This is a genomic window from Nonomuraea sp. NPDC049421 (assembly GCF_040677005.1).
Lineage (GTDB): Bacteria > Actinomycetota > Actinomycetes > Streptosporangiales > Streptosporangiaceae > Nonomuraea > Nonomuraea salmonea.
Map to the genome: position 1 here is coordinate 170,308 of NZ_JBFAQA010000018.1, position 46,196 is coordinate 216,503.

The following is a 46,196-nucleotide window of genomic DNA, read 5'->3' on the forward strand; positions in this document are numbered from 1 at the left end:
AGGAGCTGGACTTCTACACGGAGGAGAGCACGTCCGAGGTCCAGGCGCGGCTGGTCAGCGACATCGACGGGGTGGACCGGTTCGTCACCAACATCGTCCAGCAGTCCCTCGCCGCGGCGACCGCCCTGGCCGCCTCCGGCATCGCGATGCTGCTACTGAGCTGGCCGCTGGCCCTGCTCTCCTTCGTCCTGGCGTACCTGCTGGCGCTGCTCAATCACCGCTTCGCCCAGAGGCGCCAGGACCTGGCTCGGCAGCGGCAGCGGCTCGTGACCTCGGTGCTCCGCTTCGCCGCGGATGACCTCACGCTGGGCGGGATCATCCTGGGCAGGACGCTGCACCGTACGCGATGGCAGCGCGAACGGTTCGTCGAGGTGTGCCGGCGGTTGAGCGAGGTCACCGTCCGGCAGCGGGTGACGGGCGCGGCCGCCTATGTGATCATCGGAGTGTCGTTCGCCTGTGTCCCCCCTCTGGTCTACTGGCTGGCCGGCACCACGGTCACGGGGCTGAGCGTCGGGACCGTGATCGTCCTGGTGATGCTCCAACTCCAGCTGTCCGAGCCCATCCAGACACTTCTCCAGCTCTCCGGCGGGTTCCACGTCTCGCTGGCCAAGTTCGAGCGCGTCATCGAGTATCTGGACATGCCGGTGCCGTCGGCGCCCGACGACGCGGGCACCGTCTCGTCGTCGCCGCGGGCGGGGGTCGGCGTCACCCTCCGCGGCGTGGGTCATTCCTACGGGGCGCGGACCGTCCTCAGCGGGATCGACCTGGAACTGCCCGCCGGCTCGGTGACGGTCGTGCGCGGCCGCACCGGATCGGGCAAGAGCACCCTGGGCCTGATCACAGCCGGTCTCCTGCGGCCGGCCACCGGGACCGTGCACGTCCACGGGGCAGGGGACGCGGAGCTACGGGACGTGGCCACGATCGTCCCGCAGCACACCACGCTGTTCGACACGTCCATCCGGGAGAATCTGACGTTCGCCCGCGAGGACGTGACCGAGCAGGACATCGACCGGGCACTCGCCGCCGTCCGCTTGGACGGCCTGGTGGCGAAGCTGCCGGACGGCCTGGACACCACCGTCGGCCAGGAGGGACATCAGCTGTCGGGCGGCGAGCGGCAACGCCTGGCCGTGGCCAGGGCACTCCTTGCTCCCTGGCAGGTGCTCATCGTCGATGAGGTCACCAGCGCCCTCGACGGCGTCACTTCCGACGAGGTGTACGACGCCCTCCGCGCCTACTGCAGGGGACGCACCTTGGTGATCATCGCGCACCGGCTCCCGCGTCTCCGGGACACGGACCGCGTGCTGACGGTCCATCAGGGACGAATGGTGAGGGAGGCGCCCGACGGCCTGCTCACTCCGCTCTGATCCGCTGTGGCAGCCGATCACTCCGCGCCTCGCGGGCGTCGAGGAGCGCGTCCATGTGCGTCTCGGCCCAGGCGCGGGCCGCGCAACAGGCGGGCCAGGACCAGGGTGCTGAGGGCGAACATCAGGACGCCTAAGGGGACGTGGAGCGGGGTCAGGCCCGCGATGCCCGACGCCACCTGCACCGAGGCCAGGACGAGGAAACCGGCGGCGTACAGGATGGGGCGGGGGCCGCCGCCGCCGGGACGCCAGGCCAGGACGGCGGCGAGCAGGTACAGCACGGTCGTGCCGTACGCCACGTACGAGCCGATGTGGTGCAGCTCCGACTCGTGGGACGAGGCCAGCAGCACGCCGGCGGTGGTCGCCTGGAAGAAAATGGCCACGGTCTGTACGGCGACCGCGATCCTCATGAAGGTGCGGCCGCCGGTCGTCGCGGTCGTCGTCTGCGCGGTCATGGGTGTTCCTTCCCTGGCGGGGGGCTGTCGGAGGGTGAGCGTCGTCTCGGAGGCGACGTGGGTCAGCTCCTGCCTGCTCGGCGCCCCTTCGTCCACAAGACGCCCGCTCCGGCGGCCGCGTGACATCCGCAGCCGGTGGCGTTCGTCACAATTGTGATCGGAGGTGAGGAACCCGGCGGACGATCACCATGGCGGAAAGTGAGGCCGCGCGCATCCTCACCCCGCCCGCCCGGAGCCCGCCGGCTCCTGGGTGAACCTGGCCAGGAGGACCGCCAGCCTGTGCTCCTGGACCTCGCGGGGGATGCGGCCGCCGCGCATCAGCGTGACCTGGCCGTGCAGGGCGGCCCAGAGGATCTCGGCCAGCATCTCGGGGGCGGTGTCATGGGCGTAGGGGCGTACGGCCGCGACGAACTCGCCGAACGCCTCCTTCAGCGCCGGCGGGGCCTCCGGGGTGGCGAAGGGCAGGTCGACGCGGCGGCTGAACATGGCCTCGTAGAGGGCGGGCCGCTGCTCGGCGAAGGCCACGTACGCGGTGCTGAGCCCGGCGAGTGCGGCGGCGGGGTCGTGGGCGGCGGTGCGGGCGGCACGTAGCTCGGCGGCCAGGTCGGTGATGCCCTCTAGGGCGACGGCGGTGACGATGGCGTCCTTGCCCTTGAAGTGGCTGTAGAGCACCGGCTGGCTGTATTCGACCTCCTCGGCCAGCCGTCGCGTGGTCACCGCCTCCCAGCCCTCGGTCTCGGCCAGCTCGCGCGCGGCGGCGATGATCAGCTTCTCCCGCTGGGCGCGTTCGCGTTCCTTACGGCTCTGGATCGACATGACGTCGAATCTAGCATCGCTAGAAGTATTGCCGTCGCTCTGCTAGCTTCGTATTTGTTCCTAGCGCTGCTAGTTTTTTTTGGGAGTCACGTCATGCTCACCGTTGTCGCCTACGGCCTCGCCATCCTCATCAACGCGCTCTGCCTGCTCATCGGGGTCCGTTTCCTGTTCCAGCCGTACGCGGCCGCCACCGGCTACGGGGTGCCCGCCACGACCGACCGCGCGTACCTGACGATCAAGGGCGTGCGCGACGGCACGTACGGGCTGATCGGCCTGGCTCTGCTGGCTTTCGTCGGCGCGCAGGCCGAAGCCTGGTTCATGCTGCTCGCCGCCTTGGCGCCGCTGGCCGACACCGTCATCGTGCTGCGCAACGGCGGCACCAAGGCCACCGCCTTCGGCGTTCATTTCGCCACCGCGGTCCTCGTCCTGCTCGACGCCGCCCTGCTGTTCGCCGTCTGACCCACGTCCACCGATCCGCCGCGAGGCCGGGGCGGCGGGTCTAGGATGACTGCCTCATGAGCAGATCGAGGCGCGTCGAAAGAGCCGCATTCGCCATATTGCCGAAGTTCCTGCACGGCCTGGTGTGGAGATACCGCGAGATGCTGAAGTTCGCGGTGGTGGGCGGGGCGGCGTTCCTGGTGGACAACGCGGTCTTCTACGGCCTGAAACTGACCGTCCTGGAGCCCAAGCCGGTCACCGCCAAGGTCATCGCCGTGCTGGTGGCCACCATCGTGTCGTACGTCCTCAACCGCGAATGGTCGTTCCGCACGCGGGGCGGCCGCGAGCGCCATCACGAGGCGGCGCTGTTCTTCCTGGTCAGCGGCGTCGGTCTGGTGCTCAGCTCAGTGCCGCTGTGGATCTCCAGGTACGTCCTCCTCCTGGAGACCCCGCACGTCACCCTGCTCACCCAGGAGATCGCCGACTTCACCAGCGCCCAGCTCATCGGCACCCTGGTCGCGATGATCTTCCGCTTCTGGGCGTTCCGCAAGTGGGTCTTCCCCGACGAAGAAACGAACCCCCGCCACCTCCACCTCGCCCCGGCCCCCAAGGACGAGGCGGCATGACGAGGACCTGTGCTCTCACCGCAGCAGCAGTCATCCTGGTCGCCTTCACGGGCTGACCGGACCGGCCGTTGCCCGGGGTCGATGGCGGAGGTGTCACAGGGGGAGGTCGGCTCTCGTCTTATAGGTGACTGCTGACCACACCAAGGAGCACATCATGGAAGCCCGTCTCGACGTCATGAGCCAGCCGACCACCGGCAAGCTCGTGAAGCACCTCATGTCCGCCGGCAAGATCCTGCAGGAGAGCGGCCTGCCGCAGAGCACCCAGGAGCTCGTGGCGCTGCGCATCAGCCAGATCAACGGCTGCGCCGTCTGCGTCGACATCCACACCAGGAACGCCGTCCAAGCGGGCGAGAAGCCCGAACGCCTTCACATGGTCGCCGTCTGGCGGGAGGCGACGAGCTTCACGGAGGCCGAGCGTGCCGCCCTGCGGCTGGCCGAAGAGGGCACCCGCATCGCCGACGGCGCCCCGGGCGTCACCGACGAGACCTGGGCCCAGGCCGCCGAGCACTACGACGAGGACCAGCTCGCCGCCCTGGTCTCCCTCGTCTCCCTCATGAACACCGTCAACCGCCTGAACGCCATCACCCGCCGCCCCGCCGGCGGTCACCGTCCTGAGCCCGTGCCGTCCTCGGTCTGAGAACTGGCCCGGCGCACGGGACGTACGCGATCATGGGGGTGACCCGAACCCCCTGGAGAGCGCATGAAGTGGTTCACCGGCCGGCGCATCGTGTTACTCGGCTGGAGCGGTTTCGTCTTCGGGCCTGCGCTGCTCAACGTCGCCGTCGACGTCATGGAGGACCCGGGGCAGATCACGGCCGAGTACGTGACGATGCGCCTCGCGGTCTACGTGGTCTTCTGGTTCGCGGGGGTCGCCCTCATCAGGCGGTTCATGCGTCACCAGGGGTAGACGCCGCCCCACCCGCCTAGGAAGCCAGCCGGGTGACACGGCGTTCACCCTGATCGGCGTGTCGCGCAGCTCCTCGGCGTACATCAGGGTGACGGCGTTGAGCGCGGCCTTGGAGGAGTTGTAACCGAGCAGCGTCGCGTACGCGCGGTCGACGAGGGCGGTGGCCGCCTCGACGGTGGCGGGGGCGGTGACGTCCAGATGGAGGGACCGGGCGTCCAGCCCCTCCGCCACGAGCTGCGACGCCGCCTTCGTGCCGCGCTCGGGGTCGCGGGCGCAGAGGAGTACGACATTCCTCCGCAGTCGCCGCGAACTGGTGCGGCCCCAGGACGTGGGCCTGGAGGCCGGCCGTCGCCGCCGTACCCCCGGGCTGCGTCGCGAGGAGGTCGCCCACGTGACCGTACGCCACTCCCTGCGCAAACGGCTCAACCACCCGGTGATGGGGCGGCTGGAGCTCGACTGCGGATCCCTGCACGTGCCCGGGTCGGACCAGTGGGTCGTGTTCTACACGGTCGCGCGGGCCTCACCCTCGTACGAGGCGTTGCGACTGCTCAAGGAACCTCGCCGAGGATACTCCGGCTGAGGTCCTGCGAGCGATCGTGACATGAGCGACGATGGCGCTATGCCGGGACGCCTTGTGAAGTGGATGGGCATCGCCCTGTTCATCGCCGTGGCAGGCGGAATGGCCCTCTATCTCTCCCGAAGGGAACCGGCGGAGGCCGACCAGTCGGCCAGCGTGATCAGCGCGTTCATCAGTCTGGTCGCCTTGGCGCTCACGATCTACGGTCAGTACGCGGAGCGCCGCGCCCGACCGGCTCCGGCGAACGCGGAAGAGGGTCTCGCGGCCGCCAAGAAGCTGCTGGCCACTCGGGTGTTCGAACAATGGAGCACCGAGGCGACCATCCGCTTCCTCGACAATCCAGGGCCCATCCCCATCTTCTGGCATTTGGTCGGCGACTCGGGTCTGATGGACCATCCGCATCTGGTCGGCGATCATCTGCTGACCTTCAGCGGCTCCAGCAGCAAGGCCTCCGAGCTGGCGCGCGCTTTCCGCCGCCTGCACCGCCGCCGCCTGGTCATCACCGGCGGCCCCGGCACCGGCAAGACCACCCTGGCCATGCAGCTCCTTCTGGAGCTGGTCGCCGCCGACCGGGATCCGGCCGATCCCGTGCCGATGCTGATGCCGGTCTACGGTTGGGACACCAGCAAGCACCCACGGCTGCAGGACTGGGTCGCCACCCGTCTTGCCACCGACTACCCCGAGCTGAACGCTCCGGCGTACGGAAACGACGCCGCCAGGGCGCTGGCGATGCACGGTCACGTCCTACCTGTCCTGGACGGTCTGGACGAAATGCCGAAACCGGCGCGAGTGGCGGTGATCTCCACGCTGAACCGGTGGCTGGCCAGCGGCGACCAGTACATCCTCACCAGCCGCACCACCGAGTTCGCCGCGGCCGTGGACCAGGCGGGGGAGGTGCTGCGGGCCGCCGCGGTCATCGCCCCCGCCACAATCACCGCCGAAGTCGCCGAGAACCATCTGCGCGATTGCCTGCCGCGAGTGCCTCGCCACGACTGGACCCCCATCTGGTCCGCGCTACGCGACGGCTCCAGCCCGAGCCTGAGCCGGGTGACGGAGACCGCGCTGGGCTTATGGCTCATCCACGCCGTGTACATCCCCCCAGAAACCGATCCCGCCGACCTCGTCGACACCGACCGCTTCCCGACCAGCGGCACACTGCGAGCCCACCTGTTCGACGCCCTCATCCCCAACCTGCTCAAAGCCCGGGAGACCGTCGAACCACACCGTCCCCTTCAGGACCCCGACAAAGTACGGCAGTGGCTGAGCTACCTGGCTCACCACCTCACCCACCACTCCGGAGACGGGGACGACGGCCGCCGCGACTTCGCTTGGTGGCGCCTCGCCGCCACGACCGGCACCATGACGCTCACCACCCGGCTCGCCCTCGCTGCCGCCGCAACCCTTGCGGCCGGGCTCATGTTGGGGCTGGCGTTCGGGTTGGTGGACTGGGCGGAGGATGCGTACCTGACCGAGAAGGAGCAATACCTGAGCGAGTTTCCGCTCGCCCTGCTGGGGCTCGCGGTTGGGGCGATGGTCGGCGGCTATCTCGGCCGGAACGCAGGGTTCTGGGCTGAGGACGGGCCCGGCTACGCCGATCTGCGCATCCGCCGCCGCCTTGCGACCTTGGTCGGCCGATTCCTGCGCTACTTCGCGTTCGGGCTTATGGGAGGGCTCTCGCTCTGGCTCATCGGGTCACTCATGGACGGGATGCCGATTGACGTTGCGGGGATCTTCGCCTGGTTCGGGATCGCCACCGCGCTCATGATCTGGCTTGCGGTCGAAATCCCACAGTGGGCGGACACGCCGCCCCCGTCCAGCCCCATCGTCACCCCCATCGACAGCTGGCGGGCCAACCGCGTGCTCAACCTGCTCCGCGTTTCCATCAGCGTGTTCGCGGGCGGGCTGTGGCCTTTGCTCATCAGCTTGGGTCCGGCCTCGGGTGGAGAGCGGCTCGACCCCTGGATGGCCGCTCTGGTGTGGTTCACGCAATCCCTCGCGTACGCGCTCGCGAGCGCGCTGACGTTCGGGATCGCCGGCCGGCACCGGGCCTGGTGGGCGTACCTGGTCGCGAGCGGCAAATTGGCCTGGGCCGGTCACCTGCCGCGCCGGCTGATGCCGTTCCTGGACGACTGCCACCGCCTCGGCCTCCTGCGCGCGGTCGGCCCCATCTACCAGTTCCGCCACGCCGAACTCCAGGATCACCTCGCCGCCGGCCATCGACCGCCGAGTTGACGCCTCCGTTCACTGGGCCGGTCGGGAGAGCGGGATGACGGTGCGCACCTTGCCGCCCGGGCTGTGCCGGACGCGGTGGAGGACCCGCACGTGATCACCCCGGTCGGTCAGATCTTCGACCACATCGCCCCCGACGGCACCCTGGCACCCGACCCTCCCCGCTGAGCGCCCTGATGTGGCCGAAAGCAGGGTCATCGACCCTGCTTTCGGCCGGTGCCCGGCACCGGGCGGCCCGGCAGCATGAGGATCCATGTCACGCGAAGACCTGCCCAGTGCCTCGCCTCCTCAAGGTTCCCCGCACCACGCGCCCGCCTCAGGACGGCCCCGTATCGTCGCGCTCGACGTGCTCCGCGGGTTCGCGTTGTGCGAGATCCTGCTCGCCAACGTCCAGCTCATGGCCACCGGTGGCTCCGCTGTCGCGGTGCAGCCCATGGGCGACTGGGACCCGTGGCTCGGGCTGCCGATCTTCTCCCTGCTGTTCGGCATCGGGTTCGCGCTGCTCCTGGACTCCGCCGCGGGCCGCGTCGCCCGTCCCCGGGTGGTGCTGCTGCGCCGGCTCGCGGCGCTGCTCGTGATCGGCCTCCTGCACATGCTGCTGTGGCCGGGCGAGATCCTGGCCGACTACGCCGTCGTCGGCATGCTGGTGCTGCTGCCCTCGACCTGGCTGCCCCGCCGGGCCACGGCGGGCCTCGCCGCCGTGCTGATCGCGGGGGCGCTCGTCCTCAGCGGGGGCGGGCCGCTGCTGATCGCCGGGCTGTTCCTGCTGGGCTCGGCACTGGTCCGGTACAAGGTGATCGAGAGGATCGAGCGGTCCACCCGAGGGCCGATCCTGGTGGGCCTGGCCTTCGCCATGGGCCTGGCCGCCGCTCTGTGGGTGCGGGACGGCATGCGGGCCGTCGGTGCCACGACGTACCTGACCTCGATGTCCAGCCTCGCCGACCTGCTGCTCGTCGGCGTGTACGTGTGCGGCCTGCTGGCCCTGCTCAGAACGCCGCTGCGTCCGGTGCTGCGGTTCGTGCTCGCGCCGCTGGGCCGGACGGCGCTGACCCACTACCTGGGCGCCACCCTCCTCGTCCTGGCGGCCGCCCGCGTCCTCGGCCTGCCGATCGGCGAGTCCTTGGCGGCGGCGTACTGGACGGCGGGCGTCATCCTGGCGGCCCAGTGGCTGTTCTCCGCCCTCTGGCTGCGCCGCCACCGTCAGGGCCCCCTCGAATGGCTCTGGCGCTGGGCGACCTGGGGCCACCGGCCGTCCGTCTCGTAGCATGGCGATTCCGCGACGGAGGGAGCAGACGGGTGCGTAGCAGCGAACTGGCCGCGCTCGCCGGCGTCACCATCCGCACCCTGCGCCACTACCTCGCGATCGGGCTGCTCGACGAGCCGGAGCGCTCGGTCAACGGTTACCGCGACTACGACGTACGCCATCTGGTCCGGCTGCTGCGGATCACCCGGCTGACCGAGCTGGGCCTGCCGCTGGCCGCGCTGCCCGCCGTGCTGGACGACCCCGAGGCCGCCGAGACCATGCTCGCCGAGCTGGACCGGCGGACCGCCGCCGAGATCGAGCGGCTCACCCGCAGGCGCGAGTCCATCGCCCGGCTGCGCAGCGAGGGCGCCATGCCCGACCTGCCGCCCGAGATGGCCGCGTTCGGGCCCGCCATCAGCGCCGTCGCCGGCGTCGCCCCCGATCTGGCGCGGAACGAGCGCGAGCAGGTCGTCCTGCTCTCCCATCTGCTCGGCGAGCACGGGACGTCCGCGTTCGCCGACGCCCTGGCCCGCAACGCCATCTTCACTCCGGCCACCGCCGAGCTGCTCCAGCGCTTCGCCGAAGTCGGTCCCGGCACCCCGCAGGAGGACTTGGAGCGGCTGGCCGACGACATGGCGGCGCACTACCGGCCGCTGCTGGAGAACTGGCCGGACATCGCGTTCGGCGCCGACGTCTCCGAGGCGCTGTCGTCGTACGGCGAACACACGCTCAACGAGCAGCAGCAGCGGGTGAACGAGCTGTTCGGCCGGAGGGTGGCGAGCTGGCCGGCTTGACCAGGACGCGACGTCGTAGTTTTGGCTGTTCTCCACGCGATCACCCATCACGTGGAGAGAACACATGCCGTTCCGTACAAGATCGTCCGCCGTCGTGGGAGCGCTGACGCTGCTGCTCAGCGCCTGCGCAGGACAGACCGCCACGGCGGACATCGACCGCTTCTACGAGCAGAAGCCGTCGTTCACGCCCTGCGACCCGGAGCTGCCGCCGGGCGTGCCGGCCGTCAAGGCCGAGTGTGCGCGCCTCAAGGTGCCGCTCGACTACCGGAAGCCTCAGGGCGAGCAGGCGGAGATCGCGCTGCTCCGGGTGCCCGCACACGGCAGGAACCCGATCGGTTCGCTCGTGCTCAACCCGGGCGGTCCCGGCTTCCCCGGCACCGGCCACGCGGCCCTGACCGCCGCCGTCTGGGGCACGTCACCGATCACCGAACGCTTCGACCTGGTCGGCTTCGACCCCCGCGGCGTCGGCGCCTCCACGCCGGCCCTCGACTGCTACACCGACGCGGAACGTGACCGCGACGCCAAGCTCTCCTCGATCCCCGCCGGCCTGGACGACTGGACACGTCAGGAGACCCGCCGCCTCGCCCAGCGGTGCGCGAGCCGCTCGGGTGGCAAGGAGGTGCTCGCGCACGTCGGCACCCGCGACGTCGCCCGCGACATGGACATCCTGCGCCAGGCCCTGGGCGACGCCAAGCTGTCGTACGCCGGCACCAGCTACGGCACCCGCCTCGGCGCGGTGTACGCGGAGATGTTCCCGGGGAAGGTGCGCGCGCTGGTGCTCGACGGGGCGATGGACCCTTACGCCGGTACGCACGAGCGCCGCGTCCAGCAGGCGGCCGGGATGCAGGCCGCGTTCGAACGCCTGGCCGCCTCCTGCGCGAAGAAGCGGGCCTGCCCGCTCGGCACCGATCCCGGGCGGGCGACACGGGCGTTCCAGAAGCTGGCCAGGCCGCTGATCGACAAGCCGGCCCGGACGTCGGACGGGCGCGAGCTGACGTTCGGGCAGGCGGTGGAGGGAGTGACCGCCGCGCTCTACACCGAGGCCGGCTGGCCCGCCGCCATCAAGGGCATCGCCGAGCTGAGGTCCGGCAAGGGCGACACCCTGATGCAGCTGCGCGACGGCTACCACGGGCGCACCGCCGGCGGCCACTACCCGGACGCGCTCGAAGCCGCCCTCGCGATCAACTGCCTGGACGAGGAGCGCCACACCCCGCGGCAGGAGACCGCGCTGAACCGGGCGTGGTTCGAGGCGGCGCCGTTCACCGACCCGGCCCGTCCGTACAAGGAGGTGCGGGACGGCTGCGAGCAGTGGCCGGTCAAGCCGACGCTCGGCTACCCGTACGCCACGGACGTCAAGGGCCTGCCCCGCACGCTGACGGTCTCCGTCACCGGTGACCCCATCACGCCGCACGCGGGCGGCGTCAAGCTGGCCGAGGCGCTCGGCGGCAGCCTGCTCACCGTCGAGGGGGAGCAGCACGGCGCGATCCTGACCACGAACGCCTGCGTCGGCCGGGCCGTGGCCGACTACCTGATCGACCTCAAGGCGCCGGCCGAAGGGGCCCGCTGCACGCTCTGACGGGTCAGCACATCACCCACTTGATCGACTTCGACGGCTGGCCTTTACGTGGTTTTTCGGGGGGCGTTGGTTACGTGGTGATCCGGACCTCGTTGATCCACTTCTGGGAGCGTCGTGAAGCTGAAGACCGTTCTGACCGCGGCGACCGTGGTCACCTGCCTGTCCGTGCTCACCCCGCCGGCGGTCGCGAGCCCCGCCCCGCCCGATCCCGCCCCGCCCGATCCAGCCCCCGGCGGGCCGCAGCGTCCGTACGAGCCCGACGTCGAGGGTACGAAGAACATCGACTCGTTGTCGGTGACCGCGACCCGCGGCGCCGGCCGCAGCGTGACGATCGCCTTCGACCGGAGCAGCCGGGCCGAGACGGGGGAGGTTCCTGCCGGGGCGCGGCGGTTCGTGTTCCTGTTCGACCGGTCGGTGAGCTTCAACCCTGAAGCCTTTCCCACGTGTACGCGTACCGTGATCGAGGAGCAGGGCGCGCAGGCGTGCCCGGCGGGGTCGCGGATCGGCGGCGGGCTCGGGACGTCCGCGGACGGGCAGTCGCAGGAGGTGCTGGCCTTCAACACGCGGGTGGGGCGGTCGCCAGGGGTGCTGGTGGTGCTGACCGGCTCCGGGGCGGTCCTGGAGCAGACCTTGGAGCGGGTCGCGGACCCGTACCGCGAGGACTACCGGTGGGCCCTGGACGAGATCCTGCCACCCACGTCCGTGCCCCCGAAGGACCGCGCGGGCACGATCCGCTTCCAGCTCTCCTTCGGCGCGACGCGCCGGCACCGAGGCCGCACGGTCGGCTTCGCCGAAACCACCGCCAAGCCGGGCGACCGGCTGACCTTCGGCCTGTGGAGCGAGTTCGTCACCGGCCAGGTCGTCCTGCCTGCCGCCCGCACCCCGCTCAAGAACGACGGCCGTTGGCCAGGTCCTTGACCTCTCCTGTGGTGCTGGTGGCGACCAGGGCGGTGGCGAAGAGGATGAGCTGGTTGAGCACCTTGAGGAAGAGCAGCATCGCGACCGCTCCCGTGACGACCTGGTACGCGGGATTGGCGGCCGTGAGGTTGAGCACGGCCTGGCCGAGCGTCTTGAGGATCTCCAGGCCGATCGTGATGACCAGCGCAGGCCCGACCACCCGCCGCGGCGACAGGTGCAGCCGTGGCGGCGCGGTCAGCAGCGCGACGGCCAGCACGGTGTTGACCCCGACGCCCAGCACGAACGCCGCCACCGGCAGCATCCACTGGACAGGGGCGGCCTGCACGCCCACGGTGTGGCCCGCGACCCAGGTCAGCAGCCATTCGGCGGAGAAGGCGACGGCGAGCGACAGCGCGAGCAGGAGCCCGAGCCCCGCCACGATGCCCAGGTCGATGAGCTGACGCAGGAAGAAGCGGCCCGGATACTCCTCCAGCCGCCAGATCGCCCTGGTCGCCGAGCGGAGCGTGTCCATCCAGAACAGGCCCGTCAGGGGGAGGGCCACGCAGGCCACGAGCCCGGCCGTGTCACCGGCGTCGCGCAGCGCCTGGACGTCCAGGCGCGGGAAGGTGTCGCTCAGGTAGAGCTGCACCTCGGCCAGCGCCGCCGGCGAGTGCAGGACCCGGCCGAGGATGGCGAACCCCAGCAGACCCAGGGCGAAGGTGGCGAAGAAGGCGTAGTAGGTGAGAGCGGCCGACAGCCGGCCGGCGTCGACCTGGTCGTAGCGGATCAGGGCGCGCGCCGTGTGATCCAGCCAGCCGTGCCGGCTCCTCGCGCTCTTCCAGCCCTCCGCCATCCGGCCGAGCCAGTGGCGGGCGCTCATGGCGAGGTCCGGTACGTCGGCGAAACGCGGCCATGAACGCGCGCCGCACCACGACGATCGCGGTAGCCGGAGACGCGGCCCCCTGGACCGGCACGGCGGACGTCTGCGCGGATCGCGGAGAGCCGGTCAGTACGGTGCACGGATGAATGGTGTCATAAGGCTGACACCCGGCTCCGCCATGATCGGAGCATGACAGGACCAGTGAAGAGACTCAGCCGGCTCCTCATCCTCGGACTCATCATCGTCGCCCTGCTGGTCGTCTACGCCGACGTGCTCATGCTGATCTCATTGCTCATCCGGTGGGACCTCGAACACGCCTTCTGGTTCGGCCTGACGGGCATCTTCTCCTTGGGCGTGAGCTTCTTCTTCTTTCTTCGCTCCAGAACCGGCGATGATCGTTAACCGGCGCCGTGGAGCCAGGCGGTCTCGCCCTTGTGGAATGCGTCGAGTTCGGCCGGGCGGTCGTCGCCGAGCAGGTCCTGGCTGACTGTCACGCCGCGGGTCGACTGGATCCAGGCGAGGAACCGGTAGGACGGCCGGAGCCCAGAAAGTGCGGCAGCGTCGACCGGGAGCGGCTCGCCCGCGTGGACGGGCCGCAGTTCGTCGCGTTCCAGCAGGACCTCGAAGCTCAGCAGCTTCCACCGCCCGTCCACCCGGACGGCACGGGAGAAGAACCGGCAGTAGGCGTGGAAGTCCACCTCCACCCCCTCCACCGTGGTCCGGTTGAAGATCTTGGCGGGGCTCTCGACGGTCGCCCGGTCGCCCTCGACCCGCGCGTAGGCGGGGAAGACCCAGTGCTTGCTGTTGCCGGTCCGCGCCATCCACGTCTTCGTCGCCTCGACGTAGGCGTCGCCGCCGCGTCCGTCGTACCAGGTGGTCCTGACGTAGGCGTCGTCGTGGAAGCAGTCGCGCATCACGTCGAAGAGCCGCTGGTCGCGGGCGAAGCGTTCCCGCCGCACCAGGTCGAAGAGTTCCTCGCGGTCCAGGAGGGCGGCCAAACGGTCAGGACTCACGATGACGTCCTCTCGTAACCGAGTACGGCCTTCACCTCGAGGTACTCCTCGAAGCCGAACCGCCCGAACTCGCGTCCGTTCCCGGACTGCTTGTAGCCGCCGAACGGCAGGCTGCGGTCGAACGGGGCGCCGTTGAGGTAGACGCGGCCGGCGCGGATGCGGTCGGCGACCCTGCGGGCGCGGTCGGGGTCCTTCGACTGGACGAAGCCCGCCAGCCCGTACGGCGTGTCGTTCGCGATCTCGACGGCCTCGTCCTCGGTGTCGTACAGCAGGATCGACAGCACGGGCCCGAAGATCTCCTCGCGCGCGATCCGCATCTGCGGCGTGACGTCGCCGAACACGGTCGGGCGGACGTAGAACCCCTTGTCGAGCCCATCGGGACGCCCAGGGCCGCCGGCCACGAGCGTCGCGCCCTCGTCGATCCCCGACTGCACGAGCCCGGTGACCTTGTCCAGCTGAGCCCGGCTCACCACGGGCCCCATCGTGGTGGCGGGGTCGGACGGGTCCCCGAGACGGACCTCCTCGACCGCCCGCCGCGCGGCGGCGTACGCCTGGTCGCGCTGCGAGCGGTGCACGAGCATCCGCGTGGGCGACTGGCAGTTCTGGCCGCCGTTGGTGTAGCACGCGTGCACCCCGGCGACGACCGCGGATTCCAGGTCGGCGTCGGGCAGGATGATGTTGGCCGACTTGCCGCCGAGTTCGAGCGCGACGCGCTTCACCGTGTCGGCCGCGAGCTTGGAGACCCTGATGCCGGCGCCGGTCGAGCCGGTGAGCGAGACCATGTCGACGCCGGGGTGCGCCGCGATGGCCTCACCGACCGTGGGACCGTCCCCGTTGACGAGGTTGAACACGCCGGGCGGCAGCCCTGCGTCGTGGATGACCTCGGCGAGCACCATGGCGCTGAGCGGCGCGATCTCGCTCGGCTTGAGCACCACGGTGCAGCCGGTGGCGAGGGCGGGGGCCACCTTCGACGCGACCTGGTTGAGCGGCCAGTTCCACGGCGTGATGAGACCGCAGACGCCGATCGGCTCACGCCGTACGATCCCGGCGCCCATCTCCTCCTCGAAGCGGTAGTCCGCGAGCACGCGGGCCGCCTCCTCGAAGTGGAACAGCGCCACCGTGGCCTGGCGCTGCGTCGAGAACGTGATCGGCGCCCCCATCTCGCGCGTCATCGTCCGGGCGATCTCGGGCAGCCGGGCACGGAAGCCGGAGACGATCCGCTGGAGGTACTCCAGTCGCTGCTCCACGCCGACCTGCGCGTACGTGGCGAAGGCCGCGCGTGCCGCCGCCACGGCGCGGTCGACGTCCTCGGCCGTCCCGAGGCTGATCTCGGCGAACGTCTCCTCGGTGGCGGGGTCGAGGACGCCCAGGGTCCGCGGCTCAGCGGGATCGACCCACGCGCCCCCGATGTAGAACTGGTGCCTAGTGGACACTCTCCAACCTCCTCATGGTGTCGCCGCGGTGAGCGGGACGTCGAGGCGCGAGCGGAGCTCGTGGAACGAGATCCCCCACGTCTCCCGGACGAGGACCTCGTCCCCGGTGATCTCGAACGTGGCGACGTCGGTGTAGATCCGGTCCACGCACCGCAGCGCGGTGAGCGGATACGTGCACTCCTTGACGAGCTTCGGCTCGCCGGCCCTGGTGAACAGCGTCATCAGCACGTAGACCTGCTTGGCGCCCACGGCGAGGTCCATCGCCCCGCCGACCGCCGGGATCGCGCCGGGATCGCCGGTGTGCCAGTTGGCGAGGTCGCCTGCCGCCGAGACCTGGTACGCGCCGAGGACGCACAGGTCGAGGTGGCCGCCGCGCATCATGGCGAACGAGTCGGCGTGGTGGAAGTACGAGGCGCCGGGCAGCTCGGTCACCGGGAACTTGCCGGCGTTGATCAGGTCGGGGTCGATCGCGTCGCCGGTCGCCGCCGGGCCCATGCCGAGCATGCCGTTCTCGGTGTGCAGGATGACCCCCGACTCCGGGGGGAGGTGGTCGCCGACGGTCGTGGGCTGGCCGATGCCGAGGTTGACGTAGGCCCCGCAGGGGATGTCGCGGGCGAGCACCCGGGCCATCTCGTCCCGCCCGAGGGGGCCGCGGTCGATGTGCTGAGCGGTCATGACGCCACCCGTACGATCCGGTCGACGTAGATGCCCGGGGTGACCACGACCTCGGGGTCCAGCGCGCCCGGCTCGACGACGTGCTTCACCTGCACGATGGTGGTCGTCGCGGCAGTGGCCATGACGGGCGCGAAGTTGCGCGCCGTCTTGCGGTAGACGAGGTTCCCGAGGGTGTCCGCGGTGTGGGCGCTGATGAGCGCGACGTCGGCGGCGATGGGCAGCTCCAGGACGTACGTACGGCCGTCGATCTCGCGGGTCTCCTTGCCCTCCGCGAGGAGGGTCCCGACCCCGGTGCGGGTGTAGAACCCGCCGATCCCGGCTCCGGCGGCGCGCATGCGCTCGGCCAGGTTTCCCTGCGGCACGACCTCCAGCTCGATCTTCCCGCCGCGGTACAGCTCGTCGAAGACCCAGGAGTCCGTCTGCCGGGGGAACGAGCACAGGATCTTGCGCACCCGCCCGGCCGCGAGCAGCGCCGCGAGCCCGGTGTCGCCGTTGCCCGCGTTGTTCGACACGACGGTGAGGTCCCGCGCTCCCTGCCGGATCAGCGCGTCGATCAGCTCGAACGGCAGGCCGGCCGTGCCGAAGCCGCCGACCAGTACCGTCGAGCCGTCGGCGATGCCGCCGACCGCCTCGTCGGCGGAGGCGCAGAGCAGCGTCATGCGACGTTCTCCAGCACGACCGCGAGGCCCTGGCCCACGCCGATGCAGATGGCCGCCACGCCCCATCGTTCGCCGGACTCCACGAGCCGCGCCGCGAGCGTCCCGAGGATGCGCCCGCCCGAGGCGCCCAGCGGGTGCCCGATGGCGATCGCCCCGCCCTTGGCGTTGACGAGCTCGGCGTCCCGCAGCCCGAGCTTGAGCCAGGCGTCGACGCAGGCGATCGACTGGACGGCGAACGCCTCGTTCAGCTCGACGGCGCCGACGTCCTCCCAGGCGATGCCCGCCCGCTTGAGCGCGTCGCCGGCGGCCTCGACCGGGGCGTAGCCGAACTGCTGTGGCTCCAGCGCCGACCAGCCGCGACCGGCGATCCGCGCGACCGGGTCACGGCCGATGGCCGCGGCGGCGCTCGCCGAGCCCAGCAGGACCGCGCTCGCGCCGTCGTTCAGCGGTGAGGCGTTGCCGGCGGTGATCGTCCCGTCGGACCGGAACGCCGGCTTCAGCTTGGCCAGCGCCTCCAGCGAGGTGCCGGGACGGATGCTCTCGTCCTGGGTCAGGTCGGCGCCGGGGACGGGCACCACGAGGTCGTCGTAGAAGCCCTTCGCCCAAGCCTGCGCCGCCAGGCGGTGCGAGCGGGCGCCGAACTCGTCCTGCCGCTCGCGCGAGATCGAGAACTTCTCCCGCAGCTGCTCGTTGCACTCGCCCAGCGAGACCGTCCACTCGGCGGGCATCCGCTCGTTCACCAGCCGCCAGCCCAGCGTCGTGGAGACGGCGGTGACGTCGCCCGCCGGGAACCGGCGCGACGGCTTCGGCAGGACCCACGGCGCCCGCGTCATCGACTCCACGCCGCCGGCGATCGCGATCTCCGCGTCGCCGGCCTCGATCATGCGGGAGGCCATCATGGCGGCGTCCAGCGACGAGCCGCAGAGCCGGTTCACCGTGGTGGCGGTCACCGAGACGGGCATGCCGGCCAGCAGCACGGCCATCCGGCCGACGTTGCGGTTGTCCTCGCCCGCGCCGTTGGCGTTACCCCAGAACACGTCGCCGACCAGGCCGGGATCCAGGCCCGGCGAGCGGTCGAGCAGTCCCTTCAGCGCGGTCGCGGCCAGATCGTCGGTTCTCGTGTCGGCCAGGGCTCCGTTGAACCGGCCGAACGGGGTCCTGACCGACGCGTACACGAATGAGCTGCTCATCGGAGCGTCTCCACTTCCTGCCCCCTCTCAGGAGGCGTCCTTCGCCTGCTTGCGGATGTCGTCGTAGGAGAAGTCGTTGATGGCGGCGAGCAGGTCGGTCGTGTAGATCTCCGTGGCAGGGAACGCCTTGTCCACGAGCCCGGCGGACGCCATGAACTCCACCATCCCGGTCGCCGCCTTCGCGTCGATCCGGCCCCACTCGCCGTCCTCGACCCCCTGGTCGGCCAGCCGGACCTGGAGGATCTTGACCTGGGACGCCATCGCGTCCTTCTCCGGTCCGCCGCCCCGGGTCTCCGGGTGAAGCTTCCACAGGTCGCGGATCGCGGCCTCGGGGTTGGCCTGGGCGAAGGCGAAGCCCTTCGCGATGGCGCGGCCGAACCGCTCCAATACGTCCTTCCGCTCGGCGATCGTCTTCCGCGTCGCCGCGAACCCGCCGCCCCAGATGCCGGCGGTCTGGGGGACCGGCAACGGGGTGAGCCGGATCCCGGAGTCCTCGACGATCGCGTACTGGGTGTCCCAGAGGGCCAGCGCGTCGACCTGGCCGCTCTTGATGGCGTTGATCTGCTGGGCGCCCGCGCCGATCGGCACCAGGCCGGCGGCGTTCTCGCCCATCCCGTTGAGTTCCATCGCGGTACGGGCGAACGTCCCGCCCGAGCTGGCCACCGCGGTCACGCCGATCTTCCTGCCCTTCAGGTCCGCGACGCTGCGCACATCCGAGCCCTGGGGCAGCTGCAGGCTGTAGATCCAGTGCGGGTAGTACGACGCGAAGTAGGCCAGGTCCAGGTTCTTGGCGTGACCGATGGCGACCGGCTCACCGGTCATCAGCGCGACGTCGGCGCCCCCGGCGGCCAGCTGCTGCGCCGACTGCGTGCCGGAGGGGAACAGCTGGACCTCGACGTCGAGCCCCTCGTCCGCGAAGTAGCCCTCGGCCTCGGGCACCACCAGGGTGGTGTAGCCGGCGTTCCAGCTGGGCGCGCTCAGGGCGAACGTGACTTTGTCGAGGCCGGCGCCGCCCGCCGGGTCGCCCCCCTCCCCACCGCATGCGCCCAGCGTGGTCACCATGAGGATTCCTGCGAACAGGCCGGTCAGGCTCTTGAGCCGTCTCGTCATCGTCGGTCTTTCCCATCGGAGCTCGTGATCGTGTCGTGCCAGTGGGGGAGGACGTGCCGCCCGACGAGGTCGAGCGTGTGGCGGGCGACCTCCGGCGGCGTGCCGAGCGGGGCGACCCGCAGCTGGACGGACGTGACTCCCGCCCGTACGTACCGGTCGATCGTCGCGTCGATCTCGTCGGGCGTGCCCACCATGGGAAGCTCAGGCTCGGCGGGGCCGTTCGCACCCGTCCACAGGCCCCGTTCGGTGTAGTAGCCGGTCGCGGCCTTCAGGTGGCGCGCGGCGAGTTCGCGGGCGGTGGCGGCGTCCTCGTGGACGACGCAGAACCTGGTGGTGGCGACCGTTCCCGCCGCCCCGCCGCGCCCCGACCAGTAGGCGGCCGCCTGCTGGAACAGCAGGTCGTCGCAGTAGTTCGTCGCGCCGTAGAAGCCGTCGGCGAGCGTCGCGGCACGACGGGCAGCGGCGGCCACCTTGCCGCCCACCAGGATCCGCGGCCCGCCGCGCCGCACCGGCGGCGGGACCGCCGCCGGCGCGTCGCCGGACCAGGCGTCGCGCAGCAGCTTCAGCGTGGCGTCGAAGGCCGCGCCGGCCGGGCCTGAGGCGGGCAGCCCGGCCCGGTGGGCGACCTCCGGGCCGCCGAGCCCGAGGCCGAGGGTGAGCTTCCCGCCGCACAGCTGGTCGAGCAGCGCGGCCTCGTACGCCAGCTTCTCCGGACTGTACGCGCGCAGGAGCAGCACCGCCGACCCCAGCGCCAGGGACGTCCGCCCGGCCAGATGCCCCAGGACCATCAGGACGGACGGAAGGTGGAACGGCTGAGCGGCCGCGTGATAGCTCTCACCCACCCACGCGGAGTCGAAACCGTGCCGCTCCGCGCGGGCGAGCAGCGTGACCGCGCGATCCACCTGCGGGCGGACCGGCTCCTGGGAGCTCAGGTCGAGCGCGACCCCCAGCCGCATTCAGCCGGCGCTCTCTGCTTGCTCGGCGACCTCGTCGTGGGAGAACTCGTTGAACGCCTTGAACATCGCGTCGGTGTAGATCTCCTTCGCCGGGAACTTCTTGATCAGCCCGGCCGAGGCCATGAAGTCGAGCGAACGGGTGAACGCGGCCTCGTCGATCCGGCCCAGCGTCTTGTCGTCGAAGCCCTGCCCGTCCAGGCGTACCTGGAGGACCTTGACCCCGTCGGCCAGCGCCTTCTCCTCCGGGTCCGACCCGCGGGTCTCCGGATGGAGCTTCCACAGGTCGCGGATCGCGGCCTCGGGGTTGGCCTTGGCGAAGACGAACGCCTTGGCCACCGCACGGCCGAACCGTTCGAGGACGTCCTTCTTGGCCTCCAGGTTCTTGCGGGTCGTCGCGAAGCCGCCGCCCCACGCGTCCGCCGTCTCCTTGACGGGCAGCGGCGTCAGCGTGACACCGGCGTTCCTGACGATCTGGTACTGGATGTCCCAGAGCGCCAGCGCGTCGACCTGGCCGCTCTTGATGGCGTTGATCTGCTGGGCGCCGGCGCCGATCGGCACCAGCGTGGCGCCGTTCTGGCCCAGCCCGTTGAGCTCCATCGCGGTACGGGCGAACGTCGCGCCGGAGCTCGCGACCGCCGAGACGCCGATCTTCTTGCCCTTCAGGTCGGCGATGCTCCGCACGGCCGAACCGTCCGGCACCTGGAGGCTGTAGATCCACTTCGCCCAGTAGGAGCTGAAGTAGGCCAGGTCCAGGTCCTTGTCGTGGCCGATGGCCACGGGCTCGACCGTCATGAGGCCGAGGTCGGCCCCGCCGCCGGCGACCTGCTGCGCCGCCTGGGTGGCCGACGGGAACAGGTTGGTCGTGACCTTCAGACCCTCCTGCTCGTAGAAGCCCTCGGCCTCGACGACGGCCATGACCGCGTAGCCGGCGTTCCAGCTCGGGGACGCCATCGCGAACGTCACCGGCGTCAGTTCGCCGGACTCGGCCGAGCCCCCGGATCCGCTGTCGGAACCGCACGCGCTCAGCGTTACGACCGCGCACAAGACGGCGACCGCACCACTGACGACTTTCACCGCTCGTCCGGTCTTCACGATGGAACCTGCCTCTTACTGGTTGGGGAGGGGGTAGGTGTCTTCGTTGAGCACGCGGCCCGGCGTCAGGGAGAAGTCCAGACGCGGCGGGCAGAAGATGTCGATCAACTGGTTGGTCCCCGGGCCGACGGCCTCGCTGGTGTGGATCATGGGCGGCGGGATCACGGCCACGGAAGGGCTGCCGCACTTCAGGTGCCGGTCCTCGCGCCACTCGCTGCGCCGCCTGGACCACGGGGTCCGCAGGTGGTGGACGTACTCACCTTCCACGGCGAGCGAGCACTGCTCGAAGTCGTCGTGGTCGTGCGGCGAGAGGGTGTCAGGATCGCGCGGGCCGATCCTGGGCGCCAGGAAGTTGATCATGAAGGTGCTGCACCGCACGATCTGGCCCGGGCGGATGGCGTCCTGCGTCACCTGCAGGTCGGCCAGCCGGTAGGCGCGGATGCGGTAGCCCTCCGGCGGGTCGGGCCACGGCTCGAACGGCTTGGTGTTGGGGTGCGGATCGGCGTACGCGTCCCGGTTGCGCGCCTTGTCCATCAGGTCGGTGGAGCGGGAGCTGAACAGCCGTACGACGGTGCAGTCGTCGACGCCGACGATCGCGCTGCTGCCCGGCGGGACCATCACCACGGCCTTGCCCGAGACCGACTCGGACTCCCGCGACGCACGGATGACGACGCCGCACTCCTCGTACGGGAGGATCACGACGTACTCGTCCGGCTGGTCATCCCGCTCCAGCACGTCGCCGGCGACCAGCGTCGTGTAGGCGAGGACGAAGTTGTGCCCGCGGAAGTACCACGTCGACGACCCGGCAGGGGTCGTCTCGTCGGGATCGCCCGTACCGAGGTCTGAGAACTCCACGTCGGGTGGGGTGGCCAAGGTGGTCATCGTCTGTCCTCATCTGTCGTAGGGGGGTGTGGTCGCTCAGTCGTCCAGGCCGAGCAGGAAGGCCGGGTTGTCGCAGAAGATCTGCCGCAGCGACCTCTCGTCCAGGCCGAGGTCCAGCAGCGCGGTCGCGACGCGGATGTAGGAGTCCACCGGCAGCGGCCGGTCCTTCTGGCCGAGGTCGGAGGCCATCACGGTGTGCTCGGGGCCGATCTTCTCGATCCAGTCCAGGAGGAGCCTCGGGTCCCACTTCTTGGTGCCCTCGGGGTCGTAGAAGCCGGTCTCGTGCTCGACGAACGCTCCGTAGCCGACCAGCTCACGGCACTTCGCCTCGTCCGCGCCGATGACGTAGTCGGGATGGTTGAGCAGCATCCTGGTGACGCCCTTGTCCTTGGCCGCGGCGAACAGCTGGGTGATCGACTCGGTCTCCATGTGCCCGCCGGTCACCATCGCACCGGTCTCCTTGACCAGGTCGAGCACCTCGTAGACCTCGGGGATGAGCTCGCCGTTCTCCTGGTGGACGTCGACCCTGGACGACGGCACCTCGACGCTGGCCGTGGGGAAGCCGACGCCCTCCGGATGGCACTCGATGTGCCGGCCGGCCGAGAACGTCGGAAACCACACGGCCTTGCCCCCCATGCGCAGGCACATGGCCACCGCCTGGGGGTTGATGCCGCCGATCATGCTGTTCAGGGTGATGCCGCCGAAGACCGGGGTCTTGATCTTCGCCAGCCGGTCGCTCATCGCGAGCAGGTCCATGACCGTGTTGTGGTGGTGGGACTTCACCAGCACGCCGCGCATGCCGAGCCGCTCGCCGTCCTTACCGGCCTCGGCGTGGTCGATCCGTCGGGGGAACGGGTTCGGGCCGGAATGACAGTGCAGGTCAACGCAGCCGTCGAGCAGCTTGATGATGGCGGGGGAGTCAGTCATGAAGTCTCCGGGTGTCGGCGGAAGTTCACATCATCGTTCGCATCACAGACTGAAAGTTCGCTATCCGGTCTGTCAATAGGGTGCGTACCGAAACACTTATCCGAAACACCTGGAAAACCTTGCAGCAATCCCGAAGGCGTGCATAACCTCTGTCCGTACTGCGAACTACGAGAACTCTCTACGGACATCAACGCAACGGGGTGGGGGCCTATGACGGAGCGCCAGGACGACAGACAGGTGACTGCTCGCGAGCAGGACATCCAGGCGGTGAGCCGGACCGCGCAGATCCTCGGACTGTTCGGTCCTGAGACACCGGAGCTCTCGGTCGCGGAGGCCACCCGCCGGCTCGGCCTCAACCGGACCACGGTGCACCGCTACTTCAGCTCGATGATCGGCTGCGGCCTGCTGGAGCGCGTGGAGGACTCCGCACTCGTCCGTCCAGGACGGTCGATCCTGCAGCTCGGCAGCTTCGCGCTGGGCCGGCAGCGCATCATGCAGATGGCACCGGCCCACATGCGCGAGCTCGTCCGCGAGATCAAGGTCAGCACCGTGCTGTCGCTGTGGGGCACCTCAGGACCGGTGGTCTCGCTGGTGGAGGAGGCCGAGCACCCCACCCTCGTGACGGTGCGGGTGGGCTCGCAGCTCGCGCTTGACTCCTCGCAGGCCAAGGTCTTCCTGGCCTTCCTCCCCGACCAGTTCAACGCCGACCGGCTCACCGGCAGCCTCCCCGAGCCCCAGCGCACCGAGACGCGCCGGCGCATCGAGGAGATCCGGCAGGCCGGCATGAGCAGCCACGTCAACCACCGCGGCATCTGCGTCGTCGCGGCGCCGGTGTTCGCGGCGACCGGGATCTGCGCCACGATCGCGGCTGTCGGCACCGAGCGGATGCTGCCGGCGGCACTGGACTCCCGGGAGGCCACGGCGTTGAAGGCCGTCTGCAAGCGACTGACCAAGGAGATGGGCGGCACGTGGCCCGAGGGGGCCGGCTGATCGCTGCCGGCACGACGACCGAGGCGCGGCCAGCCTGCGCTCGAACCAGGTGAGGAATGACAGACATGCCGACCAGTACCGACACCGACCACGTGATCCGCCTGGACTCGGTGTCCATGCTCTACCCGACGAAGTCCGGCGGGACCGTCCAGGCTCTCGACGACGTCTCCCTCAGTGTCCGAGCCGGTGAGTTCATCTCGATCGTCGGCCCCAGCGGCTGCGGCAAGAGCACGCTGCTGCGGATCATCATGGGGCTGTCCCGCCAGACCTCGGGACAGGTCACCTTCGGGCCGTCGGACGACACCCACCGCAACCAGCTCGGGATGGTCTTCCAGCAGCCGCTGCTGCTGCCCTGGCGTACCGTGCGGAAGAACCTGCTGACCTCGCCTGACCTGCACCAGCGCCGGGACGCCGGCACCCACGCGAAGGCCGACGAGCTGCTGGTGATGCTCGGCCTGGAGGAGTTCGGCGACCGGTACCCCAACGAGCTGTCCGGCGGGATGCAGCAGCGGGTCGGGATCGGCCGCGCCCTCATGCACGACCCGCGCATCCTGCTCATGGACGAGCCGTTCGGCGCCCTCGACGCGATGACCCGCGACCAGATGGGACTGGACCTGCTGAAGATCTGGGACCAGGACCGCAAGACCGTGCTGTTCGTGACGCACAGCATCCCCGAGGCGGTGCTCCTCGCCGACCGCGTCGTGGTCATGACACCGCGGCCCGGCCGGTTGGCGGACGTCGTCGAGGTCGCGCTCCCCCGGCCACGGCGGCTCGAGAACATCAACACGCCCGAGTTCGGAGAGATCGTCCTGAAGATCCGCAAGCTGCTCGACTCCGAGCACAGCGCCCACTAGGAGCACTGATGTCCACCAACACCAAGCGCCACGCAGCCGGCCGAGAGGCGCTCGCCGTCCCGGACGGCGACACCGCGCCGGTGGAGGCGCCCACGAGCCCGGACGCCCCGCTCCGCGCCCGGCGCCGCCGTATGCCGGAGATCACCTACAGCGTGCTGGTGTTCATCGGGCTGCTGGTGGTCTGGCAGGCCGTCGTGGAGCTCTTCGACGTCTCCGACATCCTCGTCCCCGCGCCCACGGCCGTCGCCGCCTCCCTGGTCGAAGGCTTCCAGGACGGCAGCCTGGTCACCCACTCGCTCGTCACCCTGAAGGAGATCCTGATCGGGTTCGGCATCGCGGTCGGCTCCGCGCTGGTCTCCGCCGTGCTCATCACCCAGTTCAGGACGGTGGAGCGGGTGCTCTTCCCGCTGCTCATCCTGACCCAGACCATCCCCAAGGTCGCCATGGCGCCGCTGCTGATCGTCTGGTTCGGCATCGGGATCAGCTCGAAGGTGCTGACCGTGGCCCTGATCGCGTTCTTCCCCCTCCTCATCAACGCGATCCTGGGATTCCGGTCCGCCGCCTACGAACAGGTCGAGATGCTCAGGTCATTCGGCGCGTCCCGCATGCAGGTCATGCGGCACCTGCAGATCCCCTCGGCGCTGCCGCACATCTTCGCGGGCCTGGAGGTCGCCGTCATCCTGTCCGTGACCGGAGCCGTGGTCGCGGAGTTCGTGGGCAGCTCGGAAGGTCTGGGCTACCTGATCCAGGCGACCAACTTCACCCTGGACGTGGCCAGGACCTTCGCGGTGATCGTCGTGCTGTCGGCCGTCGGCATCGCGCTGCACGCGGTCGTCGTCCAGCTCGGCAAGTGGCTGGTCTTCTGGACCTCCACCCCCAACGAGACCGCCGGCGAGGTCTGAGCCGATGACACGGACGCGCGGCGGAATCAACGGCGGCACGCTCGGGACCTGGATCAAGCTCGCCAGCCCCGAGAGCGTAGAGATCATGGCGTACGCGGGCTTCGACTTCGTGGTCATCGACCTCGAGCACACGACACTCGACCTGGGCGCCGCCTCGACCCACATCGCGATGGCCCGTGCCCTCGGGGTGGACCCCCTCGTCAGGGTGCCCGACCACGGTCTCAGCGTGATCCAGCGGGTCCTCGACGCCGGCGCGGCCGGTGTGCTCGTGCCGCACGTCGACACGGTGGAGCAGGCCAGGGCGGTCGTACGGGCCACCCGCTTCCCGCCGCGCGGCGACCGCGGGTCCGGCGGCACCAGCCGAGCGGGTCGCTGGGGGCTGCTGCCACGCGCGGACTACCTCGACGAGCGGGTTCTGTGCGTCGTCCAGCTCGAAAGCGAGGCGGCGATGAAGAACGCGGGGGAGATCCTGGCACTCGACGGCGTCGGTGCCGCGCTGGTCGGGACGGCCGACCTGTCGATGTCGATGGGCGTCGCGGCGGGCAGCGACGAGGTGGACCGGCTCGTCACGTCCGCGCTGGAGGCCGCCGCCGCGGCAGGCGTCCCCATCGGCACCGCGTCCGCCACGAGCGACCAGGCCAGGGCCGCCCTGGCCAGAGGCTACGACTACGTGGTGGTCAGCAACGACACCTCGATCCTCGCCGCCGGCAGCCGGACGATCGTGAACGCGGTGAAAGCACCCGTCGCCGAAGGAGCCGCCCGATGAACGCGGTGAAGGCGCCCGCAGCCGAAGGAGCCGCCCGATGAGCACGCAACGTGTCGCCATCGTGACGGGCTCCAGCTCCGGGATCGGCGAAGGCATCGCCCGCGGGCTCGCCGCCGACGGCTTCACCGTCGTGGTGAACTCGGCCACCTCGGTCGAGGCCGGTGAGCGGCTCGCGGCCGAGCTGCCGGGAGCGAGCTACGTCCAGGCCGACGTCGCCGATCCCGCCGACGCCGTACGCCTGGTGGACACGGCCGTGCAGCGGCACGGCCGGCTCGACCTGCTGGTGAACAACGCCGGCGTCGCGCGCCCCGTCCCGCACGCCGACCTGGAGGCGATCACCGCCGACGACTGGCACCGGATCCTCGGCGTCAACGTCGTGGGGACGTGGCAGGTCTCCGTAGCCGCCGTGAAAGTCATGGAGCCCGGCAGCCAGATCATCAACATCACCTCGGTGGGCGGCTCACGCCCCCTCGGCAGCTCGATCCCCTACGCCGTCAGCAAAGCCGCCCTCGGCCACCTGACGAGACTGCTGGCCAAGGCCGTCGGCCCGGACGTCCGCGTGAACGCCATCGCCCCCGGCCCCCTCCAAACCCGCCTGACCTCGGGCAGCCTCGCCACACGGGCGTCCCGCACCGCGGCGATGACCCCACTGGGCCGCCTCGGCCAACCCTCCGACATCGCAGCCATGATCCTGGCCCTGACCAAGACCCCCTTCGTCACCGGCGAGGTGATCAACGTCGACGGCGGCATCAACCTCATCACCCACATGGACACCCCCACTTGACAGCAGCCGAAGAATGGAAAGTGCGGAAGCTTTCGGGCGAACGTCCATGACTTCTACCGCCTGGCCCCCGAACCGCCACTTCTGCGTTCAGCTCGCTGGGACCCGATCGCCGATGCGGACATGCAGGTTCGTCAGCACGCGGAATTTCCAGCCGTGCAGGTCGTGCGGCCGTCCGGGGTCCAGGGAGAGGCGGGGGTGTTGTTCGAGCAGCACCTCCAGCAGGGCCGCGATGATGCCGCCGACGACCGGGGCGGCGAGGCAGGCGTGGCGGTGGTAGCCGAGGCCCAGGTTGGGGAAGGGGTCGCGGTTGATGTCGAAGGTGTCCGGGCCGGTGAAGACGCTCTCGTCCCGGCCCGCCGAGGCGATGACCGCCATGACGGTCGCCCCGGCGGGGATGATCTGTCCGGCGAGGAGCACGTCTCTGGTCGCGCGGCGGGTGAGCGCGCCGTTCGGTGACAGCCAGCGCAGCGTCTCGCGGACGGCCCCGCGGATCAGGCGCGGGTCGTCGCGTACGGCCTGCAGCTGCGCGGGGTGCTGGAGCAGCGCGAGCAGCGTGAGCCCGGCGCCGGCCGCCGGTTCCAGGAACGCCGAGAGGATCTCGATGAAGGTGGGCATGACGTTCTCGGCGGATCGGACGGTATCGGACGGGCAGCCGCTGTGGAGCAGCTGTGACAGGACCGAGCCGTCGGGCCGGTCCGCGGCCTTCCGGGCGCAGGGCTCGATCGTCTGGCGGATCTCGGTGGCCGCGGCCAGCGCCCGTTCGTGTACGCCCGGATCCGCCATGAAGTTGCTCATCCCGGCGCTGAGGTCGCGGGCCCAGCGGATGAGCGTGCCGGTGTCCAGGTCCGGCAGGCCGAGGAAACGGGCGAGGGCGGCGCTCGCGGCGGGTTCGAAGTAGCCGGACATCAGCTCGTCCCGGCTACCGAGCCCGCCGGCGTACGGCCGTGCGGCCTCGCGGGTGAGTGCGGCGACCTGTTCGACGCGTTCGTGGGCGAATCGCGTGTCGACGGCGGCCCGCAGATCGGCGTGGGCGTCGCCCTCGACCCTGAGCACGGACCCTTCCCCGAAGATCTGCGTGGCCAGCGAAGGGAAGGCGCTGGTGAACGACTCGTAGGCACTGAGGACCTGGCGCACGTCATCCCATCGGGTGACCATCCACAGATCGAGCTTCGGCAGCAGGACGACCGGCGCTTCACGGCGCAGCCTGGCGAAGATCGGATAGGGGTCACTGCCGAGCTGCTCGAAGGTGATGGACGCGGCGAAGTCGTTCATCGACGTCACCCGCCCGTCGGCACACCCGGCTGCTCGGCGGCCGCCTCGTCGCCGCCGAGGCGAGGGCGCGGAACCGGATTGCCGCGCAGATACTCGACCTCGGTGCGGATGTTCGCCAGCAGTTTGGCGGCGATGTCCTGGCTGAAGCCGTTGCGGATGACGAAGCGGATGACGGCTATGTGCTCCAGGTCAGGCGGCAGGTAGTACGTCGGGGCCTGCCAGCCGTGCATCTTCAGCCGGGCGGCCAGGTCGAAGACGGTGAAACCGTCGAAGCCGGGGGCGGTCCGTACGGCGAGCACCGGGAGTTCGGAGCCGTCGGCGATGAGCGAGAGCTCGGGGAGTTTCGCGATCTCCTGCCCGAGGTAGGTCGCCACGTTCCGGCAGGTCTGCTGGACGGCCTGGTAGCCCGCGAAGCCGAGCCGCAGGAAGTTGTAGTACTGCGCGACGACCGGGGCGCCGGAGCGGGAGAAGTTGAGCGTGAAGGTGTCCATGTTGCCGCCGAGCAGGTCGCAGGAGAGCACCAGGTCCTGCGGCAGGGCGTCCGGTTCCTGCCAGACGATCCAGCCGACGCCGGGGTAGACCAGGCCGAACTTGTGGCCCGACGTGTTGATCGACTGCACCCGGGGGAGCCGGAAGTCCCACACCATGTCGGGCTCCAGGAACGGGGTGATGAAGCCGCCCACGGCCGCGTCCACGTGCAGCGGTATCCTCAGCCCACGCTCGGCCTCCAGCCGGTCCAGCTCGGCCGACATCTGCTCGATCGGGTCGTACTTGCCGCATTGCGTAGAGCCGAGCACGCCGATGACGCCGATGGTGTTGTCGTCACAGAACTCGCCGAGCCGGGCCGGGTTCAAGGTGAAGGCCGGCTCCTCGATCGGTATCCAGCGCGGCTCGACGTCCCAGTACTGGCAGAACTTCGGCCAGCAGGTGTGGACGGCGGTGCCCATCACGAGGTTGGGGTTGGTGGTGGGCAGCCCGGCCGCCCTGCGCCGCTCTCGCCATTGGAACTTCATCGCCAGCGCGCCGAGCATGGCCGCCTCGCTGGAGCCGCCCGTGGAGCAGCCGACGCTGGCGCCGTTCGGGTCGCCCCACAGGTGATCGAGCATGTTGACGCAGCGCGCCTCGATGTCGGCCGTCTGCGGGTACTGGTCGTGGTCGACGAGGTTGCGGTCGAGGGTTTCCGCGATGAGTTCGCGGGCCTGGGGCTCCATCCAGGTCGTGCAGAAGGTGGCCAGGTTGAGCCGGGCGTTGCCGTCGAGCAGGAGTTCGTCGCGGATGAGCGCCTGGGCCGCTGTCGGACTCATCGGGCCGGCCGGCATCTTGAACCGCGGCACACCGCCTTCCGGGACCAGCCCGTTGTACAGGGGGTTGACATCGAGTGATTCTTGCCACCGGTCGGATTCGACTCGCCTGAGCATGAGCTTCACCCCTCAAGAGATCTTTGCCGCGTCAATCACTCACGGTAGGCATGTCTTTACGAGGAGTCAATGCCGGGGCTACGGCGTCTCTCGTGGCGGACACGTCGAATTTCGTTTTCCCGACGCCATGTTGGTCTCTCGCCGACGACGCGTCGGTGACTAGGGCGGCGGTTCCGTGAAATCCCCTCAACGCCATCGTGTTCGCCGGGTCCCGGCTGATCGAGTCCGGCACCGACCTGCAGACCGTCTGGGCGTCCGCACGGGGTCTGCTGGAGCCGTTCGTCCGCACCTCGGACCAGGCAACGCCCTGAGCGCGACCGGCCCGCTCCGAGCGGATGACCTTCCTACGTGACCGCGGACTCCGCGCGTCTCAGCTCGCCGGCGCAGGCGCGGGCCGGGAGGTGAACCCGAGTTCCTGAGAGATCAGCGCCGAGGTCTCCAGCAGGAGCGGAAGCTTCTCCTTCAGCTGCTCCAAACTCGCGATCACCTCGATCGCGGTCACGGAGACGGCCGCGATGACCTGTCCGCGCGAATCCCTGATCGGCACGGCGACGCACCTGGCATAGGAGTCGTGCTCGCCGTCGTCGATGGCCCAGCCGCGTTCGGCGACGCGGGTGAGCTCGGCATCGAGGGATTCACGATCGGCGAGGGTGGTGCTGGTGTACCGCTCGAAGGTGACGTGCGAGAGCAGGCGATCGCGTTCCTCCTGGGAGAGGTGGGCGAGGATCGCCTTGCCCACGGCGCTCGCGTAGATCGAGACGGCGCGGCCGATCCGTGACGGCAGCTTCACCGCGTCGAACGCGGGGCTGTCCACCTTGTCGACGTAGATGATCTCGTCGCCGGTCAGTTGTGCCAGGTGCACGGTATGGCCCGTCTGCCGCTGCAGCGCGCGCAGGTGCGGGGACGCGAACTGACGTAGGTCCATGGAGCCGAGCGCGAGTTCCGACAGCTCGATGAGCCCGCTGCCGAACACGTACGTCCCCGCTCCCGTCTTACGCACGAACCGTGCGTCCTCCAGCGTCTTGAGGATGCGGAGGGCCGTGGACTTGTGGACGCCGAGCACGTCCGCGGCCTCGGCGAGGCTCAGTGGATGCTCCGCGGTCAAGCGGATCAGATCGATCGCACGCCTGATCGTTTGCGCCACTTACGCCTCCTTCGCGTTGCGTATGTTGCAATGTAGCGCATGACCTGCGCAATAGCTACTTGACACCGTTGCACATGTCGCTACGATCGTTGCAATTCCGACAGGAAGTTACGAGTCATCACTCTGGAGTACAAATGAGGCTGCATCGCGTTCGCCGGAGCATGGTCGCGGCGGCCGGCGTCACCTGTATGGCCGCCGCCCTCTTGACCGGCTGCGGCTCCGACGACGGCGGATCCGAAGGCGGCGTGACCAAGCTGACGTTCGCCGCCTCGACCCTCGGCGACCCCGGCCGGGGCCCGCTCCTCACGAAATGGCTCGAGGAGTTCAACAAGAGCCAGAACAAGATTCAGGTCTCTCCCGCGGCGGTGCCGTACCCGACCTTCGGCCAGACCGTCCTGACCCAGATGGGCAGCGGAAAAGGGCCCGACCTGATCCGCTTCGACATGCCGGAGTTCGAGTCCGCCGCGGATGCCGGCCTCATCGCACCGCTCGACGACCTCGTCGACGTCAGCAAGTACGACCTGATCAAGCAGCCGGACCAGTTCATGGTCCATGACGGCCAGCGTCACGGGATCATCTTCGAGGCGTCGAACTACGCGATGTTCTACAACGCCGACCTGATCAAGAAGCCGCCCACGACCTATGAGGAGTTCGTCAAGACGGCCAAGTCGCTGACCAAGGGCGACACCTACGGCCTGGCGTTCCGCCAGACGGAGGCCGAGGAAGCCGGCGTGTGGCAGGACATCTTCAACTACGTCTACGGCTTCGGCGGCGCGTGGTCGGACGGCCAGAAGCTGACGATCAACTCACCCGCGAACCTCAAGGGCCTGCAGGCGTTCAAGGACCTGTACGACGCCAAGGTGATCCCGCGTGGCACGGACGCGGCGACGTTCCGCCGCATGTTCGCCGAGGGCAAGGTCGGCATGGAGCTCAACAACGGCGGCTACGTGACGGCGACCCGCGGCCAGAACGCCGATCTGAACTTCAACGTCGCACCCATCCCCTTCCCGGTCCGCAAGCAGGGCACGATCCTCGCCCCCATCGTGATCAACGAGGCGAGCCCGGCCAAGGAGGCGGCGGCGACCTTCATCAAGTGGACGCTCGAGCCGGAGAACCAGGTCAAGCTGCAGGAGATCCTCGGCGCCAGCAGCGTGGCGACGGTCACCAAGCGAAGCCCCGAGCAGCTCAAGGAGACGCCGTTCCTGACGGTCTTCGACGACCTCACCGAGACGAGCCTGCCGCAGATCGTCCAGGGATTCGAGGCGCAGACGCCGGACATCCGGAAGATCGTCGTGCAGAACGTGATCGCGGCGCTCCAGGGCACGGTCGACCTCAAGACCGCACTGGACCGCGCTCAGCAGCAGGCGACCCAGCAGGTCGGTTGACCGGACGACACCGCCGGCGAGCCCCTTTCGCCGGCGGCGTCCTATTTTTCACTAAGGACCACATTCGATGACCGCGCTGGAACAGCAGCAGCTTCCAGGGCCTCGAACCGGGACCCGGCGTCGAGGCAGCCCTCTGGGGAGCAAGTGGACGCCCTACTTCTTCCTGGCCCCCGCAGCCCTCTTCATCCTGGTCTTCCAGGTCGTTCCGCTGGCGCAGGAAGTCTTTCTGAGCTTCACGCGAACCTCGTTGCTGAACCCCACACACAGCACCTGGGTGGGGCTCGACAACTACACCCGCATCTTCGGCGATGCGGAGTTCCGCCGTACCCTCCTCATCACCCTCATCTACGTCGTCGTGTGCGTCGTCGCCGCCGTGGGAACCGGGCTCGGAGTCGCCCTGCTGCTCAACAAGGGCTTCCGCGGACGAGGGCTGGCGCGGGCACTGGTGACCATTCCGTGGGCGGCGCCCGGCATCGCGGTCGCGCTCATCGCGATCTGGATGCTCAACCCGGACTACGGCATCGTGAACCGCTTCCTTGACACGGTCGGCCTCGGCGTCCCCGGCGGCGCGATCCTCGACAGCCCGCGCTACGCCCTCCCGGCCATCCTCGTCACGACCATCTGGCAGCTGTTCCCGTTCACCTCGGTGGTCCTGCTGTCCGCGCTGCAGGCAGTCCCGTCGCACCTCACCGAGGCCGCGATGATGGACGGCGCGGGACGATGGGCGACCTTCCGGGCCGTCACCTGGCAGTCCATCAAGCCGACCGTCGGCCTGCTCGCCGTCCTCATGACCATCTGGTCGCTGCGGCGATTCGAGCTCATCTGGCTCATGACGAAGGGCGGACCGGTCGGCGCGACCGAGACGCTGGTCATCGACCTCTACTCGCAGGCCTTCGACTCCAAGCAACTCGGCTCGGCGGCGGCGGTCGGCATGGTCGGTGTGATCATCTCGCTCATCGTCATCGCGGGCAGCCGGTTCGTCGCGCGCGCCGCTGAAAGGGAGGCCGGCTCATGAGGCTGCCCCACATCGGTCTGACCCTGCGGATCGTCGGTGTTCTCGTCGTGCTCGGGATCGCCGTCTTCCCGCTGTACTGGATGTTCGTCACCGCGCTGTCCGGTGACTCGGAGCTCTTCGCCGCCGAGGCCCGGCTCGTCCCCGACTTCTCCCAGTTCGGCGTCTTCATCGACGCGCTGGCCGAAGGCAAGGCGGCGACCTGGCTGCGCAACAGCCTGGTGATCGCCGCGGGCACGACGATCCTCTCGATCGGTCTCGGCATCCCGCTCGGCTACGCTTTGTCGCGCTTCTCGTTCCGGGGCAAGGTCCTCATGACCGTCGTGCTGCTGTTCACGCAGATGCTTCCCGAGGCGCTCATGGTCGTGCCGCTGTTCGCGCTCTTCCGGCGGTTCGACCTCCTCGACTCCCTCGGCGGGCTCATCCTGGTCAACTCCGCCTTCGTCCTGCCGATCGTCGCCCTCATCCTCAAGGGCGCCTTCGACGGCCTGCCCCGTGAGATCGAGGAGTCCGCGCGGGTCGACGGAGCACGACCGCTCACCGTGCTCACCCGCATCAACGTGCCGCTGATCGCCCCCTCGCTCGCCGCCAGCGCGGTCATCGCGTTCTTCCACGCCTGGAACGAGTACGTCTTCGCGGTGACGTTCATCTTCACTCCCGGGACGCAGCCGGCATCGGTCGGCATCGCCAACTTCATCGGCGAGCTCGGCACGCCCATCCAGACGGTCATGGCGGTCTCGTTCCTGTTCACGGCACCGGCCGTCGTCTTCTACCTGTTCGTCCAGAAGTATGTGGTCGCCGGCATGACCGCCGGCGCCGTGAAGGGCTGAGCCGCACGTGAAGATCACCTCAGTCGACACTCTCGTCGTCGACTTCTACCGCACCAATCTCGTGATCGTCCGCGTCTCGACGGACGAAGGAATCGTCGGGCTGGGCGAAGCGACCCTGGAGGGCAAGGAACGCGCCGTCCAGGGCGCCGTCGCCGAACTGTCCGAGGCCGTGATCGGGCTGGACCCCACGCGCATCTCCGGCATCCTGTACGAGCTGGCCAGGGACTGGTACTGGCGCGGCGGCCCCGTCATCATGACCGCGCTGAGCTCGTTCGAGATGGCGCTGTGGGACATCTCGGCACGAGAGCTCGGCGTCCCGGTCTCCCGCCTGCTCGGCGGCGCCACCCGCGACCGGGTGCGCGCGTACGCCAACGGCTGGTTCTCCGGAGCCGCCACGCCCGAGGAGTACGCGGCCGCCGCGAGGAGGACCGTCGACGGCGGTTTCCGCGGCCTCAAGTGGGACCCCTTCGAGAACTTCGACCTCACGATCACCTCCCGGCAGATGGACCGCGTGCTCGCGCAGCTCGACGCCGTCCGCTCCGCCGTCGGGCCCGACGTCGAGCTGTTCATCGAGGGCCACGGCCGGTTCGACGTCGCTCACGCCATCAAGATCGCGCGGGAGATCGCGCAGTTCGACCCGGTGTTCTTCGAGGAGCCCTGCCCTCCGGACAACCTCGACGCCCTCGTCGACATCCGCCGGGCATCGCCGGTGCCCATCGCCGCGGGGGAGCGATGGTTCGGACGGCAGGGTTTCGCGCCGGCGCTCGCCCGCCAGGCGGTCGACTACGTCCAGCCTGACGTGACGCACGCCGGCGGCATCGCCGAGCTGGCCTTCATCTCGACGCTCGCCGCGACCAGCTACGTCGGGTTCGCGCCGCACAACCCCAGCGGACCGCTGAGCACGGCGGCGACGCTGCAGCTCGGGGCCGCCCTGCCCAACTTCCGCTACCTGGAGATCATGGCCACCGACGTCCCGTGGCGCCCGGAGGTCACCAACGAGAGACTCGTGCTGACGGAGGAGGGCGACATCCTCATCCCGACCGGGCCCGGTCTCGGCATCGAGCTCGACCTTGACGCGATCGCACGGCATCCCTTCACACCTCACCCCATGCGGTTGTTCCAGGACGCCGTCTTCGACATCCGGCCCCCCGACGAGCGGTCCTTCTTCAACCTGGGAGACGGCGAATGAGCCTGTCATCGTCCGCTGAGCCCGCCTGGTTCGGGACGGCCGCGGACGCGCTGCCGGACGACGCCGCGGACGCCGTCCTGATCGGCCGGATCTGGGATCCCCTCGCCGAAGGGCCGTCACCCGTGGTGGTCCGCGACGGAGAGGTCATCGACATCAGCGCGGACTTCCCGACGGTCCGCGACATCTGCGAGCTGCCGGAACCCGCTGCCGTCGTCTCCGGGCTGCACGGCCGGCACGTCGGCGCCTTCGAGGACGTGCTCGCCAACACCGGGTCCCCTGACCGCGACCGTACCCGGCCCTGGCTGCTCGCACCGGTCGACCTCCAGGCGCTCAAGGCCGCCGGGGTGACCTTCGCCGTCTCGATGATCGAGCGCGTCATCGAAGAACGGGCCGGCGGCGACATGGCGCTCGCGGCGGACATCCGTCGCCGGATGCTCGCCGGCGTCGACCTGCACGACCTCACGCCAGGTTCCGAGGAGGCGGCACGGCTGAAGACCCTGCTCGTCGCCGAAGGCATGTGGAGCCAGTACCTGGAGGTCGGGATCGGCCCTGACGCCGAGATCTTCACCAAGGGCCAGATCCTGTCCGCCATGGGAACCGCGGTGCCCGTCGGGGTGCTCGCCGCCTCGACATGGAACAACCCGGAGCCCGAGGTGTCACTCGTCGTCCAGTCGAGCGGCCGGATCGTGGGGGCGACGCTCGGCAACGACGTCAACCTCCGGGACGTCGAAGGCCGATCCGCGCTCCTGCTGCCGATGGCGAAGGACAACAACGCGTCCTGCGCGCTCGGCCCCCTCATCCGGCTCTTCGACGAGCGGTTCGACCTGGACCACGTACGCGGCCTCGCGGTGCGGCTGGACCTCGAAGGCGAGGACGGCTTCCGCCTTGAGGCGGTCTCGGAGATGTCGCGGATCTCCCGCGATCCGGAAGCGCTGGTGCGGCAGCTGATCGGCCCGCAGCATCACTATCCCGACGGCGCGGTCCTCATGCTCGGCACGATGTTCGCCCCCATCCAGGACCGCGACCACCCGGGCGAGGGCTTCACGCACAAGACCGGCGATGTGGTGCGGATCAGCTCTCCCGCACTCGGCACCCTGGTCAACCGCGTCCAGCACGCCGAGGACTGCGCGCCGTGGAGCTTCGGGATCCGCGACCTCATGGGAAATCTCCACCGGAGAGGACTTCTGTGAGCGCTGCCCTGCCCGGGGAGTCCTTCAAGCGGCGAGAAAGGAGCGTGAAAGGCGGGCCTGGAAGGGTCGTCACGTCCCTGACGGAGAGGTGAGCATGACGGTCCACACCCCCGCGCCATCCGGCACCGCGCGTCGGCCGGGACGGCTCGGCCCCCTGATGATCGGCCTGATCGTGGGCGTCGTGTTGTGCGCAGGGGCGGTGATCGCCATGCGCTGGCCCGCCCAGCAGACCTTCTACACCGCCAAGCAGCCCGGCACGGTCACGTACGACGACGGCTCCCCGCACGTGATCGCGCTCATCCGCGAGCACTCGCTGCTGGAGGACTCCTATCGCCTGTACGCGGGACGCGATCCGTCGCTGCGCTACGGCCACTTCGTCGACATCGGCTTCCCGGGCGTCGCCGACAAGCCGATGCCGTCCACACAGTGGACTCCGGAAGGCGTACGGGTCCGCTTCGGCACCGGGCACGAACTGTTCGTCCCCGCCGCCTCCTTCACCTCCGGCCGGTAGGGGACTGCACGGTTCACTGCTGCGAGGATGCCGAAATGGCCCCGACTGCAGTCGACTACTTATGGTTCAACCGCAGTGGGCTGCTTCCACTGGGTGGAGGACGGGGAGATTCGTCTCTCCTTCGACCCGCTTTTCCCGTCCTTCCGCCACGGCAGCGCCCCGGACGAACTCGTGGAGACGATGCGACGAGCCGGCTTCGACCTCGGCGACGACATCGATCGCGGCATCCACGACAAGGCGGCATTCGCCCTGGCCGAGCACCTCACCGGAGTCAGGCTGACGCCACAGCTGCTGGAGGAGGCCACTTATCTGTGCGGCCTGGCGCCTCGATCCCGGTGAGCAACCCAGCAAGCCGACCTCCCTCCATCAGGCGGAGAGCTTGGCGCGGTGTGGGCGAGGCCGGATCCGGCCGGTGCGGGCGGCCCGCCGCAGCAGGAGGATCGTGGGCACCATGCAGATCAGCAGGGCGAAGAGGCTGGCCTCGGGGCCGAAGGCGCCGCCGGTCAGTGCGGACGGGCCGGACAGCGTGACGTTCAGCAGGCCCTCGGACTGTACGGCCGATCCGGAGACCGTGACACCGAAGATCCCGGCTTGGGTGAAGTTCCAGGCGAAGTGCAGGCCGATGGGCAGCCACAGCGAGCGGGTCGCGATGTAGGCGGCGGCCAGCATGACTCCGGCCGTCAAGGCGATCGCGAGCGCACCCCACAGGGTGGCGTGGGGGTTGATCAGATGCATCGCACCGAACAGCAGCCCGGATATGACCAGGGCGATCACCGTTCCTGCACGTTCCTCCATGATGCGGAACAGCACCCCGCGGAACAGCAGTTCTTCGATGACGGCGACACTCGCCATCATCCCCGCGGCGCCGAGGAACCCGCCGACGGAACCCCAGGACACCTCCTGCCAGCCACCGAACACCGCGATCAGCGCCATCAACCCGCTGAACATGCCGAGCCCGATCAGCGTCCCGCGCCGCAGCCGGGACCATCGTCCCGTCCTGCCGAGTTCGGGGATGTCCGGGCGGAGCTCGACGACCCGGCACAACCAGCGGTAGCAGGTCAGGGCTGCGATGGCCAGGCCGACCCCCACCGGCAGGGCGAGGATCGGTACGGGCAGGACGAGCTGGGTGATCCCGCCCGTCACCACCATCACACCGAACAACGCGATCAGCAGAACGGGAAACCGGAACCTGCGCAACCGGCCGCGGCCCGTGGCGGAGCCGGCTTGCGGGAGAGCATTTTCCGCGTGCTCCGGAGACGTCACGATCGTGATCCTTTCGAGTGAGTTTCCGCAAGGTCGGCCAGGAGTGCGGTGCTCCGGGCCTGTTCATCCTCTGAGCCGAGAAGCATCACCACGAGTTCCGTGGCACCGGCGTCGAACAGCCGGCGGATCTGCCGCTCGACGACAACCTCGTCACCGATGACGACCGTGTCCTGAGGGCCTGCGGCGCGACCTTGGTCGAGCACGGCGCGGTAGCTGGGCAACTGCCCGACCATCCCGAAATTCTCAGCGACCCAGTTTCTGCGATCGTCTTCGTGCGAGGTGACGCAGACGACTGTGGAAGCGACCACACGTGGCGTACGCCGCCCCGCCGCCCGGGTGATGGCAGGAACGACGTGGTCGGCGAGAGCCGTCGCGTTGGCCCACGTCGTGATGGTTCCGTCGGCCAGTTCTCCGGCCACCCGCAACATCGCCGGGCCGAGTGCGCCGACAAGCACGGACGGCGGCGCCGCTGCCGCGATGTCGACCGCGCCCGCGGCCTGGAGTGTCTCGCCCTCGTACGTCACGGTCTCGCCTTTCAGCAGCGGAACCAGCGCGGACAGGTACTCGCGGAGGTGACGAACAGGGCGGTCGAAGGAAAGGCCGTACTGCCCTTCGATGATGTGCCGGTGGCTGACACCAAGCCCCAGGCTGAGCCGGCCGCCAACCGCCTCCTGGACCGTCAGCGCCTGCGCCGCGAGGGCCAGCGGATGCCGGGGGTAGCTCGGCACCACCGCCGTACCGAGCTCGATGCCGGGCACCTGACGCCCCGCCACCGCCAGTGTGGTCAGCGCGTCCCTGCCGTCGCGCTGGCCCAGCCACACCCCGGAGAAGCCGGCCGTGGCCGCAGCGCGAGCCTGATCGACGATCAGGTCGAGGGACGGCCCCTTCTCGTCTACGAACAATCCGATGCGCATCCAAAACACCTCGAGTTCAACAGTGGGCGAGCCGTTGGCATGACGGTCAGGGCCGGGGGCCGTCGCAGGAGACGTCCTTGGCCGGCAGGGTTCCCTTGACGAGGAAGGCGACGGTGGCCTTGTCGGCGCAGGTCGATCCGGTGCCGTAGACGAAGTGGCCGCCGTGCTCGACACCGAGGAAACGGGCGCGGTCACCCAGGGCCCTGCGCATTCCTCGACCCGCGGCCCACGGTGTGGCGTTGTCGCGGCGGTTCTGCAGGATCAGGACGTTACGCGCACCGCGCGAGGAGATCCTGACCAGCGGTTCGATCGGCTTCTGCGACCAGAACGCGCACGGCAGGACGTTGTTGGGCATGCCCGCGCTCAGCGGGTACTTCGCGCGGGCGGCCGCGGTGGCGTCGGCGTAGGAGTCCACCTCCCGCGACCAGGTGGTGTCCCCGCAGAGCATGGCCAGGACCATGGTGGCCTGGTTGTCCGCCGGCACGCCCTTCGCGGCCGGGGTGTCGGCGAGAACCTGCCGGAGCACGGCGGCGTCCGTGTCCGCCGGGGCCTTGTCGGCGGACAGGTCGGCCGCCGCCTTCCAGAACCGGGTGAGCGGGGCCAGCATCTCGTTGCGCTGCAACATCTGGTACGTGACGCCGCGTAGCAGCGCACCGCTGATGGCCACCGATGTGCCCGGCATCGTGGCCGGCTCGCGGTCGAGACGGTCGGCCAGCGCGAGGAAGGTGTCGGTGACCTCGTCGGCGGTGCCGCCCAGCCCGAGGTCGGCGTCGTTCGCCGCGGCCACGCGGGCGGCGTCCGGGAACCGGTCGTTCATGCCCTGGTTCCAGGTGTTCAGCATCTTCGCCCACACCTTGGCCGGGTCGACGTTGCCCTCCAGCACCATCCGGTCGGTGTTGCGGGGGAACAGTGAGGCGTAGACCGCGCCGAGGTAGGTGCCGAAGGACTGACCCCAGTAGGAGATCTTCCGCGCCCCGAGCGCCTGGCGGATGCGATCCATGTCGCGCGCTGTGTTCGCGCTGGTGAAGAAGCGAAGCTTGGCACCGATCGTGGCGCACTGCCGGGCGACGGCGCGCGCGGTGGTGACGTTGCCCTCGATCGAGCCGCCGGCGCCGGGGTAGGGGAAGATGGTGAGCATGCTGCTGCCGGACAGACCGCAGCTCATCGGGGTGCTGTGGCCGACGCCGCGCGCGTCGAACCCGATCAGGTCGTAGGAGTCCCGCACCTCTTTCGGCAGCGTGAGTGCCATCTGGCCGGGCATGTCCAGGCCCTGCAGTCCCGGACCACCCGGGTTGAACAGCAGGTCGCCGCGCTTCTTGCCGGGCTTGGCGGTGGCGATCCTGGAGACCGCGACGGTTATGGTCTCTCCGCCGGGGCGGCGGTGGTCCAGAGGCACCTTGACCGTGCCGCAGGTCTGCCTGGGATCTCGCCTGGCGCCCGGCGCGGGTTCCGGGCACTTACCCCACTTGATCGAAGTCTGGACGTGACCGGCGGTCGCCACGGCCCTGGCGTCGGCCGGTTGGCCGCCGATCACCGCCCCCGTTGCCGCGACCGCGGTCAGGGCGCCGGCGGCGGCGACGCGTACGCGGATGGTGTTTCCCATGGTGTTGTCCTCCGAATCACCGATGTGCCGCGATCTGACGTCGCGGTTGACCGTGGTTGCCGGCCGCTGATGAGAAAGGTAGGAGTGCACGGCCCTGTCCCGAATCCCTGCGTTGCGGACATTGCGTGTAGCTCACATGAGGGACAAGCGCGGCAACATCGGGATCAGGGATCGCTAGGCTCTGACCTATGTCGGGGACCTGTGCCAGCGACCGGTTGCGGCGGTTGCGGGAGCTGCGGCGCGTCTACGACGCCACGGCGTGGGACCGGTGGCTGGCCGTCGCGTGCACCGGGCTGGCGTTCGTGCCGGCGCTGTCGATCATGAGCGTCGAGTTCGGCGACCGGTCAGGACGTCCGGCCGACGCGTTCCAGATCGTCCTGATCCTCGCCCAGACGGTGCCTCTGGCCGTGCGGACCCGATGGCCTGCCGCTTGTCTGGCGATCAGCGGCATGGCTTTCGTGCTCCACGAGACGCTCGGCTACCCGATGCAGTTCGGCACCGTGACGGTGTACATCGCGCTGTACTCGGTGGGCGCGCACCAGGAGCGATTCCGGCGCGTCATCGCCGCCGTGGCTTCGGCCGCGTACGTCGGGCTGTGCGTGGCCATCGTTCTGCTCGGCTCACCGCTGCTGCAGAGCGACTTCCTGATCTTCTACCTGCTTTTCGCCGCGTGCTGGCTGGTCGGCGCCTTCGTACGCGGGCAGCGGCTCCAGGAGGCCGAGCGACGGAGGCTCGCCGCCGAGGCCGCGGCCGCCGCAGAGCGGGCGCGCATCGCGCGGGAGCTGCACGACGTGGTGACCCACCACGTCACCGGCATCGTCGTGCAGGCCGACGCCACGCAGTTCGTGGCCACCTCGCCTGAGCAGGTGGTCACGGCACTGTCCACGATCGGCGGCGCCGGCCGCCGGGCCCTGACCGAGCTGCGGTCTCTGCTGGACGTGCTGGAGGCGACAGGAGAGTCGGCCGCACCCGCCGTGGGCAGCGTGCGAGACCTGGTCGAACAGACCCGGAGCGGCGGCCAGCCGATCGAGCTGGTGGAGGACGGCGACCAGCCCTCGCTTCCGGCCGGCGTGCGGCTGGCCGTGTACCGGGTGGTGCAGGAGGGCCTGACGAACGCCGTCAAGTACGCAGAAGGCCGCCCCACCACCGTTCGCATCGGCTACCGGGACGACCGGGTGGAGGCCGAGGTGACCAACGCCGCCGCCGCGGTCCCCGTCGGCGCGAGAAGCGGCCTGTCCGGCGGGCGCGGCCTGGCCGGACTGCGCGAGCGGATCGGCGTGCTGGGCGGCACGCTGTCCGCAGGCGAGCAGCCGGACGGCGGTTTCCGAGTCTCCGCGTCGATCCCCGTGGGCGGTGCCGAATGACCATCCGTGTCGTGATCTGCGAGGACCAGGAGGTCGTCCGTACCGGCTACGTCACGGCGTTCGACGCGCAGCCGGACATGGCGGTGGCCGGCGTGGCCGCCGACGGCCCGGCCGCGGTCGAGGTGGTCACCAGCCTGCAGCCCGACGTGGTGATCATGGACATCCACATGCCGCTGATGGACGGCATCGAGGTGACGAGGCGCATCGCCGGCCCCGGTGTCGTGGCGCCGCCGAAGGTACTGGTGGTGACCACGTTCAACGTGGACAAGTACGTCTACGAAGCCCTGCGCGCCGGAGCCAGCGGCTTCCTTCTGAAGGACGCCCCTCTCCTGGAGCTGGTGAACGGCGTCCGCACCGTCGCGCGCGGAGAGTCCCTGCTGTCCCCCACCGTGACCCGTACCCTGATAGGTCGCTTCGCCGACCGCCTCCGCCCGGCCGCCCCCACCCCCGACGAAGATCCGCTGGCCGTCCTGGCTCCCCGCGAACGCGAGGTACTGCGGCTGATCGCCCGCGGCCTCTCCAACGCCGAGATAGCCGCGGAGCTGGTCATCAGCTTCGAGACCGTCCGAACCTACGTCTCCCGGATCCTCACCAAACTGGACCTACGCGACCGCGTCCAAGCCGTGGTCTTCGCCTACCGCACCGGCTTCGCGGACGACGACCGCTGAACCGGCAGGCACCCTTCCGAGCCGACCGGAACCTACGGATCATGCACGACCATGAACGGCAAGAGGATGTCAGTTCATGATCGTAGGCTGCCGGCCATGACCGATCCTCGCACTGTGTCGTTCGATCTCGGCGTGCACCGTGGAGATCAGCTTCAAGTCGGACTTCCGACGAGGTCATCGACCGTTATCTCCTGCAGATCTGGCCTCAGGACGAGTCGGCGGCCGGATTCAGCGCCGAAAGGTGCTCAGCGGAGCCATCAACGAGTACCACCCGAGCCGCCTAGCTGATCCGAAGAAACGCCGGCTCAGACCATGCGGACGAGTTTTGAAGCAGTGCAGGTCGCAGCTCCTGGAATTCCGTCGCTCGTGTCATCGCAGCTCCCTTCTGGTCCGGGGAACCGTGATCCCCTGCACGAGACGAGCAATCTGGCCGATTTGTACCATGGTGCGAGCTTCGGCGTTGTCGTTTCGGCTGCCTTTAGGTCGTCTCGAAATGTGGCTTCCGGGTGCACCGGTCACCTCATGTGGCTATGATCCCGCCTAATTTCGATCTTCAGACGAAGGGGTTCTATGAAGCGGCACATCATGCGCACAGCCGGCGTCGCGGCTCTGGTCCTGACCGGGGTCCTGGGGATCAGCCCCAGTGCGCAGGCCGACGTCTACGCGTGCAAGTACAGCCTCTGCGTGTACGAGCACGACAACTTCAAGGGAGACATGTGGGTCTTCACCATCAGCGGCAATGAGTGCCAGACCACGGGCAGGCTGAGCGACCGGGTGAGCTCCATGAGGAACCCCTCCGGCGCCCGGGTGCGGTTCTACAACGCCTCCGGCTGCGCCGGTTCCTACGGCTACACGGCCAAACCGTGGTCGGAAGACGCTGACCTGTCGAACAACGGCTTCGACAACAAGGCCAGCTCCATCAAGCCCGGCTGATCACAGCGTCCACCCCCGTACCCACCAGAGGAGTTCGCGTGTCGGTTCGGCTGCTGGGGTCGGTGGTGGTCCTCCTGGCCGCGGTGGCGGCCTGCGCCACCGCGGAGGGAACGGAACCCGCGCCCCCGGTGCCGATGCCGGGGGCGGAAGCGCGCGAGCTCTCCGTGCCTTTCGACAGGTACAACTTCTCTCCGGCGGACATCATGATCCTGGAGGCCGCCGAGGACCTCCTGATCCGCGACTGCATGCGCCGGCGGGGCATGGAGTGGGAGGTGCTGCCACCGGCCGTGGCCGACGATATCGAACCGCCCAACCGGCGCCGCTACGGCGTCGTGGAGGCAGAGGTCGCCGGCCTCTACGGGTTCCGCGTCCCCCCGGACCGCCCCTCCGTGGCCCGGCGCTTCGCCGCGCGGGAGACCCGCACGCGACGCCTGTCGACGGCGGCGCGGGAGGCGGCGTACGGCAAGACGGGCAGTTGCCTGGGGGAGGCGCGCGATCACCTCGAACGCGGGACGCCGCAGGTCGACGAGGCGTTGTTCAACCGGCTCATCACGGAGACGTTCGAGCGGTCCCAGCAGGACCCGGAGGTCGAGCGGGTCTTTCAGGCATGGAGTGCCTGCATGCGGGAGCACGGCCTGCGCTACGCCGATCCGCTCGCCGCGGTCGCCGACGAACGATGGACGGGCGACGGCGCCCCCACCCGAGAAGAGATCCGCGCGGCACAGGTGGATGTCCGGTGCAAGGCGGAGACGGCTCTCGTCTCCGTCTGGTCCGCTGTGGAGAAACGCATCCAGGACGGTACCGTCCGCGCGCACGCCGCCGAGTTCCAGGCGCTGCGAACGGCCAAGGATCAGCAGCTCGCGGCCGCCCGTCGCGTCCTCTCCGCCCAGGACTGACACCCTGTGCCGCGCGGATGGCGGCTGAGCCGACGGCGCGACTCCCACAGAGATCCACCGGGCCGGCGTGATCAGCGGGTCAGCAGCGCGTGACGGGCCTCAGGAGCGGTCGTCGCCGACAAGGCGGCGGTCGGCGGCGGGTCGGCGATCGGGTCATCCTGGCGGCGATCGTGTACGTGGCCACTACCGGGTGCGCCTGGCGGCAGTTGCCGCCGGTGTCCGGCGCGTCCTGGCAGACGGTGCACCGCCGTTTCCGCGAGTGGAGCAGCGCCAGGGTGTGGGCCAAGCTGTACCGGATCCTGCTGGACGAACTCGGCGCGCGAGGAGAGCTGGACTGGTCCAGCCGGCGTGGCGGGCGCGCGGATCCAGTCGTCAGCCACAGGGGTGATGCGGGGCCGCCGATCGCCGCCGACCACGTTCCAGCGCCGACCATCGCATGGCGAACGTGGGGCAATCCGGCTGATGATCCTGGTCGGAGCCGAGACTGCAGCGAGACCAGCTATCAAGTGACCGGGTGCCGGGAGAATCTCTGCCCCTCTGCCGGGACCGTGGTGTCCGTCTACGGGGAGAAACTCGTGTCCGTCCATAGAGATCACCGAGGTTGTCCGGTAAGGATCTCCTACGGGACGTCAACGAGGCGGTCTCAGGTGATCACGGCCCGGCAGCGGGAACCGGCTCGTCCGGACCCTGTCGTCGCCCACCGCGGGCCGTACGCGTGCTGAAGAGCATCAGACGAGCATGAACTCGACCGTATTCGCCTCGCACCAGGCGTACAAGAACCGAGAAATACCAGGTCAGATGGGGCGTGGAGTGGTAGGGCGCCCGGGGCTCGAACCCGGAACCACGGATTAAAAGCTCGGCCGATCATGGTTCCAGGCAGTTCAATGCAGGTCAGAGGGCGTGTGCGGTCCATCCTGAACACCCTTGGACGACTTCGTATTGCAACCCGAACTGCAACTCCGAACTCTGTCACCGACGAGCGTCCTCGGACGCTACGACGGAGGCGACAATCAGCCGTACGCCCGTGACAAGCGCCGCTGGGAGAATGAAGAAGAGCCAGACTCCCCACTCCTCCCGAGCCACCGTCCAAGCAAACACGAGCGCCATGATCAAGATGGCGAGAGTAGCCGACAGGTAGAAGACCTCGCGTCGTGGGTTATGGGACGACACAAAGAGCGATGCCACAACGATGACGACTGGTATTGCGTACCAAAGGATCATCGCGAGTAACACGCTGGGCTCCTCGGCTCTCACAGGCAGCGGCTGTACGCTGCCTGCTCGGATGGTCTCACAGTCGAGTTTGGCGATCAGCCCCCATCGACGGTGAGCCAGGGTGAGGAACGAACCCTGGATCGTCGATCGCCCCCAAGCACGTACGGCGTCCAGCCATGCAGTGGCGATCGTAGGGCTGTATCTGTGCGGCGGCGTGGCAACCCTGGTCGGTGGGTTCGGTTGGTACGGCGGGGCTCGCGTGCGGCCGGCTGCTGGACTTCAACCCCGCCGCCGTGGTCGAGCTGGCCCCGGCCGTACGCCCCAAGCCGGTCATCTGGACGCAGGAGAAGGTGATGCAGT

The 46,196-nt window shown here is 69.5% G+C and carries 48 protein-coding genes and 2 pseudogenes (1 of these 50 running past the window's edge); 29 read left to right on the forward strand and 21 right to left on the reverse strand.

Features of this window, described 5'->3' with window-relative positions; translation table 11 throughout:
• A protein-coding gene (locus AB0K18_RS28750; RefSeq protein WP_364920114.1) for an ABC transporter ATP-binding protein crosses the window boundary here: on the forward strand, positions 1-1,364 show its 3' portion. The gene continues 313 nt to the left of window position 1, outside the view; 1,364 of the gene's 1,677 nt are visible here — the last part of the coding sequence; its start codon lies beyond the left edge, outside the window; it ends in the stop codon at positions 1,362-1,364.
• Positions 1,365-1,381: 17 nt separating this feature from the next.
• On the opposite strand, the gene AB0K18_RS28755 is transcribed toward AB0K18_RS28750, so the two are convergent.
• Together AB0K18_RS28755 and AB0K18_RS28760 are read right to left on the reverse strand one after the other, a co-directional pair.
• Positions 1,382-1,816 (reverse strand): hypothetical protein, encoded by a 435-nt coding sequence (locus AB0K18_RS28755; protein ID WP_364920117.1) that lies wholly within the window; start codon positions 1,814-1,816, stop codon positions 1,382-1,384.
• Between the two features lie 216 nt (positions 1,817-2,032).
• Entirely contained in the window at positions 2,033-2,632 is a 600-nt protein-coding gene (locus AB0K18_RS28760) for a TetR/AcrR family transcriptional regulator (RefSeq protein WP_364920120.1), read from the reverse strand.
• A 93-nt stretch (positions 2,633-2,725) separates the two neighbouring features.
• On the opposite strand from AB0K18_RS28760, the gene AB0K18_RS28765 reads away from it, so the two are divergent.
• The 4 genes from AB0K18_RS28765 to AB0K18_RS28780 all read left to right on the forward strand — a co-directional run bounded on the left by AB0K18_RS28765 (position 2,726) and on the right by AB0K18_RS28780 (position 4,603).
• Complete coding sequence (locus AB0K18_RS28765) at positions 2,726-3,091, forward strand: DUF4267 domain-containing protein (RefSeq protein ID WP_364920122.1); 366 nt, start codon at positions 2,726-2,728, stop codon at positions 3,089-3,091.
• A gap of 56 nt (positions 3,092-3,147) precedes the next feature.
• Positions 3,148-3,696 (forward strand): GtrA family protein, encoded by a 549-nt coding sequence (locus AB0K18_RS28770; RefSeq protein ID WP_364920125.1) that lies wholly within the window; start codon positions 3,148-3,150, stop codon positions 3,694-3,696.
• Positions 3,697-3,850: 154 nt separating this feature from the next.
• On the forward strand, positions 3,851-4,333 hold the full coding sequence (locus AB0K18_RS28775) for a carboxymuconolactone decarboxylase family protein (protein WP_364920128.1): 483 nt from the start codon (positions 3,851-3,853) through the stop codon (positions 4,331-4,333).
• Positions 4,334-4,396: 63 nt separating this feature from the next.
• Complete coding sequence (locus tag AB0K18_RS28780) at positions 4,397-4,603, forward strand: hypothetical protein (RefSeq protein ID WP_364920240.1); 207 nt, start codon at positions 4,397-4,399, stop codon at positions 4,601-4,603.
• A gap of 21 nt (positions 4,604-4,624) precedes the next feature.
• Here AB0K18_RS28780 and AB0K18_RS28785 read toward each other — a convergent pair.
• A pseudogene (locus AB0K18_RS28785) lies at positions 4,625-4,834 on the reverse strand (SDR family oxidoreductase); the annotation flags it as partial.
• Positions 4,835-4,853: 19 nt separating this feature from the next.
• Here AB0K18_RS28785 and AB0K18_RS28790 point away from each other — a divergent pair.
• The 6 genes from AB0K18_RS28790 to AB0K18_RS28815 all read left to right on the forward strand — a co-directional run bounded on the left by AB0K18_RS28790 (position 4,854) and on the right by AB0K18_RS28815 (position 11,940).
• Positions 4,854-5,183: a hypothetical protein gene (locus AB0K18_RS28790; protein WP_364920131.1), complete on the forward strand. Its 330-nt coding sequence runs from the start codon at positions 4,854-4,856 to the stop codon at positions 5,181-5,183.
• 21 nt (positions 5,184-5,204) lie between these two features.
• Positions 5,205-7,412: an NACHT domain-containing protein gene (locus AB0K18_RS28795; RefSeq protein WP_364920135.1), complete on the forward strand. Its 2,208-nt coding sequence runs from the start codon at positions 5,205-5,207 to the stop codon at positions 7,410-7,412.
• 250 nt (positions 7,413-7,662) lie between these two features.
• A complete protein-coding gene (locus tag AB0K18_RS28800) occupies positions 7,663-8,673 on the forward strand; it encodes a DUF418 domain-containing protein (RefSeq protein WP_364920138.1) in 1,011 nt (336 codons plus the stop codon).
• Between the two features lie 32 nt (positions 8,674-8,705).
• Positions 8,706-9,446 (forward strand): MerR family transcriptional regulator, encoded by a 741-nt coding sequence (locus AB0K18_RS28805; RefSeq protein WP_364920141.1) that lies wholly within the window; start codon positions 8,706-8,708, stop codon positions 9,444-9,446.
• Between the two features lie 64 nt (positions 9,447-9,510).
• Complete coding sequence (locus AB0K18_RS28810) at positions 9,511-11,022, forward strand: alpha/beta hydrolase (RefSeq protein ID WP_364920143.1); 1,512 nt, start codon at positions 9,511-9,513, stop codon at positions 11,020-11,022.
• A gap of 114 nt (positions 11,023-11,136) precedes the next feature.
• Positions 11,137-11,940: a hypothetical protein gene (locus AB0K18_RS28815; protein WP_364920145.1), complete on the forward strand. Its 804-nt coding sequence runs from the start codon at positions 11,137-11,139 to the stop codon at positions 11,938-11,940.
• Here the strand turns inward: AB0K18_RS28815 and AB0K18_RS28820 are convergent.
• Positions 11,909-12,799, reverse strand: a complete 891-nt coding sequence (locus AB0K18_RS28820; protein WP_364920148.1) for a YihY/virulence factor BrkB family protein — start codon at positions 12,797-12,799, stop codon at positions 11,909-11,911. The genes AB0K18_RS28815 and AB0K18_RS28820 overlap by 32 nt on opposite strands.
• A gap of 189 nt (positions 12,800-12,988) precedes the next feature.
• Here AB0K18_RS28820 and AB0K18_RS28825 point away from each other — a divergent pair, with 189 nt between their 5' ends.
• The gene (locus tag AB0K18_RS28825) at positions 12,989-13,201 is read left to right on the forward strand and encodes a hypothetical protein (RefSeq protein ID WP_364920151.1); all 213 of its coding nucleotides are present in this window, start codon (positions 12,989-12,991) and stop codon (positions 13,199-13,201) included.
• Here AB0K18_RS28825 and AB0K18_RS28830 read toward each other — a convergent pair.
• From AB0K18_RS28830 to AB0K18_RS28875, 10 genes are read right to left on the reverse strand one after another with little or no spacing between them, the layout of a single operon-like run.
• Positions 13,198-13,812, reverse strand: coding sequence for a nuclear transport factor 2 family protein (locus AB0K18_RS28830; protein ID WP_364920152.1), 615 nt, complete (start codon positions 13,810-13,812; stop codon positions 13,198-13,200). The two genes, AB0K18_RS28825 and AB0K18_RS28830, sit on opposite strands and share 4 nt — an antisense overlap.
• Positions 13,809-15,245 (reverse strand): aldehyde dehydrogenase family protein, encoded by a 1,437-nt coding sequence (locus AB0K18_RS28835; protein ID WP_364920154.1) that lies wholly within the window; start codon positions 15,243-15,245, stop codon positions 13,809-13,811. The genes AB0K18_RS28830 and AB0K18_RS28835 overlap by 4 nt, the downstream gene beginning before the upstream one ends.
• Positions 15,246-15,257: 12 nt before the next feature.
• Positions 15,258-15,920, reverse strand: coding sequence for a 3-oxoacid CoA-transferase subunit B (locus AB0K18_RS28840; protein ID WP_364920156.1), 663 nt, complete (start codon positions 15,918-15,920; stop codon positions 15,258-15,260).
• Positions 15,917-16,579 (reverse strand): 3-oxoacid CoA-transferase subunit A, encoded by a 663-nt coding sequence (locus AB0K18_RS28845; RefSeq protein ID WP_364920158.1) that lies wholly within the window; start codon positions 16,577-16,579, stop codon positions 15,917-15,919. Before AB0K18_RS28845 ends, AB0K18_RS28840 begins: the two co-directional genes overlap by 4 nt.
• A complete protein-coding gene (locus tag AB0K18_RS28850) occupies positions 16,576-17,769 on the reverse strand; it encodes a thiolase family protein (RefSeq protein WP_364920160.1) in 1,194 nt (397 codons plus the stop codon). Before AB0K18_RS28850 ends, AB0K18_RS28845 begins: the two co-directional genes overlap by 4 nt.
• 27 nt (positions 17,770-17,796) lie before the next feature.
• Positions 17,797-18,879 carry an ABC transporter substrate-binding protein gene (locus tag AB0K18_RS28855; RefSeq protein ID WP_364920163.1) on the reverse strand — a complete coding sequence of 361 codons (1,083 nt, stop codon included), beginning with the start codon at positions 18,877-18,879 and terminating at the stop codon, positions 17,797-17,799.
• Positions 18,876-19,835 (reverse strand): LLM class flavin-dependent oxidoreductase, encoded by a 960-nt coding sequence (locus tag AB0K18_RS28860; protein ID WP_364920166.1) that lies wholly within the window; start codon positions 19,833-19,835, stop codon positions 18,876-18,878. The genes AB0K18_RS28855 and AB0K18_RS28860 overlap by 4 nt, the downstream gene beginning before the upstream one ends.
• Positions 19,836-20,927, reverse strand: coding sequence for an ABC transporter substrate-binding protein (locus tag AB0K18_RS28865; protein ID WP_364920169.1), 1,092 nt, complete (start codon positions 20,925-20,927; stop codon positions 19,836-19,838).
• Between the two features lie 15 nt (positions 20,928-20,942).
• Positions 20,943-21,809, reverse strand: coding sequence for a hypothetical protein (locus tag AB0K18_RS28870; RefSeq protein ID WP_364920172.1), 867 nt, complete (start codon positions 21,807-21,809; stop codon positions 20,943-20,945).
• Between the two features lie 36 nt (positions 21,810-21,845).
• The gene (locus tag AB0K18_RS28875; RefSeq protein WP_364920175.1) at positions 21,846-22,736 is read right to left on the reverse strand and encodes a DUF6282 family protein; all 891 of its coding nucleotides are present in this window, start codon (positions 22,734-22,736) and stop codon (positions 21,846-21,848) included.
• Between the two features lie 210 nt (positions 22,737-22,946).
• On the opposite strand from AB0K18_RS28875, the gene AB0K18_RS28880 reads away from it, so the two are divergent.
• The 5 genes from AB0K18_RS28880 to AB0K18_RS28900 all read left to right on the forward strand — a co-directional run bounded on the left by AB0K18_RS28880 (position 22,947) and on the right by AB0K18_RS28900 (position 27,032).
• On the forward strand, positions 22,947-23,726 hold the full coding sequence (locus AB0K18_RS28880) for a helix-turn-helix domain-containing protein (protein ID WP_364920177.1): 780 nt from the start codon (positions 22,947-22,949) through the stop codon (positions 23,724-23,726).
• 65 nt (positions 23,727-23,791) lie between these two features.
• Positions 23,792-24,580 carry an ABC transporter ATP-binding protein gene (locus tag AB0K18_RS28885; protein WP_345391688.1) on the forward strand — a complete coding sequence of 263 codons (789 nt, stop codon included), beginning with the start codon at positions 23,792-23,794 and terminating at the stop codon, positions 24,578-24,580.
• Between the two features lie 8 nt (positions 24,581-24,588).
• Complete coding sequence (locus AB0K18_RS28890; protein WP_364920180.1) at positions 24,589-25,482, forward strand: ABC transporter permease; 894 nt, start codon at positions 24,589-24,591, stop codon at positions 25,480-25,482.
• Between the two features lie 4 nt (positions 25,483-25,486).
• The gene (locus AB0K18_RS28895) at positions 25,487-26,248 is read left to right on the forward strand and encodes an aldolase/citrate lyase family protein (protein WP_364920183.1); all 762 of its coding nucleotides are present in this window, start codon (positions 25,487-25,489) and stop codon (positions 26,246-26,248) included.
• A gap of 37 nt (positions 26,249-26,285) precedes the next feature.
• Positions 26,286-27,032, forward strand: coding sequence for an SDR family oxidoreductase (locus AB0K18_RS28900; RefSeq protein WP_364920186.1), 747 nt, complete (start codon positions 26,286-26,288; stop codon positions 27,030-27,032).
• An 87-nt stretch (positions 27,033-27,119) separates the two neighbouring features.
• Here the strand turns inward: AB0K18_RS28900 and AB0K18_RS28905 are convergent, their stop codons facing one another.
• The 3 genes from AB0K18_RS28905 to AB0K18_RS28915 all read right to left on the reverse strand — a co-directional run bounded on the left by AB0K18_RS28905 (position 27,120) and on the right by AB0K18_RS28915 (position 30,866).
• Entirely contained in the window at positions 27,120-28,304 is a 1,185-nt protein-coding gene (locus AB0K18_RS28905; protein WP_364920188.1) for a cytochrome P450, read from the reverse strand.
• A gap of 5 nt (positions 28,305-28,309) precedes the next feature.
• Entirely contained in the window at positions 28,310-29,722 is a 1,413-nt protein-coding gene (locus AB0K18_RS28910; RefSeq protein ID WP_364920191.1) for a glutamate decarboxylase, read from the reverse strand.
• Positions 29,723-30,092: 370 nt separating this feature from the next.
• On the reverse strand, positions 30,093-30,866 hold the full coding sequence (locus tag AB0K18_RS28915; RefSeq protein WP_364920194.1) for an IclR family transcriptional regulator: 774 nt from the start codon (positions 30,864-30,866) through the stop codon (positions 30,093-30,095).
• 134 nt (positions 30,867-31,000) lie between these two features.
• On the opposite strand from AB0K18_RS28915, the gene AB0K18_RS28920 reads away from it, so the two are divergent.
• The 7 genes from AB0K18_RS28920 to AB0K18_RS28950 all read left to right on the forward strand — a co-directional run bounded on the left by AB0K18_RS28920 (position 31,001) and on the right by AB0K18_RS28950 (position 37,322).
• Positions 31,001-32,251, forward strand: coding sequence for a sugar ABC transporter substrate-binding protein (locus AB0K18_RS28920; RefSeq protein WP_364920197.1), 1,251 nt, complete (start codon positions 31,001-31,003; stop codon positions 32,249-32,251).
• A 67-nt stretch (positions 32,252-32,318) separates the two neighbouring features.
• The gene (locus AB0K18_RS28925) at positions 32,319-33,266 is read left to right on the forward strand and encodes a sugar ABC transporter permease (RefSeq protein ID WP_364920200.1); all 948 of its coding nucleotides are present in this window, start codon (positions 32,319-32,321) and stop codon (positions 33,264-33,266) included.
• Positions 33,263-34,093 (forward strand): carbohydrate ABC transporter permease, encoded by an 831-nt coding sequence (locus AB0K18_RS28930; RefSeq protein ID WP_364920203.1) that lies wholly within the window; start codon positions 33,263-33,265, stop codon positions 34,091-34,093. Before AB0K18_RS28925 ends, AB0K18_RS28930 begins: the two co-directional genes overlap by 4 nt.
• Before the next feature lie 7 nt (positions 34,094-34,100).
• Positions 34,101-35,282: a mandelate racemase/muconate lactonizing enzyme family protein gene (locus AB0K18_RS28935; RefSeq protein ID WP_364920206.1), complete on the forward strand. Its 1,182-nt coding sequence runs from the start codon at positions 34,101-34,103 to the stop codon at positions 35,280-35,282.
• The gene (locus AB0K18_RS28940) at positions 35,279-36,472 is read left to right on the forward strand and encodes a fumarylacetoacetate hydrolase family protein (protein ID WP_364920209.1); all 1,194 of its coding nucleotides are present in this window, start codon (positions 35,279-35,281) and stop codon (positions 36,470-36,472) included. Before AB0K18_RS28935 ends, AB0K18_RS28940 begins: the two co-directional genes overlap by 4 nt.
• A gap of 94 nt (positions 36,473-36,566) precedes the next feature.
• Positions 36,567-36,983 carry a hypothetical protein gene (locus tag AB0K18_RS28945; protein WP_364920212.1) on the forward strand — a complete coding sequence of 139 codons (417 nt, stop codon included), beginning with the start codon at positions 36,567-36,569 and terminating at the stop codon, positions 36,981-36,983.
• Between the two features lie 27 nt (positions 36,984-37,010).
• Entirely contained in the window at positions 37,011-37,322 is a 312-nt protein-coding gene (locus AB0K18_RS28950; protein WP_364920214.1) for a DUF6461 domain-containing protein, read from the forward strand.
• Between the two features lie 27 nt (positions 37,323-37,349).
• On the opposite strand, the gene AB0K18_RS28955 is transcribed toward AB0K18_RS28950, so the two are convergent.
• From AB0K18_RS28955 to AB0K18_RS28965, 3 genes are read right to left on the reverse strand one after another with little or no spacing between them, the layout of a single operon-like run.
• Positions 37,350-38,246, reverse strand: a complete 897-nt coding sequence (locus AB0K18_RS28955) for a type II CAAX endopeptidase family protein (protein WP_364920217.1) — start codon at positions 38,244-38,246, stop codon at positions 37,350-37,352.
• Positions 38,243-39,160, reverse strand: coding sequence for a TIGR03564 family F420-dependent LLM class oxidoreductase (locus tag AB0K18_RS28960; protein ID WP_364920220.1), 918 nt, complete (start codon positions 39,158-39,160; stop codon positions 38,243-38,245). The genes AB0K18_RS28955 and AB0K18_RS28960 overlap by 4 nt, the downstream gene beginning before the upstream one ends.
• A gap of 46 nt (positions 39,161-39,206) precedes the next feature.
• Positions 39,207-40,763 (reverse strand): alpha/beta hydrolase, encoded by a 1,557-nt coding sequence (locus AB0K18_RS28965; protein WP_364920223.1) that lies wholly within the window; start codon positions 40,761-40,763, stop codon positions 39,207-39,209.
• A gap of 188 nt (positions 40,764-40,951) precedes the next feature.
• Here AB0K18_RS28965 and AB0K18_RS28970 point away from each other — a divergent pair, with 188 nt between their 5' ends.
• From AB0K18_RS28970 to AB0K18_RS28990, 5 genes and pseudogenes are all read left to right on the forward strand, one after another.
• Positions 40,952-42,127 carry a histidine kinase gene (locus AB0K18_RS28970; RefSeq protein ID WP_364920225.1) on the forward strand — a complete coding sequence of 392 codons (1,176 nt, stop codon included), beginning with the start codon at positions 40,952-40,954 and terminating at the stop codon, positions 42,125-42,127.
• The gene (locus AB0K18_RS28975) at positions 42,124-42,795 is read left to right on the forward strand and encodes a response regulator transcription factor (protein WP_364920227.1); all 672 of its coding nucleotides are present in this window, start codon (positions 42,124-42,126) and stop codon (positions 42,793-42,795) included. Before AB0K18_RS28970 ends, AB0K18_RS28975 begins: the two co-directional genes overlap by 4 nt.
• A gap of 570 nt (positions 42,796-43,365) precedes the next feature.
• Positions 43,366-43,728 (forward strand): peptidase inhibitor family I36 protein, encoded by a 363-nt coding sequence (locus AB0K18_RS28980; protein ID WP_364920229.1) that lies wholly within the window; start codon positions 43,366-43,368, stop codon positions 43,726-43,728.
• A 38-nt stretch (positions 43,729-43,766) separates the two neighbouring features.
• The gene (locus tag AB0K18_RS28985) at positions 43,767-44,624 is read left to right on the forward strand and encodes a hypothetical protein (protein WP_364920232.1); all 858 of its coding nucleotides are present in this window, start codon (positions 43,767-43,769) and stop codon (positions 44,622-44,624) included.
• Positions 44,625-44,737: 113 nt separating this feature from the next.
• Positions 44,738-44,965, forward strand: a pseudogene (locus tag AB0K18_RS28990) (transposase); the annotation flags it as partial.
• A gap of 628 nt (positions 44,966-45,593) precedes the next feature.
• On the opposite strand, the gene AB0K18_RS28995 reads toward AB0K18_RS28990, so the two are convergent.
• On the reverse strand, positions 45,594-45,857 hold the full coding sequence (locus AB0K18_RS28995) for a hypothetical protein (protein ID WP_364920233.1): 264 nt from the start codon (positions 45,855-45,857) through the stop codon (positions 45,594-45,596).
• Positions 45,858-46,196: the final 339 nt, after the last annotated feature.

Coding starts and splice junctions, on each gene's coding strand:
- AB0K18_RS28840 (WP_364920156.1), bottom strand. CDS start 15,920: ATGACCGCTCAGCACATCGACCGCGGCCCCCTCGGGCGGGACGAGATG.
- AB0K18_RS28890 (WP_364920180.1), top strand. CDS start 24,589: ATGTCCACCAACACCAAGCGCCACGCAGCCGGCCGAGAGGCGCTCGCC.
- AB0K18_RS28845 (WP_364920158.1), bottom strand. CDS start 16,579: ATGACGCTGCTCTGCGCCTCCGCCGACGAGGCGGTCGGCGGCATCGCC.
- AB0K18_RS28900 (WP_364920186.1), top strand. CDS start 26,286: ATGAGCACGCAACGTGTCGCCATCGTGACGGGCTCCAGCTCCGGGATC.
- AB0K18_RS28820 (WP_364920148.1), bottom strand. CDS start 12,799: ATGAGCGCCCGCCACTGGCTCGGCCGGATGGCGGAGGGCTGGAAGAGC.
- AB0K18_RS28910 (WP_364920191.1), bottom strand. CDS start 29,722: ATGCTCAGGCGAGTCGAATCCGACCGGTGGCAAGAATCACTCGATGTC.
- AB0K18_RS28795 (WP_364920135.1), top strand. CDS start 5,205: ATGAGCGACGATGGCGCTATGCCGGGACGCCTTGTGAAGTGGATGGGC.
- AB0K18_RS28970 (WP_364920225.1), top strand. CDS start 40,952: ATGTCGGGGACCTGTGCCAGCGACCGGTTGCGGCGGTTGCGGGAGCTG.
- AB0K18_RS28760 (WP_364920120.1), bottom strand. CDS start 2,632: ATGTCGATCCAGAGCCGTAAGGAACGCGAACGCGCCCAGCGGGAGAAG.
- AB0K18_RS28825 (WP_364920151.1), top strand. CDS start 12,989: ATGACAGGACCAGTGAAGAGACTCAGCCGGCTCCTCATCCTCGGACTC.
- AB0K18_RS28755 (WP_364920117.1), bottom strand. CDS start 1,816: ATGACCGCGCAGACGACGACCGCGACGACCGGCGGCCGCACCTTCATG.
- AB0K18_RS28775 (WP_364920128.1), top strand. CDS start 3,851: ATGGAAGCCCGTCTCGACGTCATGAGCCAGCCGACCACCGGCAAGCTC.
- AB0K18_RS28930 (WP_364920203.1), top strand. CDS start 33,263: ATGAGGCTGCCCCACATCGGTCTGACCCTGCGGATCGTCGGTGTTCTC.
- AB0K18_RS28975 (WP_364920227.1), top strand. CDS start 42,124: ATGACCATCCGTGTCGTGATCTGCGAGGACCAGGAGGTCGTCCGTACC.
- AB0K18_RS28800 (WP_364920138.1), top strand. CDS start 7,663: ATGTCACGCGAAGACCTGCCCAGTGCCTCGCCTCCTCAAGGTTCCCCG.
- AB0K18_RS28855 (WP_364920163.1), bottom strand. CDS start 18,879: ATGACGAGACGGCTCAAGAGCCTGACCGGCCTGTTCGCAGGAATCCTC.
- AB0K18_RS28850 (WP_364920160.1), bottom strand. CDS start 17,769: ATGAGCAGCTCATTCGTGTACGCGTCGGTCAGGACCCCGTTCGGCCGG.
- AB0K18_RS28980 (WP_364920229.1), top strand. CDS start 43,366: ATGAAGCGGCACATCATGCGCACAGCCGGCGTCGCGGCTCTGGTCCTG.
- AB0K18_RS28940 (WP_364920209.1), top strand. CDS start 35,279: ATGAGCCTGTCATCGTCCGCTGAGCCCGCCTGGTTCGGGACGGCCGCG.
- AB0K18_RS28810 (WP_364920143.1), top strand. CDS start 9,511: ATGCCGTTCCGTACAAGATCGTCCGCCGTCGTGGGAGCGCTGACGCTG.
- AB0K18_RS28920 (WP_364920197.1), top strand. CDS start 31,001: ATGAGGCTGCATCGCGTTCGCCGGAGCATGGTCGCGGCGGCCGGCGTC.
- AB0K18_RS28860 (WP_364920166.1), bottom strand. CDS start 19,835: ATGCGGCTGGGGGTCGCGCTCGACCTGAGCTCCCAGGAGCCGGTCCGC.
- AB0K18_RS28895 (WP_364920183.1), top strand. CDS start 25,487: ATGACACGGACGCGCGGCGGAATCAACGGCGGCACGCTCGGGACCTGG.
- AB0K18_RS28765 (WP_364920122.1), top strand. CDS start 2,726: ATGCTCACCGTTGTCGCCTACGGCCTCGCCATCCTCATCAACGCGCTC.
- AB0K18_RS28960 (WP_364920220.1), bottom strand. CDS start 39,160: ATGCGCATCGGATTGTTCGTAGACGAGAAGGGGCCGTCCCTCGACCTG.
- AB0K18_RS28780 (WP_364920240.1), top strand. CDS start 4,397: ATGAAGTGGTTCACCGGCCGGCGCATCGTGTTACTCGGCTGGAGCGGT.
- AB0K18_RS28880 (WP_364920177.1), top strand. CDS start 22,947: ATGACGGAGCGCCAGGACGACAGACAGGTGACTGCTCGCGAGCAGGAC.
- AB0K18_RS28965 (WP_364920223.1), bottom strand. CDS start 40,763: ATGGGAAACACCATCCGCGTACGCGTCGCCGCCGCCGGCGCCCTGACC.
- AB0K18_RS28945 (WP_364920212.1), top strand. CDS start 36,567: ATGACGGTCCACACCCCCGCGCCATCCGGCACCGCGCGTCGGCCGGGA.
- AB0K18_RS28950 (WP_364920214.1), top strand. CDS start 37,011: ATGCCGAAATGGCCCCGACTGCAGTCGACTACTTATGGTTCAACCGCA.
- AB0K18_RS28905 (WP_364920188.1), bottom strand. CDS start 28,304: ATGAACGACTTCGCCGCGTCCATCACCTTCGAGCAGCTCGGCAGTGAC.
- AB0K18_RS28925 (WP_364920200.1), top strand. CDS start 32,319: ATGACCGCGCTGGAACAGCAGCAGCTTCCAGGGCCTCGAACCGGGACC.
- AB0K18_RS28875 (WP_364920175.1), bottom strand. CDS start 22,736: ATGACTGACTCCCCCGCCATCATCAAGCTGCTCGACGGCTGCGTTGAC.
- AB0K18_RS28770 (WP_364920125.1), top strand. CDS start 3,148: ATGAGCAGATCGAGGCGCGTCGAAAGAGCCGCATTCGCCATATTGCCG.
- AB0K18_RS28885 (WP_345391688.1), top strand. CDS start 23,792: ATGCCGACCAGTACCGACACCGACCACGTGATCCGCCTGGACTCGGTG.
- AB0K18_RS28870 (WP_364920172.1), bottom strand. CDS start 21,809: ATGACCACCTTGGCCACCCCACCCGACGTGGAGTTCTCAGACCTCGGT.